Origin of the sequence: Ensifer sp. LC11, from assembly GCF_001695835.1 — a bacterium.
GTDB lineage: Bacteria > Pseudomonadota > Alphaproteobacteria > Rhizobiales > Rhizobiaceae > Ensifer.
Genome location: NZ_MBSO01000012.1, coordinates 452209 through 505659 on the forward strand (window position 1 = coordinate 452209; position 53451 = coordinate 505659).

General features: G+C 62.6%; 60 protein-coding genes and 2 pseudogenes (2 of these 62 cut by a window edge). 28 read left to right on the forward strand and 34 right to left on the reverse strand.

All coding sequences use genetic code 11. The features are described from left to right. Positions 1–183, reverse strand: partial view of a LysR family transcriptional regulator gene (locus tag BBX50_RS10835; RefSeq protein ID WP_065775301.1) — the 5' end (the start) only. The gene continues 723 nt to the left of window position 1, outside the view; only the first 183 of its 906 coding nucleotides appear in the window; its start codon is at positions 181–183; the stop codon falls past the left edge of the window. Between the two features lie 120 nt (positions 184–303). Between BBX50_RS10835 and BBX50_RS10840 the strand changes: the two genes are divergently transcribed. Both BBX50_RS10840 and BBX50_RS10845 read left to right on the forward strand, forming a co-directional pair. After that, positions 304–1215 carry an MBL fold metallo-hydrolase gene (locus BBX50_RS10840; protein WP_065775302.1) on the forward strand — a complete coding sequence of 304 codons (912 nt, stop codon included), beginning with the start codon at positions 304–306 and terminating at the stop codon, positions 1213–1215. Positions 1216–1382: 167 nt separating this feature from the next. Next, positions 1383–1976 carry a LysE family translocator gene (locus tag BBX50_RS10845; RefSeq protein WP_065775303.1) on the forward strand — a complete coding sequence of 198 codons (594 nt, stop codon included), beginning with the start codon at positions 1383–1385 and terminating at the stop codon, positions 1974–1976. Here the strand turns inward: BBX50_RS10845 and BBX50_RS10850 are convergent. Together BBX50_RS10850 and BBX50_RS10855 are read right to left on the reverse strand one after the other, a co-directional pair. Next, entirely contained in the window at positions 1968–2447 is a 480-nt protein-coding gene (locus BBX50_RS10850) for a DUF2269 domain-containing protein (protein ID WP_065775304.1), read from the reverse strand. The two genes, BBX50_RS10845 and BBX50_RS10850, sit on opposite strands and share 9 nt — an antisense overlap. After that, positions 2447–3726, reverse strand: a pseudogene (locus BBX50_RS10855) (SDR family oxidoreductase). Before BBX50_RS10855 ends, BBX50_RS10850 begins: the two are co-directional and overlap by 1 nt. Before the next feature lie 209 nt (positions 3727–3935). Here BBX50_RS10855 and nthA point away from each other — a divergent pair. Genes nthA through BBX50_RS10870 form a run of 3 tightly spaced genes read left to right on the forward strand, consistent with a single transcriptional unit; the run spans position 3936 to position 5585 of the window. Then, entirely contained in the window at positions 3936–4571 is a 636-nt protein-coding gene (gene nthA, locus BBX50_RS10860; protein ID WP_065775305.1) for a nitrile hydratase subunit alpha, read from the forward strand. Next, positions 4568–5227: a nitrile hydratase subunit beta gene (gene nthB / locus BBX50_RS10865; protein WP_065775306.1), complete on the forward strand. Its 660-nt coding sequence runs from the start codon at positions 4568–4570 to the stop codon at positions 5225–5227. Before nthA ends, nthB begins: the two co-directional genes overlap by 4 nt. After that, positions 5196–5585, forward strand: coding sequence for a nitrile hydratase accessory protein (locus BBX50_RS10870; protein WP_139108445.1), 390 nt, complete (start codon positions 5196–5198; stop codon positions 5583–5585). Before nthB ends, BBX50_RS10870 begins: the two co-directional genes overlap by 32 nt. 275 nt (positions 5586–5860) lie before the next feature. Here the strand turns inward: BBX50_RS10870 and BBX50_RS10875 are convergent, their stop codons facing one another. Together BBX50_RS10875 and BBX50_RS10880 are read right to left on the reverse strand one after the other, a co-directional pair. Continuing rightward, on the reverse strand, positions 5861–6751 hold the full coding sequence (locus tag BBX50_RS10875; RefSeq protein WP_065775308.1) for an SDR family oxidoreductase: 891 nt from the start codon (positions 6749–6751) through the stop codon (positions 5861–5863). Positions 6752–6802: 51 nt separating this feature from the next. Next, positions 6803–7456 (reverse strand): class I SAM-dependent methyltransferase, encoded by a 654-nt coding sequence (locus BBX50_RS10880; RefSeq protein ID WP_065775309.1) that lies wholly within the window; start codon positions 7454–7456, stop codon positions 6803–6805. Between the two features lie 92 nt (positions 7457–7548). On the opposite strand from BBX50_RS10880, the gene BBX50_RS10885 reads away from it, so the two are divergent. Together BBX50_RS10885 and BBX50_RS10890 are read left to right on the forward strand one after the other, a co-directional pair. After that, a complete protein-coding gene (locus BBX50_RS10885; protein ID WP_065775449.1) occupies positions 7549–8184 on the forward strand; it encodes a TetR family transcriptional regulator in 636 nt (211 codons plus the stop codon). 346 nt (positions 8185–8530) lie between these two features. Then, positions 8531–8788, forward strand: coding sequence for a hypothetical protein (locus BBX50_RS10890; protein ID WP_065775310.1), 258 nt, complete (start codon positions 8531–8533; stop codon positions 8786–8788). 186 nt (positions 8789–8974) lie between these two features. On the opposite strand, the gene BBX50_RS10895 is transcribed toward BBX50_RS10890, so the two are convergent. The 3 genes from BBX50_RS10895 to BBX50_RS10905 are packed head-to-tail and all read right to left on the reverse strand — an operon-like array spanning position 8975 to position 10723. After that, positions 8975–9814, reverse strand: coding sequence for an anti-sigma factor (locus tag BBX50_RS10895; protein ID WP_065775311.1), 840 nt, complete (start codon positions 9812–9814; stop codon positions 8975–8977). Beyond that, positions 9811–10365, reverse strand: coding sequence for an RNA polymerase sigma factor (locus BBX50_RS10900; RefSeq protein ID WP_065775312.1), 555 nt, complete (start codon positions 10363–10365; stop codon positions 9811–9813). The genes BBX50_RS10895 and BBX50_RS10900 overlap by 4 nt, the downstream gene beginning before the upstream one ends. Further along, positions 10349–10723 carry a hypothetical protein gene (locus BBX50_RS10905; RefSeq protein WP_065775313.1) on the reverse strand — a complete coding sequence of 125 codons (375 nt, stop codon included), beginning with the start codon at positions 10721–10723 and terminating at the stop codon, positions 10349–10351. Before BBX50_RS10905 ends, BBX50_RS10900 begins: the two co-directional genes overlap by 17 nt. Before the next feature lie 463 nt (positions 10724–11186). Between BBX50_RS10905 and BBX50_RS10910 the strand changes: the two genes are divergently transcribed. Then, on the forward strand, positions 11187–12131 hold the full coding sequence (locus BBX50_RS10910; RefSeq protein WP_065775314.1) for an aromatic alcohol reductase: 945 nt from the start codon (positions 11187–11189) through the stop codon (positions 12129–12131). A 126-nt stretch (positions 12132–12257) separates the two neighbouring features. On the opposite strand, the gene BBX50_RS10915 is transcribed toward BBX50_RS10910, so the two are convergent. From BBX50_RS10915 to BBX50_RS10935, 6 genes are all read right to left on the reverse strand, one after another. Beyond that, the gene (locus tag BBX50_RS10915; RefSeq protein WP_065775315.1) at positions 12258–12692 is read right to left on the reverse strand and encodes a helix-turn-helix domain-containing protein; all 435 of its coding nucleotides are present in this window, start codon (positions 12690–12692) and stop codon (positions 12258–12260) included. 355 nt (positions 12693–13047) lie between these two features. Further along, a complete protein-coding gene (locus tag BBX50_RS29805; RefSeq protein WP_139108446.1) occupies positions 13048–13275 on the reverse strand; it encodes a hypothetical protein in 228 nt (75 codons plus the stop codon). Positions 13276–13526: 251 nt separating this feature from the next. Continuing rightward, entirely contained in the window at positions 13527–14300 is a 774-nt protein-coding gene (locus tag BBX50_RS10920) for an ABC transporter permease (protein WP_065775316.1), read from the reverse strand. After that, on the reverse strand, positions 14284–15114 hold the full coding sequence (locus BBX50_RS10925) for an ABC transporter ATP-binding protein (protein WP_065775317.1): 831 nt from the start codon (positions 15112–15114) through the stop codon (positions 14284–14286). The genes BBX50_RS10920 and BBX50_RS10925 overlap by 17 nt, the downstream gene beginning before the upstream one ends. 12 nt (positions 15115–15126) lie before the next feature. Continuing rightward, a complete protein-coding gene (locus tag BBX50_RS10930) occupies positions 15127–16128 on the reverse strand; it encodes an ABC transporter substrate-binding protein (protein ID WP_065775318.1) in 1002 nt (333 codons plus the stop codon). A gap of 45 nt (positions 16129–16173) precedes the next feature. Continuing rightward, the gene (locus BBX50_RS10935) at positions 16174–17256 is read right to left on the reverse strand and encodes a 4-oxalomesaconate tautomerase (RefSeq protein ID WP_065775319.1); all 1083 of its coding nucleotides are present in this window, start codon (positions 17254–17256) and stop codon (positions 16174–16176) included. Positions 17257–17369: 113 nt separating this feature from the next. Here BBX50_RS10935 and BBX50_RS10940 point away from each other — a divergent pair, with 113 nt between their 5' ends. Then, positions 17370–18269, forward strand: a complete 900-nt coding sequence (locus tag BBX50_RS10940; RefSeq protein ID WP_065775320.1) for a LysR family transcriptional regulator — start codon at positions 17370–17372, stop codon at positions 18267–18269. Positions 18270–18808: 539 nt separating this feature from the next. Here the strand turns inward: BBX50_RS10940 and BBX50_RS10945 are convergent. Continuing rightward, on the reverse strand, positions 18809–19792 hold the full coding sequence (locus BBX50_RS10945; protein ID WP_065775321.1) for a quinone oxidoreductase: 984 nt from the start codon (positions 19790–19792) through the stop codon (positions 18809–18811). 126 nt (positions 19793–19918) lie between these two features. Next, the gene (locus BBX50_RS10950) at positions 19919–20698 is read right to left on the reverse strand and encodes a 3-keto-5-aminohexanoate cleavage protein (RefSeq protein WP_065775322.1); all 780 of its coding nucleotides are present in this window, start codon (positions 20696–20698) and stop codon (positions 19919–19921) included. A 204-nt stretch (positions 20699–20902) separates the two neighbouring features. Between BBX50_RS10950 and BBX50_RS10955 the strand changes: the two genes are divergently transcribed. Further along, complete coding sequence (locus BBX50_RS10955) at positions 20903–21793, forward strand: LysR family transcriptional regulator (protein ID WP_065775323.1); 891 nt, start codon at positions 20903–20905, stop codon at positions 21791–21793. 30 nt (positions 21794–21823) lie between these two features. Here BBX50_RS10955 and BBX50_RS10960 read toward each other — a convergent pair whose 3' ends face one another. Together BBX50_RS10960 and BBX50_RS10965 are read right to left on the reverse strand one after the other, a co-directional pair. Continuing rightward, positions 21824–22270 carry a hypothetical protein gene (locus tag BBX50_RS10960; RefSeq protein ID WP_065775324.1) on the reverse strand — a complete coding sequence of 149 codons (447 nt, stop codon included), beginning with the start codon at positions 22268–22270 and terminating at the stop codon, positions 21824–21826. An 86-nt stretch (positions 22271–22356) separates the two neighbouring features. Continuing rightward, positions 22357–23451, reverse strand: coding sequence for an AbrB family transcriptional regulator (locus BBX50_RS10965; protein ID WP_065775325.1), 1095 nt, complete (start codon positions 23449–23451; stop codon positions 22357–22359). 441 nt (positions 23452–23892) lie between these two features. Here BBX50_RS10965 and BBX50_RS10970 point away from each other — a divergent pair, with 441 nt between their 5' ends. Together BBX50_RS10970 and BBX50_RS10975 are read left to right on the forward strand one after the other, a co-directional pair. Continuing rightward, entirely contained in the window at positions 23893–25020 is a 1128-nt protein-coding gene (locus BBX50_RS10970; protein ID WP_065775326.1) for an ATP-dependent RecD-like DNA helicase, read from the forward strand. Between the two features lie 26 nt (positions 25021–25046). Further along, positions 25047–25400, forward strand: coding sequence for a VOC family protein (locus BBX50_RS10975; protein WP_065775327.1), 354 nt, complete (start codon positions 25047–25049; stop codon positions 25398–25400). A gap of 22 nt (positions 25401–25422) precedes the next feature. Here the strand turns inward: BBX50_RS10975 and BBX50_RS10980 are convergent, their stop codons facing one another. From BBX50_RS10980 to BBX50_RS10990, 3 genes are all read right to left on the reverse strand, one after another. Beyond that, complete coding sequence (locus BBX50_RS10980) at positions 25423–26097, reverse strand: MnmC family methyltransferase (protein ID WP_065775328.1); 675 nt, start codon at positions 26095–26097, stop codon at positions 25423–25425. Positions 26098–26281: 184 nt separating this feature from the next. Next, complete coding sequence (locus tag BBX50_RS10985; RefSeq protein ID WP_065775329.1) at positions 26282–26959, reverse strand: MerR family transcriptional regulator; 678 nt, start codon at positions 26957–26959, stop codon at positions 26282–26284. Between the two features lie 624 nt (positions 26960–27583). Further along, positions 27584–28696, reverse strand: a complete 1113-nt coding sequence (locus BBX50_RS10990) for a hypothetical protein (protein WP_065775330.1) — start codon at positions 28694–28696, stop codon at positions 27584–27586. A 476-nt stretch (positions 28697–29172) separates the two neighbouring features. Here BBX50_RS10990 and BBX50_RS10995 point away from each other — a divergent pair, with 476 nt between their 5' ends. From BBX50_RS10995 to BBX50_RS11005, 3 genes are all read left to right on the forward strand, one after another. Further along, positions 29173–29925, forward strand: a complete 753-nt coding sequence (locus tag BBX50_RS10995; RefSeq protein WP_065775331.1) for a pyridoxine 5'-phosphate synthase — start codon at positions 29173–29175, stop codon at positions 29923–29925. A gap of 13 nt (positions 29926–29938) precedes the next feature. Continuing rightward, on the forward strand, positions 29939–30571 hold the full coding sequence (locus BBX50_RS11000) for a histidine phosphatase family protein (protein ID WP_065775332.1): 633 nt from the start codon (positions 29939–29941) through the stop codon (positions 30569–30571). Positions 30572–30668: 97 nt separating this feature from the next. Further along, the gene (locus BBX50_RS11005) at positions 30669–31883 is read left to right on the forward strand and encodes a multidrug effflux MFS transporter (protein WP_065775333.1); all 1215 of its coding nucleotides are present in this window, start codon (positions 30669–30671) and stop codon (positions 31881–31883) included. 153 nt (positions 31884–32036) lie between these two features. Here the strand turns inward: BBX50_RS11005 and BBX50_RS11010 are convergent. After that, positions 32037–32419: pseudogene (locus BBX50_RS11010) on the reverse strand (VOC family protein). A gap of 195 nt (positions 32420–32614) precedes the next feature. Then, positions 32615–33499 (reverse strand): SDR family oxidoreductase, encoded by an 885-nt coding sequence (locus BBX50_RS11015; protein WP_065775334.1) that lies wholly within the window; start codon positions 33497–33499, stop codon positions 32615–32617. A 194-nt stretch (positions 33500–33693) separates the two neighbouring features. Between BBX50_RS11015 and BBX50_RS11020 the strand changes: the two genes are divergently transcribed. The 4 genes from BBX50_RS11020 (at position 33694) to BBX50_RS11035 (ending at position 36633) form a co-directional block, all read left to right on the forward strand. Continuing rightward, a complete protein-coding gene (locus BBX50_RS11020; RefSeq protein WP_065775335.1) occupies positions 33694–34098 on the forward strand; it encodes a helix-turn-helix domain-containing protein in 405 nt (134 codons plus the stop codon). A 452-nt stretch (positions 34099–34550) separates the two neighbouring features. After that, entirely contained in the window at positions 34551–35831 is a 1281-nt protein-coding gene (locus tag BBX50_RS11025; protein ID WP_065775336.1) for an NAD(P)/FAD-dependent oxidoreductase, read from the forward strand. A 53-nt stretch (positions 35832–35884) separates the two neighbouring features. Next, entirely contained in the window at positions 35885–36265 is a 381-nt protein-coding gene (locus tag BBX50_RS11030) for a glyoxalase/bleomycin resistance/dioxygenase family protein (protein ID WP_065775337.1), read from the forward strand. Further along, entirely contained in the window at positions 36265–36633 is a 369-nt protein-coding gene (locus BBX50_RS11035) for an NIPSNAP family protein (protein ID WP_065775338.1), read from the forward strand. The genes BBX50_RS11030 and BBX50_RS11035 overlap by 1 nt, the downstream gene beginning before the upstream one ends. Positions 36634–36702: 69 nt before the next feature. Here the strand turns inward: BBX50_RS11035 and BBX50_RS11040 are convergent, their stop codons facing one another. Beyond that, a complete protein-coding gene (locus tag BBX50_RS11040; protein WP_083213622.1) occupies positions 36703–37422 on the reverse strand; it encodes an aspartate/glutamate racemase family protein in 720 nt (239 codons plus the stop codon). A gap of 188 nt (positions 37423–37610) precedes the next feature. Here BBX50_RS11040 and BBX50_RS11045 point away from each other — a divergent pair, with 188 nt between their 5' ends. Both BBX50_RS11045 and BBX50_RS11050 read left to right on the forward strand, forming a co-directional pair. Continuing rightward, a complete protein-coding gene (locus tag BBX50_RS11045; protein ID WP_065775450.1) occupies positions 37611–38075 on the forward strand; it encodes an Lrp/AsnC family transcriptional regulator in 465 nt (154 codons plus the stop codon). Positions 38076–38081: 6 nt separating this feature from the next. Beyond that, complete coding sequence (locus BBX50_RS11050; RefSeq protein ID WP_244513131.1) at positions 38082–38534, forward strand: isochorismatase family protein; 453 nt, start codon at positions 38082–38084, stop codon at positions 38532–38534. Positions 38535–38658: 124 nt separating this feature from the next. On the opposite strand, the gene BBX50_RS29815 is transcribed toward BBX50_RS11050, so the two are convergent. Together BBX50_RS29815 and BBX50_RS11055 are read right to left on the reverse strand one after the other, a co-directional pair. Beyond that, positions 38659–39006, reverse strand: a complete 348-nt coding sequence (locus tag BBX50_RS29815; protein ID WP_139108447.1) for a hypothetical protein — start codon at positions 39004–39006, stop codon at positions 38659–38661. A 62-nt stretch (positions 39007–39068) separates the two neighbouring features. Continuing rightward, positions 39069–40553, reverse strand: a complete 1485-nt coding sequence (locus tag BBX50_RS11055; protein WP_065775340.1) for a hypothetical protein — start codon at positions 40551–40553, stop codon at positions 39069–39071. 240 nt (positions 40554–40793) lie between these two features. Here BBX50_RS11055 and BBX50_RS11060 point away from each other — a divergent pair, with 240 nt between their 5' ends. Further along, positions 40794–42089: an NAD(P)/FAD-dependent oxidoreductase gene (locus BBX50_RS11060; RefSeq protein ID WP_065775341.1), complete on the forward strand. Its 1296-nt coding sequence runs from the start codon at positions 40794–40796 to the stop codon at positions 42087–42089. Here BBX50_RS11060 and BBX50_RS11065 read toward each other — a convergent pair. Continuing rightward, positions 42073–42798, reverse strand: coding sequence for a class I SAM-dependent methyltransferase (locus tag BBX50_RS11065; RefSeq protein WP_065775342.1), 726 nt, complete (start codon positions 42796–42798; stop codon positions 42073–42075). The two genes, BBX50_RS11060 and BBX50_RS11065, sit on opposite strands and share 17 nt — an antisense overlap. 269 nt (positions 42799–43067) lie before the next feature. Between BBX50_RS11065 and BBX50_RS11075 the strand changes: the two genes are divergently transcribed. Both BBX50_RS11075 and BBX50_RS11080 read left to right on the forward strand, forming a co-directional pair. Then, positions 43068–43508, forward strand: a complete 441-nt coding sequence (locus BBX50_RS11075) for a hypothetical protein (protein ID WP_065775344.1) — start codon at positions 43068–43070, stop codon at positions 43506–43508. A 3-nt stretch (positions 43509–43511) separates the two neighbouring features. Further along, positions 43512–44744 (forward strand): biotin/lipoyl-binding protein, encoded by a 1233-nt coding sequence (locus BBX50_RS11080; protein ID WP_065775345.1) that lies wholly within the window; start codon positions 43512–43514, stop codon positions 44742–44744. A gap of 674 nt (positions 44745–45418) precedes the next feature. Here BBX50_RS11080 and BBX50_RS11085 read toward each other — a convergent pair. Continuing rightward, positions 45419–45916 (reverse strand): GNAT family N-acetyltransferase, encoded by a 498-nt coding sequence (locus BBX50_RS11085; protein ID WP_065775346.1) that lies wholly within the window; start codon positions 45914–45916, stop codon positions 45419–45421. A 184-nt stretch (positions 45917–46100) separates the two neighbouring features. Beyond that, complete coding sequence (locus BBX50_RS11090; protein ID WP_065775347.1) at positions 46101–46532, reverse strand: rhodanese-like domain-containing protein; 432 nt, start codon at positions 46530–46532, stop codon at positions 46101–46103. A gap of 76 nt (positions 46533–46608) precedes the next feature. Between BBX50_RS11090 and ftrA the strand changes: the two genes are divergently transcribed. Continuing rightward, positions 46609–47655 carry a transcriptional regulator FtrA gene (ftrA, locus tag BBX50_RS11095; protein WP_201723469.1) on the forward strand — a complete coding sequence of 349 codons (1047 nt, stop codon included), beginning with the start codon at positions 46609–46611 and terminating at the stop codon, positions 47653–47655. Positions 47656–47755: 100 nt separating this feature from the next. On the opposite strand, the gene BBX50_RS11100 is transcribed toward ftrA, so the two are convergent. Further along, positions 47756–48739, reverse strand: a complete 984-nt coding sequence (locus BBX50_RS11100; protein ID WP_065775348.1) for a nucleoside recognition domain-containing protein — start codon at positions 48737–48739, stop codon at positions 47756–47758. Between the two features lie 113 nt (positions 48740–48852). On the opposite strand from BBX50_RS11100, the gene BBX50_RS11105 reads away from it, so the two are divergent. Further along, complete coding sequence (locus tag BBX50_RS11105) at positions 48853–49305, forward strand: Lrp/AsnC family transcriptional regulator (RefSeq protein WP_065775452.1); 453 nt, start codon at positions 48853–48855, stop codon at positions 49303–49305. Between the two features lie 97 nt (positions 49306–49402). Here BBX50_RS11105 and BBX50_RS11110 read toward each other — a convergent pair whose 3' ends face one another. After that, on the reverse strand, positions 49403–50152 hold the full coding sequence (locus BBX50_RS11110) for an SDR family oxidoreductase (RefSeq protein WP_065775349.1): 750 nt from the start codon (positions 50150–50152) through the stop codon (positions 49403–49405). A gap of 159 nt (positions 50153–50311) precedes the next feature. On the opposite strand from BBX50_RS11110, the gene BBX50_RS11115 reads away from it, so the two are divergent. Beyond that, on the forward strand, positions 50312–50719 hold the full coding sequence (locus BBX50_RS11115; protein WP_065775350.1) for a GFA family protein: 408 nt from the start codon (positions 50312–50314) through the stop codon (positions 50717–50719). Positions 50720–50926: 207 nt separating this feature from the next. Here the strand turns inward: BBX50_RS11115 and BBX50_RS11120 are convergent, their stop codons facing one another. Further along, positions 50927–51571, reverse strand: coding sequence for a hypothetical protein (locus tag BBX50_RS11120; RefSeq protein ID WP_065775351.1), 645 nt, complete (start codon positions 51569–51571; stop codon positions 50927–50929). A gap of 207 nt (positions 51572–51778) precedes the next feature. Then, a complete protein-coding gene (locus BBX50_RS11125; protein WP_065775352.1) occupies positions 51779–52678 on the reverse strand; it encodes a LysR family transcriptional regulator in 900 nt (299 codons plus the stop codon). Positions 52679–52782: 104 nt separating this feature from the next. Between BBX50_RS11125 and BBX50_RS11130 the strand changes: the two genes are divergently transcribed. Next, positions 52783–52986, forward strand: a complete 204-nt coding sequence (locus tag BBX50_RS11130) for a DUF1127 domain-containing protein (protein WP_065783886.1) — start codon at positions 52783–52785, stop codon at positions 52984–52986. Between the two features lie 50 nt (positions 52987–53036). Here the strand turns inward: BBX50_RS11130 and BBX50_RS11135 are convergent, their stop codons facing one another. Then, positions 53037–53451 carry the 3' portion of a Type 1 glutamine amidotransferase-like domain-containing protein gene (locus tag BBX50_RS11135; protein ID WP_244513132.1) on the reverse strand. It continues 287 nt past the right edge of the window, so the window shows 415 of its 702 coding nt (coding positions 288–702); its start codon lies off the right edge, out of view — the gene reads right to left on this strand; its stop codon occupies positions 53037–53039.

A 53451-nucleotide genomic window follows, 5' to 3' on the forward strand; every position in this document is an offset into this window, starting at 1 on the left:
GGCGGTCGGGCTCAGCCGCCTTGTGGTGCGTGCGAGCAGCGTCGTGCCGAGCTCCTTTTCGAGCTGCGCGACCTGATGGCTGACGGCGGCCTTGGCAAGCCCCAGCCTTTCGGCGGCGGCGGTGAACGAACCACTTTCGACCACGGCGACGAAATGAGAGAGGCGATTTAAGTTTACGGTCATGCGTCCTCTCCAGTGATTGTCTGAATTAATCGGACAATCTGTTCGCGGCAAAGGGCTTTTTCAAGAGCGCGGGTGCCGCCATCTTGCCGGCCTGTTCCATGGACAGCCCAAGGAGACGTCATGCAGATCCAGTTGACCCGGCGGACCGCACTCAAGACGGTGGCGGCGGCCGGTGCCGCGATCCTCGTCCAGCCGATCGGCGGCAGCCTTGTAAGGGCCGCCTCGAAGCTCGAATGGCGCTATTTCCAGGCAAACGAGGCGGGCTTTGACCGCACGCCGGTGCTCCTGACCGGCGAGAGCGAAGCGATCCTGATCGATGGCGGCTTCACGCTGTCCGATGGCCGCGCCGTTGCCGAGGCGATCAGGGCGACGGGCAAGCGCCTGACCACCATCTATGTGAGCTGCAACGATCCGGACTTCTATTTCAGCCTCAAGCCGGTCGTCGAAGCCTTCCCGGATGCCAAGGTGATCGCAGCTTCGGCAACCGTCGAGGCGATCAAGGCCAATGTTGAGGGCAAGCTCGAAACCTGGGGGCCGCAACTGAAGGACAACGGCCCGCAGACGCTTGCCGATGTGGTGATGCCGCAGCCGGATGATCGCACGTCGCTGACGCTCGAAGGCAACACGATTGAGATCGTGACGATCGAGGGGATGAAAGACCGGCGCTACCTCTTCGTGCCGGAGCTCAAGGCGATCTTCGGTGGCGTGCTCGTTTATTCCGGTTCGCATGTCTGGGTGGCCGACGAGGCGACGACCGAGGGGCGGCAGAAATGGATCGAGGCGCTTGACGCCATGGCGACGCGCAAGCCCGAAATCGTCGTGCCGGCGCACAAGAGCAAGGGCGGGCCTGAGGGCGTCGAGGCCATCGGCTTCACCCGGGACTATCTCGTCGCTTTCAACGAGGCGGCCGCTGCCGCCAAGGACAGTGGCGAGCTGATTGCGGCCATGACCAAGCGCTACCCCGATCTTCCCGGCGTTTCGACGCTGGAACTCGGCGCCAAGGTCGCCAAGGGCGAGATGAAGTGGGGCTGAGACCAGCCGTCTTCCATTGATTATTTCGGCGACACGGCTTTTGCCACGCCGCCGTTTCCCCTTCAGGTGGAGGCCGGAGGGCGCAAGCAACTTGTCACCATGACAAGTTCGCGGCTGATGCCGGCCAATAGGTCAATTATGCTGACCCAATTGGGCCGGAGGAAGCCATGCAGGCCGATACGCTTCTAGCGCTGTTTTTGTTTGCGTTCACCACATCGATCACCCCTGGGCCGAACAACATGATGCTGTTCGCCTCGGGCGTTAATTTCGGCTTCCTGCGCACCGTGCCCCATATGCTCGGCATTGGCGCCGGCTTCTTCGTGCTTTTGATCGCCGTCGGCTTCGGCCTCGGCGCGCTCCTGCATTCCGTGCCGCTGCTCTATACGGCGTTGAAATTTGCCGGCGGCGCCTATCTCGTCTGGATCGCCTGGAAGATCGGCACCTCGCGCTCGCTTGCAGAAGGCAAGGCCAGTGCGCAGCCGATGACTTTCCTTGCGGCTGCCGCCTTCCAATGGGTCAACCCGAAGGCCTGGGTCATGGCGGTCTCGGCCATGGCCACCTACACCAGCAGCGACAGCTACCTGTTCAGCGTTCTGGTCGTCGGTCTCATCTTTGCGCTGGTCAACGTGCCGAGCGTTTCCACCTGGGCGGGTTTCGGCTCGGCGCTGCGCCAATGGCTTTCCGAACCGTCGCGGCTGAAATGGTTCAACATCACCATGGCGGTGCTGCTCGTCGTCAGCCTCTGGCCGATGCTAAAATAGCTGAAACTGCGGCTTCGTCAGCATCAGCCAGATGATGCCGGTGACGGCAAAGAAAGCCGGGAAGCCGCAGGCAAACCAGATCGCGTAGAGCCGGTCGAATTCCGGCGGCAACGGTGCACCGTTCACTGTCGCAAGGCGAGCGAGATCGCGCAGCCGCAACTGGATCCAGACGACCGGCAGCCAGAAGAGGCCGGTGACCACGTAAAGGATCAGCGACAGCACGATCCACCCCTCGCTCAGCGACCAGCCGATGCTCCTGGCGAGGAGATAGCCGGTGATCGGCTGGATCACCACGGCTGTGGCGGTGAAGATCGTATCGGCAACCACCACGGTGCCGGCGACATGGGCGATCAGCCGGGCATCGCGCGTGCGCCTGGCCATCAGCATGAAGAAAGCGATGCCCGCACCGGTGCCGAAGAGCACCGCGGCGCCGATCACATGGGCAAGGCGCAGCAGATCTTCCTCAAACATCAGCGTTCATCCAGAATGGCAAGGGCGGCCAGCGTGGCGAGGAGCGACGGCAGAACCTTGACGAGCGGCCCGAGCGGATCGGCCCAGAGAGCGGGCTCTATGAGGCTTGCTGCGGCGAGATAGGCGACAGTCAGGGCGAGCATGCCGAGCAGCGCACGCCTCGAGAAAGGGCGGATGAGGACGGCGATGCCGAGCGCGATATCGGCGAGGCAGGTGAGCAGCGTGAGCATGGTTGCCGATCCATGCGGGAGGAATCGGAGGAAATGCTCTCTCGCGGCATCGAAGGTAAAAAGCGGGATCAGCCCGGAAAGCAGCCAGAACAGCGAGAGCCCGACGATCAGCAGCGGCTTCAACAGATAAAGCCGGGCAAACCAGAGATCCTGAACGCCCGATGGATTGGCGAAAAGGCTCTGCCGGGCGGACAGGAACGGGCCAGGGGCCAGTGTCGCGCCCGCGGCAGAAACGCCGCCGGCCATCACCGAAAGCGCGGTCGAGCGCAGCGGCGAGCGCCAGCCGAGCCGGCCGGCGATATCGGCAAGCAAGCCGACGGGTGCTGCGAGCGCTGCGGGCAGCGAGACCACCCTGGCGGCGGGCAGGCCAAGCCATTGGCGGTGTAATGCCACGAGTTCGGCAAGGGTCGGCGCTTCTTCGTGGCCGAGCACGAGATCGCTTCCTTCGGGCATCAGCCCCGCAAAGCCGCGCTGACGGCCTCTGCAACATCGCTCATGGCAACCGTTTCGACACGCGAGCCCGCATGGACGAGCGGGATGGCGAAGGGCAGGGCGGCAAGGGCCCGCAGCAGCGCCGAGCCGCCATGGGCGTTGCGGCCAAGCACCAGCGCCGGTCGCAGGATGACATGCGCCACGCCGCTTGCCGCCAGCGCCTCGTCGGCACGGAATTTGGTGGCGAGGAAGGCGCTGTCGCTGCCGGCAGTGCCTGATGGCGCCGAGATCTGGACGATCCGCATCGGCGATGCCTTCGCTGCTTCGTAAAGCGCCAGCATCGCCCGTTCCTGGGTTGCCGCGACGTCGTCTGCCAAACCATCCTGTAGCGCGCCGGCGCAGTTGACGATGACGTCATGGCTCTCGACGAACGGTCGCCAGTCGCCGGCCTTGCGCATCCCGGCGAGGTCGGCGGCAAGCCATTGCGCGTCCGGCCGCTTCAGCCGGGCGCGGGCGACATTTCGGCCAAGGCCGGTCACTGCATGTCCGTCGCTTGACAGTCGATCGAGGAGGGCCGAGCCGATGAAACCGGTGGCGCCGAGAATCAGAACCTTCATGGTTCTAGAATAGCGGAGGCGGTTGCGCGCGACAGCATTCCGTATCGCCAAAGTTTAGTCGCGGCCGGACTTGTTACGGTGACAATTCTGGCCGCCGGTCGCTGACGAAATCGATTTCGAATCCGGATTTCATCAGTTACCACTATCGCCCGAGTGAGGAGGCAGCGCCGTCCGCGCCCGAAGGGTGCGCCGCTGCGAGGAGCCAGGCAATGTCCGAACATCATCATGGACACGATCACGATCATCACCACGACAACCACTTCACCGACATGGAAGCGCGGGTGAAGGCGCTAGAAACGGTGCTGACGGAAAAGGGACTGATCGACCCGGCGGCGATCGACGCGATCGTCGAGACCTATGAGACGAAGATCGGCCCGCGCAACGGTGCGCGCGTGGTGGCCAAGGCCTGGGTCGATCCCGACTTCGCCGAATGGCTGAAGCGCGATGCGACGGAAGCGATCGCCAGCCTCAGCTATACCGGACGGCAGGGCGAGCATATGCGCGCCGTGTTCAATACGCCCGACACCCATAACCTTGTCGTCTGCACGCTCTGTTCCTGCTACCCCTGGTCCGTGCTCGGCCTGCCGCCGGTCTGGTACAAGGCGCCGCCCTATCGCTCGCGCGCCGTCATCGACCCGCGCGGCGTGCTCCAGGAGTTCGGACTGACCTTGCCGGAGATGACGCGCATCCGCGTCTGGGATTCGACGGCGGAGTTGCGCTATCTGGTGATCCCTGAGCGCCCGGCGGGAACCGAAGGTCTCGGCGAAGACGAACTCGCGGAGCTTGTGACACGCGATTCGATGATCGGCACCGGGCTTGCCCTTTCCGGGGAGACGCTGCGATGAACGGTCCGCACGATCTCGGTGGCGCCCACGGCCTCGGCCCGGTGGCGCCGGAAAAGGACGAACCCTATTTCCATGCGGATTGGGAGAAGCGGGCGCTCGGTGTCACGCTCTCCTGTGGCGCTTTCGGTGCCTGGACGATCGATGAAAGCCGGCATGCGCGCGAAAGCCTGCCGCCGGCGACCTATCTTTCGGCAAGCTATTACGAGATCTGGACGCGGGCGCTGGAAAAGCTGCTGAAGCGCCATGGCTTCGTCACGCAGGCTGAGCTCGATGGCGGTCACATGCTGGAGCAGGGGGCGAGCCCGAAGAGGGTGTTGAAGGCCGATATGGTGGCGGGCGTACTCGCCAAGGGCGGCCCCTGTGACCGCCCGGTCGAGGTGGCGCCGCGCTTTGTGGTCGGCGAGCGGGTGCGGACGAAGAACTTCAATCCGGAAACCCATACGCGCCTGCCGCGCTATGCCCGCGCCAAGCTCGGCCGGGTAGAGGCGGTGCAGGGCTCCTTCGTCTTCCCCGACGACAACGCCCATGGCCGCGGCGAAAATCCGCAATGGCTCTATACCGTCGTCTTCGACGGCCCGGAGATCTGGGGCGAGGGCGCCGACCCGACGCTCACGGTCTCGATCGATGCCTGGGAGAGCTACCTTGAGCACGTGTAAGGTGACGTCGCCGCTTATTGCTTCGGCCGAACTGCCGAAATCGCCGGAGGGCGATCCGGTCTTTGCCGAACCCTGGCAGGCGAACGCCTTTGCCATGACCGTGCGCCTGCACGAAAAGGGCGTGTTCTCCTGGCCGGAATGGGCAGAAGCCCTTTCGGCCGAACTCTACAAGCCCGGCCGCAAGGCCGATGCCAGCGACTATTACGATTGCTGGGTGGCAGCGCTGTCGCGCCTCGTCACCGAGCTCTCGCTTGCCTCGGACCGCGAGCTTGAAGACCTGACGGCGAGTTGGCGGCGGGCCGCGGAGGCAACGCCGCACGGCAAGCCGATCGTGATCGAGAACGATCCGCTCAGGTAGGTGCGGTGAGCTTCAGGATGAGCGTGCGGATTTGCCCCTCATCCTAGCCTTCTCCCCGCAGGCGGGGAGAAGGGACGAGCCGGGCGGCTGCCTCATCAGTCGGCGTTGACTGTCCGCAAGCGGGCAAGCAGAGCGTGGGCCGTTGACCGGTAACGAGCGGTTGCCACGCGTATCCTTCTCCCCGCGTGCGGGGAGGAGGTGGCAGGCAGGCCGGATGAGGGGCAATCGCTGCGCCACATCACACTGCGTGAAGCGACCATCCGAAAATTCCCCTTTCAGCCGTAATAGGCCGCCTGGTCCAGATCGGAAAGCAGATCGGGACCAACGGGGCTCCACCCGAGCAGGGCGCGGGTACGGGCGCTCGACGCGGCCATGTTGCCGCCCGCCATACCTGCAAACCAGCCGAAATGTTCGCGTGGGCGGGCTTCGACGGGCAGGCCGAGGTGACGGCCGACGATTTCGGCGATCGACCTGAACGGTACCGCTTCGTCCGCCACGGCATGATAGACGCTCTCGGTCGTGCCGCTTTCCAGCGCAAGGCGATAGACCCGCGCGGCATCATGACGGTAGACGCCCGACCAGCAATTCGCGCCGTCTTCCAGATAGGCCGAGACACCTGTCTGCCGCGCCAGGCGCGCGAGGACGGCGATGAAGCCGTAATCGCCCAGCCCATGGACGGAGGGAGCAAGACGGACCGTTGCCGCACGAACGCCGCGATCGGCGACGGCACGGGCGGCCGTCTCAGACTTGCGTGGCGCCCCGACATTCGGAAGCTCGGCTTCGGTCGCGCCGCGCGGCAGGCCAGCGAGACCGGAGGTGACGAGCAGCGGGCGATCCGACCCGGCAAGCACCTCGCCTAAGAATTCGATGACGCGTTGATCCTGGGCCGCACTCTCCATGAAACCGGAAAAGTCCTGGTCGAAGGCCCCATGGACGAAGTCGTGCTTGAAGGCCGTATGGATGATGGCATCCGCGTTCCGTGCGGCCTGCTTAAGGACTGCGGCGTCCTCGAGATCGCCTTCGACGATCGTGGCACCCATTGCCGCCAGTTCAATCGCCTTGTGCTTCGAGCGCGCAAGTCCGGAAACCGTGTGCCCCGCTTCGATCAGATCCTTGACCACGGCGGATCCGACCCAGCCGGTCGCACCCGTTACAAATACGTGCATTGATGTTCTCCTTGAGGGGACCGCCTAGGCGGACCGTGAGTTCAGGCCCGATCAGGCCAGGCGCATCGTCACGTCGATGTCGTCCGCAAACGACGTCGACAGGAATGTGCGCGGGGCTGAGCGGATGTAGTCGAGATATTCAGGGCAATTGTCGGCGTCGTCGGCAATGATCAGGGCGCCCGGGCGCAATCGCGGCTCGATCAGTTTGAAGACGTCGAGGTAGATCGACTTCGCTCCATCCAGCAGCACCAGGTCGATCGCGTCAGGAAGGTCGGCGAAGGTCGTCAGCGCATCGCCTTCGCGGATCTCGACGAGGTCGATGAGACCGCCGTCGGCGAGGTTCTGTCCCGCCCGGACAACCTTGGATGGTTCGAACTCGCTCGTGATCAGTTGGCCGCCGCCGTTGTCGCGCAGCGCTGCGGCCAGGAAGAGCGTCGAAATGCCAAAGGACGTTCCGAACTCGACGATCGTGCGGGCGCGGCTGGAGCGTGCCAGCATGTAGAGGAGGTTGCCGGTCTCGCGTGATACCGGAAGCCACAGATCTCTGATCAGCCCGTAGAGATGGCGATACTCCGTCTTGCTGTGCATCAGACGGTCGCACTCCTCCAGTGACAGGTTCCCCATGGCAGGGCTGGTCGCAGTGTTGGCCTCTTCGAACAGGCGATCGAGAAGGCCTGAGAGAGGTTGGCTGGTGAGCGTTGTCATCGGAAATTCCCTCCTGTTGGGCGTGACTTGCTTTCGAGGATGAAAATACGAATAATTCGTCGCATTCGCTAATCGCATTGCAGGCCAACCGGATGACCGACAAACCAAGTGTCCGTATTTCTTCAAGAAAAATGCCAAAGCAGGCCCGGTCGAATGAGCTGGTGAGGGCCATTCTTCAGGCGGCTGTTCAGGTTTTGGAAGAGGAGGGCGCGCAGCGATTTACCACTGCCCGGGTGGCGGAACGGGCGGGCGTCAGCGTCGGCTCGCTGTACCAGTACTTTCCCAACAAGGGGGCAATCCTGTTCCGCCTTCAAAGCGACGAGTGGCGGCAGACGTCAGGCCTGCTCGCCGAAATCCTCAGCGACCGATCCCGGCCGCCGCTTGATCGCCTTCGGTCCTTGGTTCACGCCTTCGTCAGGTCCGAATGCGAGGAAGCCGCGGTTCGCGGCGCCTTGAGCGACGCTGCCCCGCTTTATCGAGACGCCCCCGAGGCCCATGAGGCAAAGGAGGCCAATGATCCGCTCATCGATCAGTTCATGCGGGAGCTTCTACCAAGGGTGCCGGCCAGCGGCCGGGACCTCGCCGGTGACCTGGTGATGACGACGATGACCACGGTCGGGAAGGACTTTTCAGCAGCGCCGCGCACCGATGACGAGATCGAGGCCTACGCGGATGCGATGGCCGACATGTTCTGCGCCTATCTGCGCGCACATGGCGCAAGCACATGAGGCTGCCCCGGGAACGGCGAACGTTCCCGAGATTTCGGTGCCGAGATCCTTCGGTCACGTAAGTTAAGGCCGCCAGCGACCGCCAGCCAGTTCATATTCTTCCAAGCACTTCTAAACGACATCCACCCAAGCCCCTCTAACCCGAGATCGATCCGCTACAATAGGGTGCCTTGTGCCTGTCGGACCGTCCTTAAATCGTTGACGATCCAAGGACGAAAACATGCAACAATTCCAAAATTTACAGCGGCCTTTTCGCGTGTGAGAAGACGCGGCGCTGCCGTACCGATCCGTTCATCGACAGTTCAGGCGTGATGGCGGAAGATGATGGCGACCGAAGGAGAGAGCGATGCGTATGAAGCTTGTCCTATTTGCCGTTGCGGCGATGACGGCCGGCGTGGCGCATGCTGGCAGCCAATCCTCGAATACGAGCTCGAACAGTTCGTCCAACAACGGCGTCGTGCGCGAGCGGATCGTTGAGACTTATTGTGAAGACGGCTATTGCGAACGCTACGTTCGCCGTCGGGTGTACCGCGACGATTGGCACGGTGGCGACGCCAACGAGTGGCCCCGCCGTCGTGACCGTTATCACGGTGACGATGATTGAGCATGGACCTTCAGAAGGTGAGCCTCGTGATGCGAGGCAGGCCCGCCGAGGACGATTCTAACGGTTCTACCTGTCAAACCGTTCCGCGCTCGGCCGTCAGTTCCTGTCGTACTCAGGCCTTGTCGTGTACGGCGTTGAATTGAAAGGCGCCGCCTCTTGCCGGCAAATCCCGGCTATTCCCACCAGTCATGAGCTCTTCGTTGCCTCACTCTTTTCGAACTGGCGGTAGCACTCGTCGGCTACCTGTTGCAGCAGCGCGCGCGGCACTTCGCCGGTGACGGCGTAGCCGATCGGGCCGTCGATCCAGTAGAAGGTCTCGACGCCGTTGCTTTCCTCGATGCGGAAGCTGGTTTCGCGGTTGTCGTCGTTGCGGCCAAGAAGAACCGTCAGCCGCCGGCCGGTTCCATCCTCATACATGAACATCGCGCCCGCCTTGCCGTTGACTGGCAGCAGCCTTCCGCCGACCAGCGAGAAGCCAAGCGTCGAGAGATCGGGGATCGTCAACGGATGGTCGAGGCGCTTGCCGAGCCAGGTGGCGAGATGGCTCTGCTCATCGGCGCCGACCTCGACCGCGTGGCGCACTTCGCTCGCATAGACCAGGAAGGCCGACTGGGCCTGGCGGGGCAGGCTGTCGGCCGTTTCCATCGGCCGGGTACTGCGATCGGAAGGCAGCAGGGAGGGGGCATAAAGGCCGGTGAGCCCGCCGGCGACAAAGAGCGCGAGACCGGCGGCGATGGCCCGAATGAAGCTGGTCGTCGATCGTGCGCCCTGGTCGCGGCCTTGCTTGGGCCCTTCATTGTTGCGGCTGCTCGACAGCAGCGCGCGGTCGCCGGCGTCGCTGCGGGCGTAGCCTGCAAAGAGTGACCGAAGCTCGACCGCCTGCGCCCGCCATTGCCTGACCTCTTCGGCCCGCGCTGGGTTCTGTTCGAGCCATTGCTCGATCCGCACCCGCTCCCGCGGGCTCAGGAAGCCGTCGACATAGGCGTGCAGGTCGTCTTCGGAGACGGTGTTCAAATCTTCCGTCATTTCGGTCTCCGCATGCTGATCACATTGTCGTCCTTCATGGCTTCGGCAAGCTGGTGCCGGGCGCGCGACAGCCGCGACATCACGGTGCCGATCGGAATGGCCATCATCTCGGCCACGTCCTGATAGCGATAGCCTTCGATCACCACGAGCATCAGCACCGAACGGTTCTCAGGCGAAAGCCCGTTCAGCGCCCGCTCCAGCCGCGAGCGGGCAAGCGGGTCGCTCTCGCGGTTTTCGGCCTCAAGCCCCAGATCCTCGTCGAGCGCCACCTGCGGATGCATGGCGAGATACCGGTGCCGGTTGCGGCCAAGATTGGTCATGATGGTGAAGGCCCAGGCGCGCAGGTTGACGCCACGCCATTGCCCGCGGCGCGAAAGCACCTTCTCCACGCAATCCTGCAACAGGTCCTCGCCATCCGGGTCCGAGCGCACGAGGCTGCGCGCATAGCGCCTCAGCGCCGGCACCAGCGCCAGCACATCCTCTTCAAACCGGTCGGATGCGGGGTTTTCAGCCCCCGCATCCGCATTTCCGCCATTACGGCTTTGCGACATCCCATTCGCCCTTCACGCCGTCACCGGTGATGTCACCCATCTTCTTGTCCTTGACGAAGAAGTAGAGCGGCATGCCGTCCTTGGCCCATTGCTTGCTCCCGTCCTTGCGGTCAACGATCGTATAGGCGCCTTCGGCCTTGGCGCTGGCTTCAGCCATGAAGGGTGGCCAGTTCTTGGCGCAGGTGTCGTAGCATGTGGAAGCGCCACCATGGTCGTCCTTGTAGGTGTAGAGCGTCATGCCGTTTTCGGCTGCGAGCACCTTGCCTTTGGCCGATTCGACTTCCTTGACCGGCGGCGCGGCGAATGCCGTAGCGCTGGCGGCGAGCAGCATGGCGATCGTCAATGGAAACGTTCTCATGGCAATTGTCCTTCCTCAAGATGGTTGGCCTCAAGATGGTTGGCCTCAAGATGGCTGGGCCTCAAGATGGTGGCCCAAGACGGTTTGACGGCAGAAGCGGACGAATGCCTCCTCGTCCCGTTCCGCGAGAGCCGCATCGTGCAGATCCGACCATGAGACACCGCAAGGTCAGGATTTATTCCCGGAAAACTGGTGGTCGTTGCGCACGCCTCCGGACGTCCTGTACCGGGTGAGCCTTGGCGCACGCGAGGCGGGCAGAGCCGCGGAATTCTGTAGCAAATGCCACCAGTCGGTGGTCGTGCTCGGCGACCGCTTTGCGCCAACAGCGGACATCACATCCGCCGATCGGCTTCGTGCTTGCCCGCCCTCAGTTTTGCTGCAGTATCATCCGTGTGCCTTCTTTTCTTCATGCTCCCACCTTGCCAAGTAGTGGCGACATCGAATTTTTGAAGGATTGAAAACTATGAATCAAACAGCTTCCAACGTGAAGTCACGGAATATCCTCGTGCTGGGTGCTGGAGAACTCGGCATGCCGGTCCTGCGCAATCTGGCCCGTCGCGCAAAGGACATTGACGGTGCAACGATAAGCGTCTTGTTGCGCGCCAGCGCCGTAGAGTCTGACTCACCAGCCAAGCAGCGCGACATCGCTGAAATTCGCGATTTGGGGATCGAGATAGTCGTGGGCGATTTGGTGAGGAGCTCAGTTGACGAGTTGGCATCTCTGTTCTCGCAGTATGACACCGTAATTGGCTGCACGGGCTATGCGGCTGGGATCAACACACCGATGAAGCTGGCAAAGGCCGCTTTGCAGTCAGGAATTCCGCGCTATTTCCCGTGGCAGTTCGGTGTTGATTTCGAAGCGATCGGTCGAGGTGGTCCGCAGGACATCTTCGACGCGCAGCTTGATGTCCGTGAACTGCTTCGCTCGCAGCACAAGACCGAATGGGTCATCATCTCCACCGGCATGTTCATGAGCTATCTGTTCGAGCCGGAGTTCGGTGTCGTTGATCTGGAGAAAAACGCGGTCAATGCCCTTGGTAGCTTCGATAACGCTGTCACGCTGACGACGCCTGACGACATCGGCGTGCTCACCGCTGAAATCGTGTTCTACGAGCCGACCATCACCAACGAGATTGTCTTCCTAGCCGGAGATACCATCACCTATGGCGAGCTTGCGGACAAGCTGGAGGCGGGATTAAACCGACCCTTCAGCCGGTCCGAATGGACTGTTCCGGTCCTTATGGAAGAACTGGCAAACGATCCCCAAAACATGATGCGCAAGTACCGAGCGGCCTTTGGTATCGGGCGAGGCATGGCATGGGACAAGGCCGGCACTTTCAACGTACGAGAAGGCATCAAGGTCACGGATGTTTCCGATTGGATCAACGCGAACCTGACGGCCAAGTAACGGGGCTTAAAGGTGCGATGGGGGAGCGCGATAATCTCGCTTTCTCCCGTCAACCTTTGTCACAAACTCCATCTTCAGCAGCGGCGGGTCTTTTACGATGGCAATCACGGAGCGACGGCGTCTGTGTCAGGGTTGCCAAGACGTCTGCCAGGACGGCTTCTCTGGCGGACGGGAATCAAAGTCCTCGCGGGACTTTCGAAACTGCTCCGAATTCTCGACGACCCATGTCCACAGCGGAATCATACGAACGAGAAGACCCATTCCCAATTCTGTTAGTTCGTATTCTACCCGCGGTGGCATCTCTACGAGATCGTGGCGCGTGACGAGGCCATCTCTTTCGAGTTGGCGTAGGGTGCGAGTTAGCATCCGCTGAGTGACGCCATGCATCCGTCTTCCAATATCTGCGTGCCGAAGCCTGCCGTAAACGCCCAGGGTGTGAATGACGCCAAGCGACCACCTGTTTCCCGCGTGGGTCAGAACCTCACGTCTCACTCCGTCTTCATCCTCGCGAAGTCCATCGCAAACTGCTTGAGAGTAGCTAAGGATTTCTTCTCTAGTCATTACTTTTGCCTCTGGTATGCGCTTCGTTTTGTCTTACAGCCTTCCCGGTATATTCCACTCGTCTCGTCGGACGGTCGGGAATTTAAGAGAGTTCAGCGGGAATTCCACATGTGGTCCGATAAGCGAAGGCGATGTAACGAAAAGAACGTCTAAATGAATAGAAGCGTGAAAGACATCTGAGGCAGCTCGCTTTTCGCATCGACAACTTTCGCCAGTGGCTGAATTCCACGATAACGCCCCTTTCTGATCTGACGATCGCCCCAAAAAAATTCCGCTGGTTTTACAACTGCATGCTGCCTTTTCCGCGCCGGCTGCCGCAGCTTCGCGCGATGCCGATGCCGCAATCTACGATCGCTCAAAGCTGGGGACCCAATTTGTCAGAGGCAAATTCTTCCGCTTTGCGTGAAGGCGACATCAGCAGGCCGGTCGGCGCATGGCTCGTTTCGACCCAAAGCCGGCATACGCCGATAGCGCATTGAAAATCCGGTAGTGGTGCAAAGCGGTCTTTAACGGCGCCCAGCGAGACCGCCCTATCGCCATAATTAGTGAGCAGACGCCGCGTGGCGGGAACGAGATCCCTCATCTGCCATCCTGAACTCAGCCCACGCAACCGTTCCAGCACACTTCGTCGGGCTCTCATCCATGGCGATCAGAGTGGTCCCTGCGCGGACAGTCGTCCCATCCGGCCGTTGAACATTAGACTAGCGAGTGCAGCGCAACGACAACGGTGACAGGCAGACGCAGCTCGCGAGCGGGGGCAAGCGTTCTCCCTTCGTGACCAAAAGGGAGAACGCGCGTCGATAGGTTCGATGAGTGCCAGGCCAAAGATCCGCTTCAAGCAGGGCGTTCGGAAGCGCTCGGTCGCCACTTGATGAGATGCTTCTCGGCGACGTCCAGGATACTGTCGATGATCAGGACAAAGATCGCTAGGATGAAGATACCTGCAAAGACCCCGACTGCATCGAAATTGCCTTCCGCCTGAGCGATCAGATAGCCAAGCCCGGCGGAGGAGCCGAGGTATTCGCCGATGATCGCCCCGACAACGGCAAAGCCGACCGATGTACGCAGGGAAGAGAGTATCCAGCTCGCCGCCGCCGGGAAGTAGACGTGGCGGAGCAGGTCCGAGCGTTTGGCACCCAGTATGCGGGCGTTCGACAGCACCACCGGGTTCACTTCGCGAACGCCCTGCATCGCGTTGAAGAAGGTGACGAAGAACACCAGCGTCACCGCCAGCGCCACTTTGGACCACAGCCCGAGGCCGAGCCAGAGTACGAAGATCGGCGCAAGCACGACACGGGGAATCGCGTTCAGGCCCTTGATGAAGGGGTCCAGAATGCGCGCGGCCGAGCGGCTGAGACCGAGCCAGACGCCTGCTGCCACGCCAAGCGCCGTTCCGACCACGTAGCCCAGCACGGTTTCCGTCAGGGTGATGGCCACATGGTTATAGAAGCTGGCGTCCACCACCCAGGACACCACCTGGTTGAAGATGTCGGCCGGAGCCGGGAAAAAGAAGACGTCGATGACGCCGGCCGTGACACCGATCTGCCAGCCGCCGACAATTGCCACCAGCAGCACGACTTGGATGAGGCGTTCAGTCATGGCGTTCATAGCTTTTCTCCACTTCGCCGCGCAGCGATGACCAGATGTTGCGGTAAAGATCCATGAACCGTGGATCGAGCTTGATTTCAGCGACATCGCGTGGGCGTTCGAGATCGACGGGGAAGCTGTCGATCACGCGCGAGCGCGGTCCGGCGGCAAGCACCACGACCCGATCTCCGAGAGCAATTGCCTCCTCAAGGTCGTGGGTAATCATCACTACGGCGCGCCGTTCCTCCTGCCAAAGCCGCAATAGCTCGTTCTGCATCAGGTGGCGGGTATGGATGTCGAGTGCCGAAAAGGGCTCATCCATCAGGATGACCTTGGGGCCTGTAATCAGCGCCTGCGCCATCTGGACGCGCTTGCGCTGACCGCCGGAAAGCTGATGGGGGTAGCGATGCTCGAAGCCCTTCAGGCCAACCTTCGCCAACCACTTCATCGACTGTTGTCGCCGTTCGGCGGCGCCTGTACCCTTGAACAAGGGGCCAAGTTCCACGTTCTCCAGCGCAGTCTTCCAAGGAAGCAGTGCATCCTGCTGGAACAGATAGCCAATATCATTCTGGACCCCGCGTACCGGCTGACCGTCAATCGCGACGGTACCGTTCGCGGGCTTCAGCAGGCCGGCAATAGCATTAAGAATGGTGCTCTTGCCGCAGCCGGTCGGCCCTACGATCGCGAGAAACTCGCCGTCGGCAACGCTCAGATTCACATCCTGCACGGCCACATAGGCGCCGAAGGACATGGTGACCGAGTCCATGGAAACCATCGGCTTCGCCTGATGCGGACTATCCGTCGGGGGTGCGGTTTTTACTACGGCCAATGCCATGACCTCCTCCTGTCAGTTGGCGGCGACGTTCGGGGCCTTGCCGACGAACTCGTTCGTGTAAGTTTTCGTCAGGTCGATTTCAGCCGCGGCGACTTTTTCGTTGAAGCTCTTCAAGACGGCGAGCGGTGTCTTGATATCTTCCTCGTTGATACGCCCGTCCTTCGAGAAGATCGCCTTCGCGTTCTCGACCGCCTTGACGTAGGTGTCGCGATCCCCGGAGATGAACTCCTTCGGGAGCTTGTCGACGATCTCTTCGGCGGAGTGGCTATTCATCCACGCGAGCGCTTTGACCGTTGCATTCGTGACCTTCTGGATGGTTTCCGGATTTTCCGCGATATAGCTCTGTGTGGCATAGAGGACGGAGGTTGGGTAAATCCCGCCATAGATCGCCTTGGCACCCTCGTCGCTGCGCCCGTCGATCAGGATCTTGCCGACGCCCTTGGCCTCGATGAAGGTCGCTGCCGGGTCGTAGTTGACGAGGAGATCGACCTTGCCCTGTTCAAGGGCCGCGACGGCGGCAGACCCGGAGCCAACGCCGATCAGCGAGACGTCGTCCGCGGACAAGCCGTTGCGCTGCAGGTAATAGCGGACGAAGAAATCGGAAGACGAGCCTGGCGAGGTGATTCCGACTTTCGCACCTTTGATCGTTTCCGGTTTTGCAGGGTCGAAAGTGCTGTCCTTGCCGCCAGCCAGCACGAGCCCGGAATTGCGGGCGAGCTGCACGAACGCCACGACAGCCTTCTTCTGCGACTGCATCTGGATCGTATGGTCGTAAAAGCCGACGGCGATGTCCGTCGAGCCGGCAACAAGTGCCTGAAGCGTCTTCGACCCGCCCGATGCGAAGTTTTCGACGGTCACCTCCAGGCCTTCCTTTTCATAGAGGCCGAGCCCCTGGGCGACCGGAAAGGGAAGGTTATTGAGATTGTAAGAGCCGACGCTGATGCGGACCGGATCCGCGAACGCGGTACCGGCAAACACGACGGTTGCCGCGAGGGCGAGCATGAGCTTGCGCATGATATTCTCCTCCTGTTGGTGGCGCCCTCCCGGCGGCCACGATCATTATGCCGCGCAACCCATTTGCGCGACAGGTTTTGCAAATACATGTCCTTCGAATAACCGGCGGGCGGTGCGAAGGATTCCGGCGACGACCTTGCCGTCCCTGTCATACAGCTTGACGTCCAGGTGGCCGCTCGGGTGCTCAATCGAAAGTACCACCGGCGGTTTGCGCGTGCCGACGAGAAGGGAAGCAACGGTGCCTTCATTGATACAGGCTGTGGCGATCCCGACGGCGCCCGTGGTTGCGAGCGACGGATGACATTGATGAGGCATGAAATACCGTACGCTGATGTCGCCTCCCGACCTTGGTCGGGAAATGAGCACCGGCTTCGGCGTTACCTGATTGCGCACGTCTCCAAGGCCCATCCGTTCGCCGGCAGCGATGCGCAGCTTTTCCAGCCGGCCCAGCAGTTCCCTATCAGCATTGAGTTCAGTCGCTGACTCGAAGCCGCTTGCGCCGATCGAGTCTGCCTCGATCAATATCATCGGCATTGCACAGTCGATGCAGGTGACAGCCACACCATCGATCAAGTCGACTGGCGTGCCAGTGGGAAAGAGCTGCCCGGTACGAGCGCCCGCTGCGTCCATGAAGGTCAATGCAATCGGCGCTGCACGGCCGGGCACACCGTCAATTGTAGCTTCACCCAGATAGGAGACGCTGCCGTTTGGAGTGGGAACTTCGGCCTCGATCAGCTTCCTGGTGTTGACGTTATGAATCCGGACGAGCGTCGTTTCTCCCCGGACCGGGACAAGTCCAGCTTCGATGGCAAACGGGCCGACCGCAGCCAGCATGTTGCCGCAGTTCGGGGAGGTATCGACAATCTGTTGGTCGACCCGCACCTGGGCAAAGAGATAATCCACATCGGCGCCAGCAATGCTGGCTGGCCCGACGATGGCTACCTTGCTCGTGACCGGATTGCCGCCACCGATGCCATCGATCTGCAGCGGGTGACCCGAGCCCATGACGGACAGTAGGATCTTGTCACGCGGCCCGGCAGCCGCGGGCAGATCGCTTGCCAGGAAGAACGGCCCCTTCGAGGTGCCGCCTCTCATTAGAACGCAAGGGATCGCCAGGAGATCGTTCATCACTTGTGCTTCCGTCGGATTTATGTCATCGCCGTATCAATCGGCTCGTTTGATCCAATTATCGGAATCACGGTTGATTTGTGAAATGCTAAGAATCGTGGAATTGATGCACGATGAACATTAATTGTGAGATCCTTGATCTTCGAGGTTTTCTAAGCGTTGTAGAGCTGGAGAGCTTTCATCGCGCCGCCGAGGCGCTGCACTTGTCGCAGCCGGCGTTGAGCCGCCGGATCCAAAAGCTCGAACAGGCGATCGGAGCACCGCTCCTGGAGCGCACGACGAGACATGTGTCGGCGACTGCCCTCGGCACAGAACTCGTTCCGCTTGTCCGACGCATGTTAGAGGAATTCGACGGCTCCTTGTTCGCCGTACGCGATATTGGTGCCAATCGAGGCGGATTGGTCACGATCGCATGCCTCCCGACCGCAGCATTCTACTTTCTGCCGACCGTCATTCGCCAGTTCAACGAGGAGTATCCGAACATCCGCTTTCGCATCCTCGACCTGCCGGCGACCGACGGCCTCCAGGCTGTGGCACGCGGCGAGGTGGAGTTCGGCATAAATATCATGGGCACATCGGATCCGGACCTGATCTTTGACCGGCTGGTGGAAGATCCTTTCGTGTTGGCAGCGCGCAAGGACCACCCGCTTGCCGCCAAACCCTCAGTCGGCTGGGCGGACCTCGAGCCTTACCACCTGATCACCGTCCATCGATCGAGCGGCAACAGAACCTTGCTCGACGCAGCTCTGGCAAAATCGAACATCAAGCTTCGTTGGTTCTACGAAGTGACCCATCTGTCCACCTCGCTTGGTCTGGTGGAGGCCGGCCTCGGAATTTCAGTCCTACCGCGCATGGCGACCCCGCAGGGTGACCATCCGTTCTTGATCACACGCCCGATCGGCGATCCCGAGATATCGCGTACCATTGGCGTGGTCCGCCGACGCGGCGGCACGTTGTCGCCGGCAGCGGAGAGATTTCTCGAGATGCTGATGGGCGCATGGGGAAGTGTTTGAAGGGACTCGAGGTTCAACAAAGCCGGGCTTCCCTTCGAGCTTTCTGCGGGTGTCCGCCAGATGGGCTCAAGGATATCGGCCCGTCACCGTCCAGATGCCTTGCGTCATCTTTTCGAGAATGATCTCTTGGGTGGCCATCATGCGGTACCGGGCCTGTGTCTTCAGGGGGGGCACGGTAAACGCAGAAGACAGCAGTTCCCCCGACGCACGGGCCATGCGCGACGCGTTCGCACTAACCTTTGCCGCTCGCGCCGCATAGATCGCGGTCTGACATCGATAGCCCTCATATTGGTGATCTGGGACAACTGTGATGTCGTTACCGGCCGCATAGCCGCCGTTAAATGCTCAAGCGTCCAACTTCCGCCCTCCACCCATTGCTGCCGTTCGATCTGACACCGGGGAACGGCAGCTCTGGGCCGGAAGCGGCCGTTGGTAGCATTTGCTACCTAGTACCGCAGAGCCGCCTCGGTACGGGTAGAGCCGCCTCGGTCGGAAGCGGCTCAATGGGAGGGCGGCCGCCTGCGGGCGCGCAATACCCGTCAAGGCAGAAGGACGACGGATCCCGTCGTGCGCCTCGCTTCCAGGTCCTCATGCGCCTTGCCGGCTTTGGAGAGCGGATAGGTGGTGATGCCGGCGGCCTTGATGACGCCGGCCCCGATTGCTGCAAACAGGTTCCGTGCCGCGGCCTCGTATTCTGCCCGATCGGCGGTGTAATGCGCGATCGAGGGACGGGTGACATAGAGCGAGCCCTTTGCAGAAAGCGCGGAAACGTCAAGCGGCGGCACCGGGCCGGAGGAGGCGCCGAAGGAGACCAGCATGCCGCGCGGGCGCAGGCAATCAAGCGATCTGGCAAAGGTTTCGGCGCCAACGGAATCGTAGACGACGTCGACACCCTTGCCGTCGGTGATCTCGCCAACCCGTGCCTGAAAATCCTCCTGTGTGTAGAGGATGACGTGGCGGCAGCCATTGGCTCTGGCGATCTCGGCCTTCTCAATGGAGCTGACCGTGCCGATGACTGTCGCGCCGATGTGGCTCAGCCATTGGCAGGCAATCGAGCCGACGCCGCCGGCGGCCGCATGGAAGAGCACCGTGTCGCCGCGCTTTACCTCAAAGCAGCGGTGGATCAGATACTCGACGGTCAGTCCCTTGAAGACGAGCGCTGCGACCTCCCGGCTGTCCAGGTCCTCGGGCAAAGCGAGCGCCCGGGCGGCGGGCAGGTTGCGATGGGTGGCATAGGCGCCGGGTGGGCCGCCGACATAGGCGACGCGCGCGCCGACGGCAAAGCCCGCGACCCCGTCGCCAAGCGCCGTGATCACGCCGACACCCTCGACGCCGATGCCGCTCGGCAGGGGCAGGGGTGCGGTACCCCGGCGGTGATAGATGTCGATGTAGTTCACGCCGATCGCGAGATGGCGGATCTGAATTTCGCCCGGCGCCGGATCGGGAAGTTGTCGGGTCTTAAAATCGAGCACCTCGGATGCGCCAAATTCGGAAAAGCGGAAGGCCTGTGTCTCTGTTGTCATGATGTTCTCTCTTTTTCGCTGGCGGGCCGAAATTCGCCCGGCTTTCGACGAGGCCGAGAAGCCTTGCTGCAACTCGGTTTTGCAAAAACGGAAAGCTATTTATGGATGGGATCGAGGGTCTTCAGGTCATTTCCGCGCCGCGCCGCCCGGGCGCTGGAAGATCCCGACTGCCGCGGCGACGAGCGCGGCATTGTCGCGCGCGACCGTTCCGTCAGGCAGATGCTTTCCGTCTTCCAGGCCCACACGGGTCGTGTAGAACCGCTCGCGCGCCAGCTCGACGAATGGCCAGACGGTTCCGTCGAAACCGTGCAGGAGAATGGGGCGGCTGACCTTGGCGCGCGCCAGGACGTCGACAATGCCGTTGAAAGTCTCGCGCGCCAGTGGGAAGCCCTGTTCGTGGTCAAGTTCGATCAGCACGCGAAGCACCCGGCCGTGGTCATTGAGGCTGACGAAACGTTCCGCATCGGCGACGGACGCCAGGCCGGCTTCGATGCCAACGCCTTTCTCCCGGAGCAATTGCATGACGGCAGGTGCGTCGCTCTCCGACAGGTTCACGGACGCATAGTCCGGCAGCACGTGCCACTGGCGGATAGCCTGTCGCGTTCGCTCCGGATCGCCTTCGATCCAGGCGCCCGTCGAGACGCCGACCAGCGTTCCGGGGCAGGCGCGGCGGATCGCTGCAACCGTATCGCTGACGGCGGCGAGGCTTTCCTTCCCATCGCCACCACGGGGATGCACGTCGGCACCCCGGGGATGCACGTCGGCACCCCGGGGATGCACGTGCAGTTCCGCGGCGCCGGCGGCGACCACCGATGCGGCATCGTCGGCGATGGCATCGATTGTCGTGGGAAGGCGCGGGTGGAAGTCATCCGGTCGCGCACCGTTGATGCAAGCTTGAACGATCATCGAGGCTGCCCTTTCTTTCCAGATTGAACCACGACCTCGGCGCCATTCAAACGGCGCCCAAAACAAACGAGAAGACGATGATGGCCCGGATCAATCGTCGGGATCATGGCTCGATCTGCCGGGCCTTGCGCAAAATTGCCTTGCTTTCCGGCAGCTGTCGAGAAAACCTTTCCGCAATCCGATTTTCCAAAAATGGAAAGCATTATGGACTGGAATGATCTGAAGTTCTTCCTGGCCGTCGCCAATGCACGCTCGCTGAGTGCCGCGGCCGGCCGTCTCAGCGTCAGCGCATCGACTGTGTCGCGCCGGATCGAGGCGCTGGAGGCGGCGCTGCAGGTCAAGCTCTTCCGACCGCATCGGGACGGCTACGACCTGACGGCGGCCGGCGAGGACCTGCTGGCGCCGGCCGAACGCGCCGAGGCCCAGATGCGCGTCTTCGAACGCACGGCGCGGGAAAAGGACAGCGATCTCGCCGGCGCCGTTCGCATCGATGTGCCTGAACTGCTCGGGCAGGAGGTGCTGCTGCCGGGACTGGCGCGTTTCCTGCACGACCATCCCGAAATCCGCCTCGAGATGCATTCGAGCGTGCGCCCGGTACGGCTGGTCGGTGAAGAGGCCGATATCGTCTTGCGTCTGGTGCGGCCGCAGCAGGGTAATTATCGGCAGCGCAAGGTGGGCCAGCTCGCTTTCGGTCTCTACGCCACGCCGGACTACGTGACCCACCATGGCGTGCCCACGACCTCCGCCGACCTCTACCGTCACCGGGTGGTCGGCTGGAGCGAGGATCTGAGCTATCTGATCATGGTGGCCTGGCTCGAAACCCTGTGCCCCGGCATGCAGCCGGCGATGCGCCTCACATCGTTTGGTGCCCAGATGGCGGCGGTGAGGAACGGCCTCGGCCTTGCCGTGCTGCCCGCCTTCGCCGCCGAGGCAGCCGGCTTCGTCGCGTTGCTGCCCGACGCATCGCCGCTGGTCTCCGACCTCTGGCTGCTGGTGCACGAACAGGTGGCGGACCTGCCGCGCGTGCGGCTCGTCAAGGACGAGATCACTGTGGCGCTGGCACGTTTCAAGGTGCCGCCGTTCGGGAACGATTAGGCGGACAGCGCTCCCGCGCTGTGCTGCGATTCACGGAACGGCGGTATCGCCGTCGCCAAGGAACGGCTTCCAAACCTCGTCAAAGCGGCGGACGCCATCGAAGGTCGCTTCGATCTTTTCAACGACGGTCTCGTCGGCTGTCGTGACTTCGTAGAACGTGCTGTCGATCGCGCGAATGCGGACCCAGAGCTCGTCAGAGATAGCCGGCAAGGAGCCGGAGAACTCTCCCCAAATGACCTGGAGCGTGTCCTGCGCCACCGCGGCCAGCTCCCGGCCGCTGACCGCTTCACCAGAACGGGCCATCTTCTCGAGGACGTCGCCACCGGGACCGGTGGCATCGAACCATGAATACCCCGCATCGACCGCCGAGACTCTCCATGAGGCGGTGAGAGAAAGGGGAGCCAGAAGCTGCAGGAAGTCGCGCAGATCGAACGGCAACACCGTCTCGAGGGAGCCGTAAACCCTGAGTGTCTTCATGAGGTGCTCTCCCGAAATGCCAAGCCAGTGCGCCCGTGCGACTTTCGCGAAGAAACGCCGGGCCCGCAATCCCCCGGTGGCCAGCTTCAAGCCCGATCGGCGACGAAGCGGGCGAGCGCCGGGCCGATCATGGTGATGATCAGCAGGCGGGCGGTCTGCAGCGCCATGACGAAGGAGAGGTCGACATTGCTCGAGGCGGCGATGACGGCGATCGAATCCAGCCCGCCGGGGCTGGTCGCAAGATAGGCAGTGAGCGGGTCGATACCGACGACCCTGATCAGGAGCAAGGCCAGCAGACCGGAAAAGGAGATCAGCACGATGATCGAAATGATCGTCGGCACCAGGGCGCGGCGCGCATGGATGAGGATCTGGCGGGTAAAGCCCAGGCCGATGTTCCAGCCGAGAGCCGCAAAACAGAGCGCCAGCAGCCATTGCGGCAGCACGGTGGTCATGACGCCCGAGACATTGAGCGCGGCGCCGAGGAGGAAGGGCAGCAGGAAGGCGCCGGCGGGCACGCGCAGGAAGCGGCCGGCAAGGGCAGCGCCAAGCCCGACGGTGATCGTCTCCAGGAAGCGCAAGCCGTCGATCGGCGCGAACCAGTGCGTGGTCTGCTCGGCTTCAGCGCCGGTGACCCACATATGCGCGACGACGGTTGCGGTGCTGGCGACGAAGATCACGCGCAGATACTGCATGAAGGCGACGAGGCGGGCATCGGCGCCATAGGCATCGGCCATCAGCAACATCGTCGAGGCAGCACCGGCAGAAGAGCCCCAGATCGCCGTGGTGCCGGGCAGGATACGCATGCGGGTGATGACCCAGCCGCAGAGCGTGCTGACGGCGATGACCGAAAGGATGACGCCCAGGAACAAGGGCCAGTTGCCGGAGAAGGTGGCGAGCATGCCGGGCGTCATGGCGCCGGCGATCATCATCGCCAGGATGAACTGCACGCAGAAGAAGAGCTGGCGGGGAAGGCGGATCGTGCCGCCGTTCATGCCGACGAGCACCGCGGCCAGCATCGGGCCCATCAAGAGGCCCGCGGGAAGGCCGATGAATTCGAAGAACGACGCAAGCACGATCGAGATTGCCGAAAGCAGGCACCATTGCAGCCACGGCGCCAGCCGTCCGATGCCGACTTTCTCCGGAGTGGGCGCGGCTGCGGGCTTGTCGGTCGTCACGGGCATTCTCCGGCATCATCCCGAAGAGGCGGGAGCGGCCGCTTGCGGCCGGCCCCAACGGGATTGCGCGATGGTCTTCGCCAGCAGGATCGATGGCGCCATCGCGTCCCGCTCGTTAGCAACAATGCGGCGTTGCATTCAAGCCGCATTCAAGGGGCAGGGCAAGAAAGTGCCACAGGAACGGCCGCACAAGTGAAGCGACGGTAGGGCTTACCCGGCACCCGGGGCACTTTCGCGCGACGAACCCCGATGGCTGATGAGAAAAAAACGTGAACAAACGCTGCCGGGATCGGCTGCGGCGAAAACGGTGGCGACGGTTCACGACATTGATTCCACGTTGAAATTTTCTGCACCGGCCGTCGTGGCGCGGTGCAGGCCTGTTCCTCGGCCAGCAAGGCTTGCAAATCCGGGCTTGCGTGTGCCGCCCGAATCCTGACACTCAGCCTCATGCAATTTGCACCGCAACAGGACGAGGCCCTGAAGGCCGTTTCGCAATGGCTGAAAGAGGGCCGCTCGCCGCTCTTCCGGCTGTTCGGCTATGCCGGCACCGGCAAGACCACGCTTGCCCGGCACTTCGCCGAGCATGTCGATGGCGACGTGCTGTTTGCCGCCTTTACCGGCAAGGCCGCGCAGGTGCTGCGCTCCAAGGGCGCGAGCAACGCCAAGACCATCCATTCGCTGATCTATCGCCCGCGGGGCGAGGAGGAGGTGGCGGACGAGGAAACCGGCAAGACCTCGATTGCGCCGATGTTTTCCATCAACCGCCAGAGCCCGGTCGCCAAGGCCGCACTGATCATCGTCGACGAATGCTCGATGGTGGACGAGGCGCTCGGCAAGGACCTGATGAGCTTCGGCACGCCGATCCTGGTGCTGGGGGATCCCGGCCAGCTTCCACCGGTTTCGGGCGGCGGCTACTTTACCAATCAGGAGCCGGATTACCTTCTGACCGACATCCATCGCCAGGCGCGCGACAATCCGATCATCCAGCTGGCGATGCAGGTGCGCGAAGGCAACGAGATCATGCATGGCGACTACGGTACCACGAAGGTGATCGGCCGCTCGCAGGTCAACCAGGAACTGGTGCTGGAAGCCGACCAGGTGCTGGTCGGCACCAACAAGACCCGGCGCCGCTATAACCAGCGGCTGCGCGAGCTCAAGGGTTTTACCAGCGAATACCCGCAATCGGGCGACAAGCTGGTCTGCCTCAGGAACGACCCGGCCAAGGGCCTGCTCAACGGTTCGCTGTGGCAGGTGATGAGCTCGTCGAAGGAGACGGTGAAGCCCGGCATCAACCTGATGATCCGCCCCGAAGACGACGACATGGATCGCGGCGCGGCCAAGATCAAGCTCCTGAAGGCCGCCTTCGAGGACGTCGAGAGCGAGATCCCCTGGTCGACGCGCAAGCGCTACGACGAGTTCGACTACGGCTATGCCCTGACGGTGCACAAGTCGCAGGGCTCGCAATGGAACAATGTCGTGCTGTTTGACGAAAGCTGGGCCTTCCGTGACACCCGGGAGCGCTGGCTTTATACGGCGATCACCCGCGCGGCCGAGAGGCTGACCATCGTCCGCTGAACGGCATTGCCGGAAAGGATGCGACGTTGCCGAACAACCGGATCATCCTTTACGCCCACGACATGGAAGCGACTGTCAGCTTCTATGAGAAGCACTTCGGTTTTCAGGCATTGCGCGCGACCGGTGACCGGATCGTCGAGCTGATCTCAGGCGAGGGCGGCGCCAGCCTGATGATCCACCCGGCGGCCAAGGGGCAGCGCCGCGGCCAATCGTTGGTCAAGCTGGTATTCGATGTCAGGGATGTCGAGGCCTTTTGTCAGCGCTGCGCTGCCGACGGGCTGGTCTTTGGGGCCATTCACCAGGCCGACGGCTATCAATTCGCCAATGCGAAGGATCCGTCAGACAATCCGATCTCGGTTTCCAGCCGCGCGTTCCGCTAGATGTGACCGTCGAACGGCCCTGCTATCGTTTGGTCGCCATCCACAGCACGTGGCGGGCACCGCCGCGTTTGCCGTTGGCGCGCACGTTGACCTCGTCGGTGGCAAAGCCGACCTCGCGCAGGCGGCGCGTAAAGGCGCTGTCCGGTGCGGATGACCAGACGGCAAGCACGCCGTTGGCGCGCAGCGCCGCCTTGGCGGCGCGAAGCCCGGTATGGCTGTAGAGGCTGTCGTTGGAGGGACGGGTCAGGCCATCCGGGCCATTGTCGACGTCCAGCAGGATGGCGTCATAGGCGGCCGTCTTCGCGCGGATCAGCGCACCGACATCGCCGATATGGATGTCGACCCGCGGATCGTCGAGCGTGCCCTTGTGCAGCTCCGCCATCGGCCCGCGCGCCCAGTCGACGACGGCAGGCACGAGCTCGGCGACGACGACACGGGCATCCTGCGGCAGCACGCCAAGGGCGGCACGCAGGGTAAAGCCCATGCCGAGACCGCCGATCAGCATGCTCATGTTCTTCCGGCCGGCGATCCGCTCGTAGGCGAGCGTCGCCAGCGCCTCTTCCGAGCCGCTCAGCCGGCTGTTCATCAGCTCCGTCGAGCCGAGCATGATCGAGAATTCCTGGCCGCGCTGCTTCAGGCGCAACTCGTCGCCGTCGCCGGGAATGGTTGCGCGGTCCAGCTCTATCCAGGGAAGCATCGGGTCTCTCACTTGTGTCGTTTCAGCGCCTCGTAACATGAGCGCGCCGAAGACACCACATTGCGATGATAGAGAGAGATTTGTGGCGAGACGGGTACCGCTGCAGGAGAGAGCATCCCACGACGCGGCGTTTTCCGCGTGCGAGCGCAGGGATGGCACGCGCCGCCTTGACGCCGGTGTTCTGTTACTCCGCCGCGATCATGCCGGCGAGAACCGCCTTGGCGATTGCCTGGAAGCGGTTGTTGGCGCCGAATTTGCGGATGATGCCGGCTTCGAGCGTCAGCGCTGCCGCCACATCCATGTCCATCAGCCCGGCGATGCGCGGGGCCGGATAGCCGTCCGCCATGAAGGTCAGGCATTCGCTTTCGATCGGCGAGAGATGGATATGGCCGTCCTCGTCGGTTTCGCCGCCGCCGGCATCGCCGGTTTCGAGCAACTCGGTGATACGCTGCATCTGACGGCGCAGGTTCGCCTGTTGGGCGGCAAGCTCACGGCGCCGTGCCAACAGCGCCTCGCGGAACAATCGGTCGGCCTCCGGCTGGTCTGCGGTGGTGGCAAGGGCGGTCAACAGTTCCAGGATCGCCGCAATGGGCATGTCGATCTCGCGGCAGGCGTTGATGACGGCCATGCGGCGGATGTGTTCCTCGCCATAGACCCGCATCGGCCCCATGCGGGCGGCGGTCAGAAGGCCTTTCTCCTCGTAGAAATGCAAGGTGCGATGGGTTACGCCAAAGGCATCGGCCATATCGGCGATCGCAAGCGGGGTCATGGGATCGTGGTGGGGAAGAGGCAAGTTGGGCAGAAAGCCGACGCGATCGGGCGCGGCCAGCACGCCCTCGTATTTCCAGTGGTCTCGCGGCATATCGTTGGTCCCCGGTCTACAGCCTGCGCGTCCATCCGGCACGCTCGCGTCCATCCGGCACGCTGTTTCTGCAAAGTTTCCTGAATCGAAATCGATCCAGGGCGCGCGCAATCCGCGTCCGGAAACGGTGGCGATCGCCGGGTCTCTCAAAGGTGCGGACGGATCCGCGCGGTGAGGCACTCGTTGATCGTCAACGACCATACCTGCTGCTCGGTTGGGGCATCCCGCGGCGCAAGCGCGGCTTACTCAGGACAGCGATGCTTGCCTGACGAGCAACCAGGCACTCATTCCCAACGCATGCGTGCACCGTATATGCGAATCGCTAATATGACCAGTCTTTAAAATGGTGGGCCGTCGATCGCGGCGGTACCTGCACCCACCGGCCCCGCCAGGCGGCGTCCGCTGCCTGTTTCCTTTGGGCGTCGTCGGTTAGGACGGCAAAAACACGCCGCAATTCAAAGGGCTGCAGCGACCTTTGCGCGTCTGGAACCTTTGCGCGTCTGGCAAGACGCGCGGCGCTTGAGGGCATCCCGTTTGATGGGCGGGATCATTGAAAGGGGAGAAGGCGCTTTGGAACCAAGGCGCCAAAGCGTCCTTCGCGCGTTCATCTGGACGCACGGCGTCTTAGTGCCCGATGACCTTGAGCGGGCTGTTGGCGCTGAGGATGAAGAGCGGCTCGTCGCCGCGCAGCGGCGAGAGTTTCTGCTGGCAGGACCAGGCTTCCTCGAAGGCACCGCGCGTGAGGTGCCGGCGATAGCGCTGGGTAGAGGCCATGCAGCCCATGAGCGGGCTTTCGACCTGCTCTTCACGGGCGTGCTGGTAGATCTCGCCATCGAGCGAAAACAGTTCGGAGGCGAGCGACATGCTTTCAAACAGCAGGTCCGGCTCGGTCTCCAGCCGTTTCCAGGTGATGAAGTCCTGGCGCAACGGCACGTTCTCGCCGTCGTGGGAGAGGGTCACGCGGATGCCCTGCGCCGGCGCGTCATACCAGGTGACCTGCACGGTGAAGGAGAGGGCGGAGTTGCGCGAGACCGGTCGGCCGGTGTCGCCGTCGGTGGCGCGCGCCAGTGTCTTGTGGCGCTGGGCGGCAAGGCGCAGTGCCGTGGCAAAGGCTTTCGCGTCCCCGTTTTCGGCGCCGCTCAGCTTCACGTTCACCGAAGGCAAGACCCGTTCGGTGGCGTGGCGGGCGTTGAAGAGCTTTGCCTGGGCGTCGAGGTCCAGCGTCATTTCCTGCGAGGGCATCGGCGCAAAGAGCAAAAGCGGCAGGACGGTCAGCACCGAAAGCGGCGAGGAGAGCGGCGCCGGCGGCCAGGCCGGACGGTGTCCGGCAAGGCGCCGCTTGGCCGGCTTCGGCTGGCGGGTCGACGGGGCGGAAGCCTGTTCCACTTCCGTCCGCATATGGCGGTACTCCGGAACATAGGTCCCCTTGGGGATGGCGATGCGCCATTCTTCGTCTGCGCCGTCGCCCTCGTAGAAGGCCTTGAGCAGCTTGCGCAACTTGCCGGCGTGCACCCGCACCAACGGGTCGCTGTCGGCATTGAAGGCCTGGGGGCGGTCGAAGACGTCGATGGCGATCGAGTAGCCCTTGAGCTGATGGCCTTCGCCAATCATCTCCTTTTCGACGACATAGGCGAGGAACGCTCTCAGGCGCTCGGATCGCGCGAAAGCCTTGCTTTCGAGGATGCGACGGAGCGTCCGCCGTATCGTCTCGTCGCAGGGTCTTTCGACCGTCGTCATCGGTGCTTGCTCCAGGGTCATCGGATCTAAAAATCTAAGAAAGGCGATCGCGGCGCGGGCCAGGGCCAATCGATCTGATTCGGGAACTTAAGGCCAAAAAAGGTGGTTGTCAGGGGTGGTATTCGCCAAATTTGAGTTTTTCCTGAAATAAACGTAAAAATTGCGTCCGTTGCCCCTGTGACAGATCGTAGCGGCGGCCATCTGCCCTGTAGCGAGCCTGCGGCCAGCGCAAAAGTTGCGCCCTTTGTGATTGAGTTTCCTGCATATTAGAGACGCCGATTGTCAAGATTCGATCAAGACAAGGCGGGCAAACGACCCGCGCGCAATCGTCGCGGCTGTTGCGCTGGTACTCCTTGGAATTGCTGCATAATCGGACCTCAAACCGTTTCTGGTTTCAGCAATTATGCAGTAGAACATTGCATCCACATTGCCCGCATCCGGGCCTCTATCCGGCCCCGCCTCTGGAAAGTTCAGACATGCCTGCAAAACTGTCCGTGAATCTGAATGCCGTCGCAATGCTGCGCAACCGGCGCGATCTGCCCTGGCCCTCCGTCACCGCACTTGGACGTATCGCGCTCGAAGCGGGTGCCGCAGGTCTCACGGTGCATCCGCGGCCCGATCAGCGCCATGTCCGCTTTACCGATCTGCAGCCGATCCGCGCGCTGATCGATGGGGCGTTTCCGGACACCGAGTTCAACATGGAAGGCTATCCGAACGAGGAGTTTCTCGGCCTCGTGGAAACGCACCGGCCGGAACAGGTGACGCTGGTGCCTGATGATCCGGCACAGGCGACCTCCGACCATGGCTGGGACTTCCGCAAGAACCACAACCTGCTTGGCAATGTCGTCGGCCGGCTGAAGAAGAAGGGTTTTCGGGTTTCGCTGTTTGCCGATGGTGACGAAGACAAGGAAGCGCTGCGCATCGCCAAGGAGACGGGCGCTGACCGCATTGAGCTCTATACCGGCCCCTATGGCGGTTGCTTTGACGATCCCGACAAGGCGGAAAAGATCGCCGGCGAACTCGGCCGCACGGCGGCGATTGCGGCTGAGCTCGGCCTCGAGGTGAACGCCGGCCACGACCTGACGGTCGCCAATCTGCCGCTGCTCGCCAGGCACATCCCCAACCTTGCCGAAGTGTCGATCGGCCACGGTCTGACGGCGGATGCGCTGGAATACGGCATGGCCGAGACCGTGCGCCGCTTCCGCCGCGCCTGCGGCCAGGAGGTCTGAGGCCGCTTGCGTCATGAAGGACCTCTTCATCGTTACCCATGCGGAATCCGTCCATCACCTCGAAGGCCGGGTGGGCGGCTGGTATGACACCGGCCTGACGGCGCGCGGTCAAAGGGACGCGGAGGCGACCGCCGAACGGCTGGCTGCCCTGGTCGGCAGCCGCGACGTCGAGATTTTCAGCTCCGATCTTCTGCGTGCCTCGGAAACGGCCGCAGCTGTTTCCAGGCGCCTCTTGCAGCCCGTGACCGAAACCGCCGCTCTTCGGGAAATCAGCTATGGCGTGGCCGGCGGCAAGCCGCAGGCATGGCTCGATGCGCGCTATGTGCCGGCGCCGGACGACAACCGGTTGGATCACGACTGCGGCATCGAAGGCGCTGAAACCCGCCGCGATGTCGCGGCGCGGGTCTTTCCGTGTGTCGACGCGATCGCGGAACGGCCATGCGAGACGCAGATTATCGTCACCCACGGCTTCACGCTCACGCTCGTGATCGCCGCCTGGATGAAAGTGCCGATCGAGGCAACGGGGTTTTTGAGCTTTCCGGCGAAATCCGGCAGCATCACGCATCTGCGCCAGGACGATTTTTTCCGAAATCGGGCCATCGTCACTTTGGCGGATGCCTCTCACCTGACAATCGAAGCGCCGTAATGTCCTGAATACTCTCAGACAACGCGCGAAGATCGCATGCAACCAGATGTAAGGGCTGCTATAGCTCGAGCCCGTCCTTTTCCCACGTATCCGGCCAATGACATTTTCCCCCAGCTTCCGCGAACGCATTGTTCTTTACGCACTTCTGACGTCACTCACGTCCATCAGCATCGATGCGCTGTTGCCGGGATTGCGTGAGATCGGCACCGATGTCGGGGTTCAGCCGCCGCTTTCGACGCAGCACGTCATATCGCTGTTCATCTTCGGCATGGCGTTCGGCGAGCTTTTGCTCGGGCCGCTCTCCGACGCGATGGGGCGGAAGAGGGCGCTGGTTCTCGGCCTTGGCGTCTACGCGCTCGGAACGGTGATCGCGATGGTGGCGGGGTCCCTCGAAATGGTCATCTTCGGCCGCTTCCTGCAGGGCGTCGGCGTTTCGGGACCGAAGATCGCCACGCGCGCCATGATCCGCGACCAGTTCGAGGGCGATCAGATGGCCCGCGTCATGTCGTTCATGTTCACGCTCTTCATCCTCGTGCCGATGCTGGCGCCCGGCCTCGCGCAGGGGATCATTGCCGTTGGAGGCTGGCGCAGCGTCTTTGCCGTCTATCTCGTGGTGGCCGGACTTCTTGGGCTGTGGCTGGTGATGCGCCAACCGGAAACCTTGCCTGCGGACAGGCGCATTCCGTTTCGTCCGCGGCTGCTCGTGGCGAATGGCCGGCGCATCCTGGCACACCGGCGCGTCATGCTGCTGATCGTGGCGACCGGGCTCGTTTTCGGTGCGCAGCTCCTCTATTTGAGCACCGCGGCGGACCTCTTCTTCGATGCCTACGGGATCGGACAAACCTTCCCCCTGTATTTCGCGATGCTGGCGACCGGCATCGGGCTTGCGTCGTTTCTCAACGCCAAGCTCGTGCAACGCTTTGGAGCAGACAGGATGGCGCGCCACGGCTTTGTCGGTCTTGCTTTGGCGGGGCTCGCAATGCTTGCCGCATCCACCCTTTGGGCCGGCCGGCCGCCGCTCACGGTGCTGATGGTGCTCGGCTTTGCGGCCTTCTTTGCCGTGGGGGTGCTCTTCGGCAACCTGAACGCCATGGCCATGCGCTCGCTTGGACAGGTTGCGGGTCTCGGGGCATCGTTGATCGCCTCCGGATCAAGCCTGATCGCGACCCTGTTTGCAGTCGCGATCGGTGCCTTTTACGACGGCACGACACTCAACCTGTCGGTCGGGTTCTTTCTCGCCGGCGTCAGCGCGCTGGTTCTCTCGGAGATCGCCGCGCGGGCAGATGGCTCGCCGGTGGAGGCCGCAAGGTAGGCGGTGGCGAAGGTTCGGCAGGCGATGTGACGCCGTTTTTCACGGCGCCCGCCTGATGAGCGCGACGCTCCGGATTTCGAAGCGTCGCGAACCGCGTACAACGCCAGAGCATCCCGCTTTCAAAGTGGAATCACTTGGAGGCGGAAAGATGCTCTAGCCGTTGTAGACCACAGAAATCTTGTTGCCGGACGGATCACGCATGTAGGCGGCGTACCAGTCTGGCCCATAATGCGGACGTGGGCCGGGTGCACCTTCGTCCGTCCCACCGCTGGCCATGGCGGCCTGGTAGAAAGCATCGACTTCCGCGGGAGACTTGACCATGAACCCGACCATGGACCCATTTCCGCAGCTTGCCGGTTCACCGTCGAAGGGTTTGCAGACCCACAAGACGAAGCCTTTGCCGGAGCCGCCTTCGGAATAGGCGCGCCAATCCGGAAACTCCAGATGCTTGCTCCATCCGATCGTCGCGAGGATTGCGTCATAGAAGAGTTTGACTGGGTGCAGTCCAATGCACCCACGGTCACATAAGCGCTCATGATCTCCCCTTTCTCCAGCAGTGGAATTGCGGGATTTCATAGCGCGAAAAACAGAACATAATAAGAACAGATGATGCGGAAACGCCGTTCTCGCCGCAATATCCGGGCGGATTGTGTCACAATCGTTCCCGGGGCTTCGTCAGTCCAGGAGCCCGGCGCAAACGGCCGGGCCCACTCCATTTCAAGCGCGGCCGCTCAGCCTGCCAGTCTTGCCTTGCTCGCTTCGAGGAAAACGGTGAGGCTTGCCGGTGCTGCGCCTGTCAGTGTCGTCAGGTCGTTCGTCGCCATGTTGATGTGGCCCTCGCGGGTATTGGCATCGAAGGAGACGACGATCGGGATCAGGAAATCGGGCAGCCCCGCGCTCTTCAGGCCGCCGGCAAGGGCTTCATCGGAGATGTGCACGACCTCGAGCGGCTTGCCGGTTGCCTTGGCGACCAGCGCGGCGATTTCGTCGGTCGAGCGTAGCTCGCCACCGGTCAGCGTGTAGGTGCGGCTTTCGCCGGAGGGGGAGGCAAGCGCCGCGGCAGCGGCCCTGGCTGCATCGGCCCGCGCAATATGGGCGAGGCGGCCTTGGCCGGATGACGAATACCAATGACCGGTTTCAAGCGCGTGCGGCAGCGCCATGAACAGGTTCTCCATGTACCAGCCGTTGCGCAGGATCGTGTAGGGAATGCCAGTCGCCTTGATGGCGTTTTCGGTGCCGAGATGATCGGGCGCAAAGGGGATGACCGAGGTTTCGGGGCTCGGCATCGAGGTGTAAAGAATATGCTTGGCACCGGCCCTCTTTGCAGCCGCGACGGCGGCCAGATGCTGCCTCAACCGCTTGCCCGGCTCATCCAGCGCATCGGTCGAGATGATCAGGATCCGGTCGGCACCGGAAAAGGCCTTGTCGAGCGAGGCGGCATCGTCGAAATCGGCGATGCGGGCCTTCACGCCTTTAACCGTGTAATCGGAGAGCTTGGCAACGTCGCGGCTGGTGGCGATGATTTTGGCCGGCTCGATGCCGGACGCCAGAAGCTGGTCGAGCACGAGCCTGCCAAGCTGGCCGGTTGCGCCGGTGACGAGCAATGTATCGGACATGTCTGTTTCCTCTCTGCTGAACGCAAGGGGCGGGACGGACGGCGCAGACCGTCGACATCCTGCCTTGTTGTCCGGCCGCCTGGGAGAAGCGCCGGCATATAGTCTCTTTTTGAGACTTGCTCTTATCCCGTAATCTCGGTAGAGCTGTAAAGGAGGCAGTTTTTTCTGCTGTGGTAACAGAAAGGGTACCGGCCATGACCAAGCTCACAGGCGATTTGAAGGGCAAGCGCGTGGCAATGGTGTGCGGCGTGCCGATGGATGTCGAAAATTGCCCGGTCCGCGACGTCATGGACAATATCGGCGGCAAGTGGAACTCGCTGATGATCCTGTCCTTGGCCGACGGGGCCTTGCGCTTCTCGCAGCTGAGGCGGCTGATCCCCGACATTTCCCAGCGCATGCTGACCCAGACGCTGCGCGACCTGCAGCGCGACGGCTACATCCATCGCACCGTCTACCCGACGCAGCCGCCGAGCGTGGAATATGCGCTCACTGATCTCGGCCGCTCGCTGCTCGGCCTGCTCAAGCATTTCGTCGACTGGTCGGTGGAAAACCACGGCGCGATCCGATCGGCACGCGAGGAGTATGACGCGGAGGCGTAAGGCGTATCGTTGCCGAAGCGGAAGCCGCCGGCGAGGGTCGGTTCGTTCGCGCGTGCGGCGCTTTTTCCATAGGTCCCAGCTGTGGTTGGCGGGGTTTGCCCCTCTCCTCGGGTTTAACCCGAGGACTAACCCTTTCCCCGCAGGCGGGGAGGGGGGACGAGGATGACGGCTGAAACTCCATCCCGGTCCGATGCTCAGTTCGCTCCAATGCTGGGAAGCAGAAACCGAGAACGACAGCGGTGGATCCGAGCCGGTGCCACAAGTTCCTTCGCCCCGCTGACGGGGAGAAGGTGCCGGCAGGCGGATGAGGGGCCGCCTTGTCTCCACCGCGTCGTGCGTTGCGCGCGACGCCATGTCCCGGCGCAGCAAGCTTGCCGTAGTGCTTTGATTTTCCCTATAGTTTGGCGATGAAGCGAATCCGACGCGTCGATCGCGCGCCATGCAGAGGGACCATGAAGACACTGCATATCGGCATTGCGGGCGCTGGCCCGGCGGGGCTCGCGGCGGCGCTGATGTTGTCGCGGCAGGGGCATCGGGTGGAAATCCTCGAACGCTTCGACGTGGCCTCGCCCGTCGGTTCCGGGCTGATGCTGCAGCCGACGGGGCTGACCGTGCTGAATGCGCTCGGCCTGTTGCAGCCGATGCTTGTCCTCGGCAGCCGCATCGACCGGCTTTACGGCGCCGACGCGAAGTCCGGTCGCACCGTGCTCGACGTCCGCTACAATGCGTTGTCAGGCGGCCGTTTCGGGCTTGGGGTGCAGCGGGCGGCGCTTTTCAACACACTGCATGATGCCGCGGGTAAGGCCGGTTTGCCTTTGCGCACCGGCATTGCGCTCGCCGATGTGCGAATGGCCGGCGACAAGGCCGTTCTTCTCGATGCCGATGGCCGGGAGGCGGGCGCCTATGACCTGGTGATCGATGCCAGCGGCGCGCGCTCGGCGCTTGCTGCGGGGTCGGCCGTGGCGCCTGCTGTGTCCGAGCTCAGCTATGGTGCCTTCTGGGCGACGCTCGACAGCGCCGGGCTTGCCCATGACCGTCACGCACTGGTGCAGCGCTACGACCGGGCGAAGGTGATGATCGGCATCCTGCCAGCCGGCAGGGCGCGGGAAGGTGAGAAGGAGCGTGTCGCCTTCTTCTGGAGCCTCAAGGTGGCGGATGCGGATGTGGTGCGGCAGGCAGGGCTCGACCGCTGGAAGTCCGTCCTCCTCGACTATTGGCCGGACTGCGCGCCGTTGCTCGAGCAGATCGACGACTGGGATCGGCTGACGCTGGCGCGCTATACCCATCGCACCATGCGCCCGCCGGTCGCCGGCCGGGTTGCGTTCGTCGGCGACAGCGCCCATTCGACCAGCCCGCAGCTCGGGCAGGGGGCGAACATGGCCCTGCTCGATGCGGCGGCGCTGGCGCATGCGCTGGACACGTCGCCGGATCTGGATGCGGCGCTTGCCGCCTATGCTGCCGCGCGGCGCAACCACGTCGCGCTGTTCCAGCTCTTGTCGCTGTTCTTCACGCCCTTCTACCAGTCGGATTCGGCGCTGCTCGCCTGGCTGCGCGACCGGCTGGTGGCAACGGTCGCGCGCACGCCGCCGATGCCGGCGCTGCTTGCCTCGATCGTTTCGGGCACGCTGGTCGATCCGTTCAAGAGAACCGGACTGGCCGAATGCGACTGGCAGGCATTGGGCGTGCGCCCGGGCGGTCTGCTCCGATCCGCCGCGGATGCGATTTCTGCCTGAGCAGTCGACGAATCCTGTATCGAGGGCAACCGGATGGCGGATGGAGAATTGCAATGACCGATAGCGTGGCGGCCATACTGGTGCATGTTCCCGACACGGAAACGGGGCTCGCCTGGTATCGGCGTGCGTTCCCAGCGGCCGAACGCCAATGGCTTGAAGAATTCGACTTCGCCTACCTCAAGGTTGGGGCAGTGGATCTCGAAATCGTTCAAGCCGACGAGAAGGTGGCGAGCGGTGCCGCAGGCTCCGTCGTCTATTGGTCGGTCGAGGATCTCGACAGATCCCTTGCCCATTTCGAAGCGCTCGGCGCGCTCCTCTATCGCGGACCGATAGCGATCCAGGAGGGGCTGTGGATGTGCCAGGTGCGCGATCCCTGGGGCAATTGCATCGGCCTTCGCGGCCCGAGAGCCGGAGACAAGGGAGACGAAGCCTGATGGCTGATGGGCCCGTCACATGCGAGATCCGCTACCGGATCGATGAAAGCCGGATGGTAGAATTCAAGGCCTATGCGCAAACCTGGGTCGAACTCATCGAACGCCATGGCGGAACGCATCACGGCTATTTTGTGCCGCGGGGAAAACCTGAGGGCGTTGGCGCGAGCTTTCCGGGAGTGGCGCAAGAGGGGGCCGGCGACATCGCCGTCGCGCTCTTCACCTTTCCGGACGAGGAAACCTATCTGCGCTATCGCGATGATGTCGCCAAGGATCCGGTTGGCATTGCAGCCAATGCGCGTTACGCGGACGATCCGCCGTTCATCAACTATGAGCGCATCTTCCTGAAGCCGCTGCCACGGAGCAAGTAGCGGCTAGCCGATGCGTTGCGCCGCTTCCGGCAATCGCCAGGCCGAGCGCGGCGCGTTCTCGTTTTTCGCTCAGGCGGCTTGCGCCAGCGAAATCCCTTCCAGTGCGAATTCGACGGCTGCTTCCGCATGGATTGCGGTCGAATCGAAGCCTCGGAGCGACAGGGCCCTCGGGTCGAGGGTCAGGCAGATTTCAGTGCAGCCAAGGATGACGGCGTCCGCACCTTCGGCCTCGGCCTTGTCGATCAGCTCGATCAGCGCCCGGCGGGAGGAGCGCAGCACCTTGCCGGCGCAAAGTTCGTCGAAGATGACATTGTGGACGAGCGTGCGGCCGTCCGCATCCGGCACCATGACGTCGATGCCGTGGCTCTTCATGCGCTCGGCGTAAAAGCCGTGCTCCATGGTGTAGCGGGTGGCGAGCAGCAGCGGCTTGCGGATGCCGGCAGCCTTGAGGCGGTGCGCCGTCTCGTCGATGATGTTGATGAGGGGCACATCGACGGCGGCCTGAACCGCATCGGCAATCAGGTGCATGGTGTTGGTGCAGATCAGCACGCAGTCGGCGCCGGCCGCTTCCAGGCCACGGGCGACATCGGCCAGCCGCTTGGCAGCATCCTCCCAGCGGCCGGCCTTCTGCAGGTCGACGATCGACTGGAAGTCGACGGAATGCAGCAGCACCTCGGCCGAATGCAGTCCACCCAGGTGGTCGCGAACCGCTTCGTTGACCATGCGGTAATAGACCGCCGAACTTTCGAAGCTCATGCCGCCGATGAGACCGATCTTGCGCATAACCATTCCTTTCTGCCCGCTGTTGCCGCGCCGGGCGCAGCCGTTGTTCGATGGAGAGAACTATGCGGCACAGGGCGTCGGAATGGTTCGCTTTGTTGGGAGGGAAAATGCAGCCTTGCGCGAATGATTTGCGTATTACGCGGGAACTATGCAAGAATACTGCGCACTGTTTGATAATTGGAGGAGTGATCGGCGTGCTTGACGAAAGAGACCGAAAGCTGCTTGCGCTGCTGCAGCAGGACGCCAGCGTCGCCGTTGGTGAATTGGCGGAGCGGGTGAACCTATCACTGTCGGCCTGCTCGCGCCGCATCCAGCGGCTGGAGGAGGCGGGTTACATTGCACGGCGTATCGTCGTGCTCGACCGCGAGCGCATGGGTGTTCCGACGACCGTGTTTGCGCTGATCAAGACGGCACATCACTCCGACGAGTGGATCGAGACCTTCCGGCGCGCTATCAGCGATATCCCCGAGATCGTCGAGGCCCATCGCTTGACGGGGAACTATGACTATATCGTCAAGGTCGTGCTGCCGCGCGTCGAGCACTATGACGTGGTCTACAAGCAGATCGTGCGCAAGGTGGAACTCTTCGACGTCTCCGCCTCGATCTCGATGGAAATCTTAAAGAGCGGCACGGCGGTGCCGGTCGATTATGCGGTGTGAGACGTGATGACCAATGGCGCGATGAGCGTGACCACGGGCGATGACGCTGCCGATGCGCTGCTGCTTGTCGATGTGCAGCGCGCCTTCATATCCGGGCCGGATGCGGTGCCCGGGCATCTCGACCTTCAGCGCGCCGTCGCTGTTCTCTTGAAAAACGCACGCGCGGCGGCTGTGCCGGTGATCTTTCTCCAGAATGACGGTCCGGTGGGCGCGCCTGACGAGCCGGAAACCGATGGCTGGAAGCTCTACTTTTCCGCGCAGCCGGGCGAGCCCGTCGTTCGAAAGGCGAAGGACGACGGTTTCGAGGGCACGGATCTCGAAAGCTTGCTGCGGTCGCGGCAAATCGAGACGATCGCGATCTGCGGCATGCTCTCGGAGATGTGCCTGGCGGCAACGGCGCGCACCGATGGTGCCGGCACGTCTGGCCGCGCGCGCGGCCGAGTGGTCGCTCGGCGGTGAGGTCGTGCTGGTGGACGCGGTCGACGACATTGCCTTTGCGGTCACGTCTTCGTCGTCCTGAGGCCGCCGACGAGGCGCCGCCTCTGCGGCCCAATCTGCATTCAGCTTCTTACCTTGATGCCCTTCATTCGTGCGCGGGCCGTTTAGGGCGTTCTTTCTCCGCTCCCCAGAGGAAAAGTCGAGCATCTGGCGCTTCCTTGTATACGGCAATCTGCATGTGAGCTCGAAGCTCGCTGCGGAAGCGGGAGGCGTTGCGGGCTCCCCATACGCCGATGAAGCATTCTCCGGTCGCATCATTCTTGAAGACTGCCGCACCACCAAATGTAGAAGACAGACCGCCTTCGCCAACGACGCCCCCGTCGCCGTAAACGGCAGCGACGCGATCCAGCGGCGCAACGCTGACCACCGTGTCGCCGGACGGAGCGAAACCCGCGCTTCTAAAAAGATAAACCGGGCAAGGAGAGGTTGTCATGCCGTAACCATATCGTGATCACGGCAAGCCGCAAGCGCCCGCGCAGCCCTTCTCAACAGGACCTAGGTTCGTCGCTTCCGCGCTCGAGGTGGCCGGTCGTCACCCCGCTGACCGGACTGGGGCTCGGGATCAAATGCACCGTATAGTCTTTGCAGTTGGAAGCGCTGCCTCTTGGCCTTACGTTTTTCCAACCGGTCATTGATCGTCATCAGGGCATCGTAGCCTATGGTGCTTGCCGCCCCCGCTGCAGCAGAGGCAAGCGGGTTTTCACTGAAAGCCCCCACACCCGAGGCAACAAAGATCGCCACCACGACCTTGGTTGCCAGAGATTTGAACACGCCCGAGAGGTTGTCGCTTTTCGACAGATAGGTGTCCAAGTCGGCGTTCCATGCCAATCGGGTGTCGCGCATCTCTGCCGAAAACGTTTCCGCCTGGGAGGCTGACTGCACCGCCCGCGACCTCCTGGCGGCCATCGCGACACAGGCTCGCCACCGTGCAAAAATTTCGTCTTCAGCCCGTATCGCCATCAGATCGCGCAGGTCGATGGCGTCCGGGTTCGGCACGTGGTTCGCAACCAGCTGGGCTTCCACCACATGATCGTCAAAGGCAGCACTGTGATGGGCTGCAAGCTGATCCTTCAGGATTTCGAACGCCACCTTGCCGTTGGACAGATCCAGGGCCGGAATCACGTTAGGCCCGAGTTGCTTGAGGATGAGTTCGTCGAGGACAAGCTCGACATATCGCAGCTGTATGTGGTTGCCGGCGCTCTCCCGGTGATGTTTCCGGTAGAGCTTCTCGATCCGGTCGCGATCGTAAACGTGATTGATCGCGTTGGACAAAATGATGTCCTCGGTGTTTCTGAAACCATCGTCCTTGTCGAACGCATACTCGCTCTGAAGGCAATCATATGTATGGAGATATCTGCCGAAGAGGTCGCCGTGATTGCAGATCGGAACGACGATCCCCGTGCGGATCAGCGGCGCGATCTGAGCGTAAAACTCGACCCAGTACTGGATGCGCTCGTAGTGGATGAGCTGATCAAACTGCTTGCGTCTCTCTTCTATATCGGATGGGAAAACCGGGACGCCGTCAAAATCCCATCTGTCCATGTATAGCCGGTAGACTTCAGAGTTTTCCTTTCCGGCCATGACTGACGCAAAACCATGGTCGAATCTCAGCTGGGAGATAGGCTCTTCAAAGTATATCTTGTCGTAGAAGAGCAGGCATTTCTTGATCCTGGCGACCAGCGATTCTCGGGTCCGGCTCGAGGTATTGAAGTAGATGGCGTTGGCCTGGAAATCGATATGCGGCACATGGACATTCTTTCGATAGGGCACGAATGTCTTCTGGTCCCATTCATATCCCCCAACCCATCCGTACAGGCTTTCGATCGCATAGTAGACCTCCGCCCACCGGGTTCTGGAGAGCGTGCCAAGTGCCTGGGGTGTCCAGTCCGGTGATGCAAGACCGATGGCGCGCTCCAGAGCATCGACGATCGTGATGCCGGACACCTTGCCTGGATCATGCGGAGCTACCTTGATCGCCATCGTCCCAGCCGATCGGGTCTATTCTTGATTGCTAGTTAGCCATCAAAAATGCGCACGCCACAAGTGTGCCCGGCGGGGCGTCGACCGAACCGCGCAGCAGAGAGCACTTGCGAAGCTCGGCCGTTCTTGACTTTTTGCAAGGGTGACATGCCGCGCCTGCGCTTGTCCTTGGCCGCCACAACACCAATGTTGTGGCGTGTCCAAACGGAAGGCCAGTTGCGGAGCCGACTGGAAAGAAACATGCAGGACAGGCATCACGTGGTGGTCGTTGGCGGCGGGTTCGGCGGCTTGCAGCTGGTCAAGGAGCTGGCCGGCGCGCCGGTTCGGATCACCCTTATCGACCGCCGCAATCATCACCTCTTCCAGCCCTTGCTCTATCAGGTCGCAACGACGCTGATCGCGACCTCGGAAATCGCCTGGCCCATCCGCAGTCTCTGGCGCGACCGGCCCGAAGTGACGACGCTGCTCGGTGAGGTTACCGATGTGGACGCGGCCGACAAGGCCATCGTGCTCAAGGACGGCAGCCGCATCACCTACGATACGCTGGTGCTGGCGACCGGGGCGACGCACGCCTATTTCGGCCATGATGAATGGGAGCCGGTGGCGCCGGGCCTGAAGACGCTGGAGGATGCGACGACGATCCGCCGCCGGGTGCTGCTCGCCTTCGAACGCGCCGAGCTGGAAGACGATCCCGCTGCCCGTGCAGCACTCCTGACCTTTACCGTCATTGGCGCCGGTCCGACGGGCGTCGAGCTTGCCGGCATCATCGCCGAGATGGCCCATCGCACGCTGCCGGATGAATTCCGCCGCATCGATACGCGACAAACGCGAGTGATCCTTGTCGAGGCGGGGCCGCGCATCCTTGCTGCCTTCAGCGAGGATCTCTCGGCCTATGCGGTCAAGGAGCTGCAGCGCCTCGGCGTCGAGGTGCGCACCGGCACGCCGGTGACATCCTGCACGGAGGAGGGGGTTGTGATCGGCGACGAATTCGTCGCCAGCCGCACACTCGTCTGGGCAGCCGGCGTGCAGGCCTCACCTGCCGCGCGCTGGCTTGATATCGCAGCCGATCGCGCCGGCCGGGCGATCGTTGGCGCTGATCTGGGCGCACCCGGTCATCCTGACGTCTATGTCATCGGCGACACGGCCTCCGTCACCTATGACGGCGGCAAGCCGGTGCCGGGCATTGCGCCCGCCGCCAAACAGCAGGGCGCCTATGTGGCAAAGGTCATCCGCGCGCGGCTTGCCGGCGGCCGGCCGCCCGAAGATTTCCGCTATCGCCATCAGGGCAGTCTCGCCACCATCGGCCGGCGTGCTGCGATCATCGATTTCGGCCGCTTCAAGCTCAAGGGCGCGCTTGCCTGGTGGATCTGGGGCATCGCCCACATCTACTTCCTGATCGGCACCCGCAGCCGCTTTGCCGTCGCCTGGAGCTGGTTCTGGACCTATTTGAGCGGCCAGCACAGCGCCCGGCTGATCACCCAGAAAGAGACGCTGAAGGAGAAGGCCGAGCAGCCGGTACCTACTTCTCAACCTTGACGATCAGGATCATCGGCCGATCGACTTCCTCGGCAAGATCAGGCGTCTCGGCGATCTGCGCTTCCGTCGGCCGCCATTCCTCGACGTGGCGGATGGCAAAGCCCGTTGATATCAGCGTGTTGAGCGTCGTCCCGATGGTGCGATGGTGCTTGATCACGCCCTTGGCCAGCCAGTCCGTCGTCCGCGGGCCTTCTGAGGAATAGTGATCGACCGGCCAGGTGCGCTCGCCGTTTTCGATCCGCCAGCCGGGGTTCGACGAGGCCATGTAGATCGGGTGCTCGATGGTGAAGACGAAGTGGGCACCGGGCACGAGCGCCCGGTGGATGGTGGCGACCAGCCGGCCGAAATCCTCGATATAGTGGAAGGCGAGCGAGCTATAGGCGAAATCGAAGCTCGCTTCCGGGAGGTCGAGCGCGTCGAGATCGGCAATCCGGTAGTCGATCGCCGGGTCTGATGTGTCGCTCTTGGCGCGGTCGATCATCTTTTCGGAGAGATCGAGGCCAAGCACATGGGCGGCGCCGACCGCGCGGGCATAGCGCGAAAACCAGCCATAGCCGCAGCCGAGATCCACCACGCGGTTTCCTGAAAGGTCCGGCAAGAGCGCGCGGATCGCCGGCCATTCGGCGGCACCTGCAAGCCCGTGCACCGAACGCCCGAGCTGGCTGTAGCCCTCGAAGAATTCCGGTTTGTCGTAGATGTTCTGGGCCATGGTGGTCTCCTTCTGGCGGCATGAGGCGGGCAGGTGTCTGCCGCGCGCGATAGAACCGGCTGACATGCGTTGCCGTTACCGGGGGAACAGCATGCGCGCTCTGATCCTGCTCGAAACCAGCGGCACTTCAAGGTGCCAACACGCCGGTCTGATAGGGCGTATGGCGCCGCAAGGTCAAGTTGCGGTCGACGTGCAAGCTTTTGTTTTTGTTTTTTTTGAGGGGTGCTAATGTTCGATTCTCTGGCCCATCTGCTCTCGGGGGAGACGTGATGTCCGACAGCATTCATCCGACTGCAATTCACCACCTGCCCGCGTTCATCACGGCGCCGGGACAAAGCGACGTTCTCTTCAACGTCGTCGTCATTTTCATGATTCTCGCGATCTTCGCGCTTGGCACATTCTACCTCAGGCTGCATTCTCTGCCGGAAACGATGGCGCACAAGAGCCACAAGGTGCAGTACGAGCTGGTGGCGGTGCTGGGGCTGATCTCGCTGCTCACACACAACAACATCTTCTGGATCGCCGCCCTGATCCTGGCGTTGATCGATCTGCCTGACTTCTCGTCACCGCTCGCCTCGATCGCCCGCTCGCTGGAGCGGCTTGCCGGCAAGGTTGATACCCCTCCGGCGCCGGTGACGACCGAGCCCGAAACCACGGCGAGCCATGTGGCCGCCCCCTCAGATCAGCCGTCGGTGGAAGGGAAGGCCTGAGCCATGTTCGAATTCATGCTTTGCTCGATGCTGACGATCCTTCCGGATTATCTCTTCCGCCGCTATGTCCAGGGCAAGAGGCTCGGGCGGGAGATCACGCTCTATTCCGTCTGGTTCGAGCTGCGCTGGGGCATCACTGCCTGCATCATCCTGACGATCTCGCTGATCACGCTGATCTTCTACTTCCACCCGTCGACGAAGAGCGTGACTTCGGTGTTCCGCACCGTGGCCGTGTTGCCGGAAACCGGCGGACGGGTGGCCGAGATCTACGTGAAGCTCAATGACAAGGTGGTGGCCGGCCAGCCGCTGTTCCGGCTCGACAATACCGAGGAGGAGGCCGCGGCCGAGGTTGCGCGTCGGCAGATCGCCGAGGTCGACGCCGAGATGACCGTCGCCCGCACCGAGCTCACCGCCGCCGATGGCGCCATCGTTCAGGCGCAGGCGGCAGTGCAGCAGGCCCAGGACGAGTACGATACCCAGGTCGAACTCAACCGGCTGAACCCCAACGTCGTTGCCCGGCGCGAGATCGAGCGCCGGCAGGTCAACCTTGAAGGGCGCAAGGGCGCGCTCACCGCCGTGCTCTCCAACAAACAGACGCTGGAAACCAAGATCGCGTCGCTGCTGCCCTCGCAGAGGTCAAGTGCCGAAGCCGCCTTGCAGCAGGCCGAGGCCGATCTTGCCAAGACCACGGTTCGCGCCGGCGTTTCCGGCACGCTCCACCAGTTCACGCTAAGGGTTGGCGAGGTCGTCAACCCGATGCTGAGGCCCGCTGGCGTGCTTGTTCCCGAGGAGGCCGGCCGCACGGCGCTGATCGCCGGCTTCGGGCAGATCGAGGCCCAGGTGATGAAAGTCGGCATGATTGCCGAGGCGACCTGCATCGGCAAGCCGTTCACGATCATCCCGATGGTCGTGACCGAGGTGCAGGACGTCATCGCCGGCGGGCAGATCAGGGCGAGCGACCAGCTTGTCGACGTTGCGCAACTGGCGAAACCCGGCACGCTCACCGTCTTCCTCGAGCCGCTCTATCCCGGCCTGCTTGAAGGCATCCCGCCGGGTAGCAGTTGCATCGCCAATGCCTATACCAACAGCCATGACGAATTGTCGTCGCCGAACATCAGCACCGCCCGCTGGCTGTACCTCCACGTGGTCGATGCCGTCGGCCTGGTGCACGCCATGATCCTGCGCATGCAGGCGCTGATGCTGCCGGTGCAGACGCTGGTGCTTGGCGGTCATTGAGGCAATGACTGTGGGCCGGGACCCCAGGTTTCCGGCCCGCCTTTCGCGCTGCATCGCGCGTATGGTTCGCCCCTGAGGCTACCAATAGCGGCCTTACAACTTTGCCTGTCGCTCAAGGGCCGCCTTTCCACCCTTATTCAAGGCGGCAATTGCCAGAGCATCCCGCTCTCAAGTGGGTTCACGTGAGGTGGAAAGATGCTCTGGAATCAAAGTGCGAGAGCGTCCTTGGTACGTTCATACGAACGCACGGCGCTCTGGCACCCTTGGCCTGGCTGCCAGCTTCACCAGTATAGAGGTTTCGCCCCTCGATGGAGGAGCCTGGTGACGGTCTCGTTGCAGCGATCTGTCGTTGGACGTCAGATAGATGTGGGGAAATCAAATCGATGTGGGCGTCAGCGCGTCCCAAATATGATTGAGCCCCCGTGGGGACGGAGGCTCAAGCGCGCAATCAAATTAATAAAGCAACTGCACCGCAATATAACCGCAAGCATGCGTACTCTTCCGGGGATTGCATACTTCCGTGGCGCAATCGCAAGTACAGTGTGGCAAAAGCGTGGCCCGAAAGCAATGGATTTTAAGGGGATTCTAATAGTCAATTCGGGTTACGGGAAAATCCCCAGCTTTTTCACCCGATCGGGTCAGGATTTTCCTGACGGTAGCCCGCGCGGGTGCAGTCAAGCTTCGTGCACACCCTCACGGTCGCCATCGGCCTCGACCGGCATCGTCCAGGGCTCCCAGATCGCGTCCGGTGCCGCGCCTTCGCGCCGGTAGAAGCGTTTTGCATTTTCGTTGGCCGCAAGCACGGTCCAGTTGATGCGCGGTGCGCCGATCGCCGCGGCGTGACGTTTCAGGGCGTCGATCAGCGCCGCGCCGGCGCCGGAGGAACGTGCTGTTTCATCGACGAAAAGTTCCTTCAGCACCAGTGTCGGCTTCAGGTCGTAGGTCCAGGGGATGACGTAATGCACGGCGATGCCGATGATGCGGCCGCCGAGGTCTGCAACCAGAACCCCGAAGCGCGGGTTTTCGCCGAGGCCATGTTTGATCAGGTCCCGCTCGGTCACACGGAATTTGTCGATGTAACCTTCGAATTCCGCGAGACCGCGCATCAGCCGTAGCACGTCGGCGACGTCGTCACGTTCGAAGGGCCTGATGGTAAGGGGTGACGCGCGCATCTTTATACCTCGTGCAAAGGGGTTAGCGGTCAGGCGCGGGTTACGAAAGGCCGGCGAGAGGCCGACCGCGCCGCATGATCTGCCTGGATCGCGATCGATTTCAGGGTGAAATCAGGCGCGATCCAAAATGCTGCGGTGCCGCGCATTCCGCAAGCACGCGGCACTGCAATGAACGTCGACGCGCTCAAGCCGCGAGCAAGGCCTGGGCTTCGCCCGGTGCAGCACCGGTGGCGAAGGCAAAGCCTTCGTCTTCCCAACCGGTGATGCCGCCGATCATGATCTTTACGGGGCGGCCGAGGCGGGCGAGCTTGAGGGCCGCCTGGTCGGCGCCGTTGCAATGCGGGCCGGCGCAGTAGGCGACGAAGAGCGTATCTGCAGGCCATTCGGCCATGCGTTCGGCGGTGATCTGCCGGTGCGGCAGGTGGATGGCACCGGGCACATGGCGGCGGGCATAGGCCGCATCGGAGCCGACCACATGCAGAAGCACGAAATCCTGTTCTCCGCTCTTCAGCGCATGGGCGACATCTGCACAATCGGTCTCGACGCTCAAGCGCTTGGCGAAATGGACAATGGCGATCTCGGGCGAGGCAGCGGGGGTTTCGGTCACATAGCTCATCGGGCTCTCCTTCAGTCGGTGCGGGTTGACGAGGAGATAGATAGCAGTGCTTCACGGGGGCTGGCAGTTGGCAACATTGCCATATATGCTCAAGATCATGCCAAAGTTATCACCCGCTGCCAATCCGCTTGAAAACCCACTCGTCGTGGCGCTCGCGTATGACGGGCTCTGCACCTTCGAGTTCGGCGTCGCCGTGGAAATGTTCGGCTTGCCGCGGCCGGAAATGGGCGAGGGCTGGTATCGCTTCGCCGTCGCCTCGGTCGATCCCGGCGAGCTGAGGGCAACCGGCGGCGTGCGCCTTGTCGCCGATGGCGGTATCGAGCTTTTGCGGCAGGCCGGAACGATCATCGTTCCTGGCTGGCGCGGCGCGGAACAGCCGGTTCCCGAGGCGGTGTGCCAGGCGCTCAGGGAGGCGCATCAGCGCGGTGCACGGGTGCTTTCCATCTGCTCCGGCGTCTTTGTGCTGGCGGCGGCAGGCCTGCTTTCAGGCCGTAGGGCGACGACCCACTGGCGCTACACCGACAAGCTTGGGGCGCTTTACCCTGACATCGAGGTAGTGCCGGACGTGCTCTACGTCGATGGCGGGCAGGTGCTGACCTCGGCGGGAAGTGCGGCCGGCATCGATCTCTGCCTGCACCTGATCCGCCGCGACTTCGGCAGCGAGGCGGCCAATCGTGTCGCCCGCCGGCTCGTGGTGCCGCCACACCGCGACGGCGGCCAGGCGCAGTTCATCGAGCGGGCGGTTCCTGACGTGCACGAGAGCGCCCGGCTTGGGCCACTGCTTGACCGGATGCGCGAGCGGTTGGGCGAGGACTTCTCGATCGCCACGCTGGCGAAAGCCGCCGGCATGAGCGAGCGCACGTTCCTGCGCCGCTTCGAGGCGGCGACCGGCACCACACCGGCGCGCTGGCTGCTTTCCGAGCGGCTTTCTCGCGCCCGGCAATTGCTGGAGGAGACGGCGCTCGGCATGGAACAGGTGGCCGAAGCCTCGGGTTTCGGCTCCACCCAGACGCTTCGCCACCATTTCCGCCAGCAGCTTTCGACGACGCCGGCCGCCTACCGCGCCGCCTTCGGGCGAATGGTGGCGCAAGCGGGGCTGCCTGCCGAGGTCGCCGCGGAATAAACCGCACGGCTTCCGCCGGCCGCCAAAGCACATCGCGCTCTTTCAGGTGTGCTCGTTGCGCGTTGTCGCAAAGTCGCAGCGCACTTTTGCGCAACATTCTCTACGCCTCCGATAGGGCAGGCTCGGCACCGTCCTTGCGGAAGAAGGAGCGGAAGAACAGGGCATCCGGCGCCGAGACGATTACCCGGGCGATGACCGCCGTGGCGACGATGGCAAAGACCAGGCGGCCGAAGAAGACGCTGGTGAAATCCGCACCGAGCGCGACGACGACCAGCGTATCCTCCACCAGGCTGTGGCCAAAACCCATGAAGACGCAGGCGAGGAAGACCTGGCGCGGCTCGACATTGGCCTCGCGTGCCTCGCGGATGAGAAAAGCGCCACCATAGGAGATCCCAAGCAGCACGCCGACCGCGGCAAACGGCACTGTCTCAGGCTTTATGCCGGCGAGCCGGAAGAGCGGCGCCATGCCACGGTTGAGATAACCGAGGATGCCGACCAGCTTGAGGATCTCGATCGTCCAGCTCAAGGCGAGCAGCACGACGAGCATGGTCGCGAGCGTCTTCAGCGTGCTGAGGGCGAAGGCAATCCAGCCGGAGCCCTCGTTGACCGGTATCCAGGTGGGGTTCAGCGGCGTGGCGAGCCATCCGGTTCCCGCGAAGATCTGATGCAGGATGGCTGCGAAGACGAGGCCGCCGCCGATCCGGAGCGCAGCCGTGACGAGGAAGCTTGGACCCGCCTTCTGGATGATGCGCTGCTCGATCGGGATGGCGTGGGCCACCAGCATCAGCGCCGAAAAGACGGTCATGTCGGCGGTCGTCAGTTCCGAGACCGGCACCAGCGCGAAGACGACCACGACCGCGCCCCAGATGCCGACCAGGAGCCCGGTCAGCCAGGCAAAGGCAAGCTCGGGCGGCAGGCCGACGAGCATCATCAGCGGCTCGAAGGCAGGGGCGACCGCGCGGATCACGCCGAGTTCCTGCAGCACATGGGTGACGATGGTGACGGGAACGATGATGCGCACCAGATCCCAGTAGACTTCCAGCGTCGCGAGCGTCTTGCGGTAGAGGATGATCAGAACGGCCATGGGGTCTCTCCTTGAACTTGTTGTCCAAGGACTAGCGCGAGGCCGTTCGCAGTTGTGGTCAAAATATGCACTTCTGTGCAATAAAATTGCATGGTGCCGGAACGAGGATGAACATGGACAAGATCGACAGCAAGCTCTTGAGGCTCTTGCAGCAGGATGCCTCGCGCACCAATGCCGAGCTTGCGGCCGAAGTCGGCCTTTCGCCATCGAGCTGCCTGCGCCGCATCAGGCGGCTGCATCAGACCGGCGTCATCGACCGGATCGTCGCGGTCCTCAATCCGGCCAAGGCCGGCAGGACCATGAAGGCGATCATTACCGTGGAACTCGAGCGCCACGGCGAACAATTCGTCCGCCGCTTTTTGGACAGCGCCGCCAAGGAACCGGCGGTCGTCCAGGCCTACAGCGTCAGCGGCGAGACCGACGCAATTCTGATGCTGCGGCTGAAGGACATGGACGAACTGGACGCGCTTACCGAGCGGCTGTTTCGCGAGGAAACCAATGTCGCGCGCTACTACACCGCGTTTGTCATCCGCACCGGCAAGGAGACGACGGAGATACCAGTGTGACGGAGGCCGCCAGGAAGAGACGGAGACGACCTCATATGACGGGCCCGGCGCCGCGCAAGGTGCGCCAGGGCAAGCTGCCCCGGCGCTTCGGCCATCGTCACTTCACCGCGGCATTGCCGCCATCGGCAAACAGTGCCGCGCCTGAGACGAAACTGGCCATCGGGCCGGAGAGGAAGAGGGCGGCCTGGGCGATCTCTTCCGGCTGAGCGATGCGCTTCATCGCGTGCAGGCCGGCGGCCCATTCCTTCTGCTCGGCGCTGCCGCCGGCCGGGGTATCGACACCACCAGGAAGCAGGGCGTTGGCGCGGATGCCGCTGGCGCCGTAGTCCGCGGTGATGCCCTTGACGAGACCCATCAGCCCGGCTTTCGCCGCGCCATAGGCGGCCATGCCGGGGATGCCGACGCTGGTGCCGACGAAGGTTGAGGTGAAGACCAGCGACCCGCCACCGCGCGCAAGCATGGCCGGGATCTGGTGGCGGGCGCCGAGAAAGGCGGAGGTGAGGTTGGTGGCAAGCGATTGCTGCCATTCCGACGCTGTGATCTCTGCGACCGGCTTCATGACGTTGACGGCGCCGGCATTGTTGACGGCGATGTCGAGGCCGCCGAAATGGCTGATTGCCGCCTCCACCAGCCGGATGTGGGTGGCTTCCTCTGTGACGTCGCCGCTGACGGCGATCGCCTCGCCACCCTCGTCACGGATCGCCTCGGCGACTGCTTTCAGCGGCGCTTCACTGCGGGCGTTGAGAACGATCTTGGCGCCTTCGGCGGCAAAAAGCTCTGCGACCGCGCGGCCGATGCCGGACGACGCGCCGGTGACGATAACGATCTTGTCTTCAAGCATGGACATGGACTTGCTCCTCTTTGGTTGAGGCGTCCTGACTACTGCCGGCGCGTCTGAGCGCCCACCCGATTTCCGATCGGTGGTTGAGAGGAGGCGATGTTCAACCGGCAGGGCCGATGGCATAGTTCGGTCCAAATGAAGGGGTGGCGAGAGGAAGGCGAGCGGATGCTGAAGACCTATAGCGGGAGCTGTCATTGCGGTGCGGTGCGTATCGAGGCGGATATGGACATCAGCGCCGGCACGGGAAAGTGCAACTGCTCGATCTGCGCGAAGATGCGGCTCTGGTCGGTGATGGTGACGCCCGAGGCTTTCCGGCTGATCGCCGGCGAGGAGGTGCTGACGGATTATTGCGGGCGCAATCCGGTCGCCCACCACTTCTTTTGCAGCCAATGCGGCGTCAGGCCGTTTGAGCGGATCAACGCGCCGAACATGACGAACCACACCTATTACAACATCAACGTCGCCTGCCTCGACGGCCTCGACATCGACGAGCTGCTGTCAGCCCCCGTGACCTATTGCGACGGGCTCAACGACAACTGGGCCGAGGCCCCGGCCGAGGTGCGGCATCTTTAGTTCTGGAATTGATTGATGGCCTGGGAGAAGGCACCCTCTGCGGCCTTTCCGAGCGAATGCGCGCCCCAGTTCCAAGCGCCTGGGCCAGTTCTTACAGCTAGAGAACGACGGCTGGACGCGGTTGATTTTCCATCCTTTTTGGCTATGGCGTCGTCAACCTAAACTTGACAGTTTGGCTCCTCGACGACATATTGTCGGCAACGGAAACTAGGAGGTCTTCGCATGCGTAGCCCTGACCCGATCCAAATCTAACGCGAAGTCATCATATTTCGCTTTCAATTCGGCGTCGGACATATTGTTCGGCGCTTTTCGCTTTTTGCGAACAAATTTGTACGATGGATACGATATTTCCATCTCACGCAGAATGGCGCGTCCGGCGTCGGCGGAAAGATAACAATCGTCGTAGATTCGGTTTAGAACGTTAGCTCTTCCTTGTCCGGATATTTTTACATAGCTCGGCAGGTAAACTCCGTCGATCTGACCTTTAATTCTTTCAAGCAGGCCGTAAAAATAAACCACGTCGGATATGTATCCGTCTCCTGCATAGTTTATCAATTCAATATTTGACTTATATATCTCTGTGTGTCGCGAGTCGGTTACGTGCGGTATAAACGACTGGTCGCTTTTTATCTTTGCGATCACGGTAGCCAGTGAAACGGGATTCTGTATGAATTCTTCCATGTCACTGGTGTTGAAATCGATCTCTGCGTACAGGGCCCTGATAAATTTCTCTTTGTCGTCGTTGAGTTTTCGGTGCTGCAGGTAAAACTCAACGGCCCGACTTGCCACCCAAAGCAGCACCGTTACCGCAGCCGTGATTGCCGCCGCCAGGTACGATGCACCACCATTCATATCCTGCCCCTCGCAAACCCGTTCGCTCGGTCTAAAAAATGCGAGATAAGTCGCCAGCGTGCAACTCCTAATCTAGAGCATCCCGCTCTCAAGTGGGTTCACGTGAGGCGGAAAGATGCTCTAGAATCAAAGTGCGAGAGCGTCCTTGGTGCGTTCATATGAACGCACGGCGCTCTCGGGATGGCCGCCCCACACGAGGCCGCTGATCTACTGCATCTTTTCTTCCAGATTCGCCAACGTCCTCAAGGCGGCCAATGTCTCGCGTAGCGCCCGGTCGAGCCGCTTGTCGCGGCGAAGCACGAGGGCGGAGCGGCGGGAGAAGGGCGGCGACACGGGGCGCACCTCCAGCCGCTCGCGATCCTCGGTCCTGAGCGCGATCTCCGGCACGAGGGCCGCGCCGAGGCCGGCGGCCACCATTTCCTTGATCGCGTCGACGCTGCCGAATGACATCAGCGGTTTGACGTTCGTGCCGCCCGACATCAGCCAGTCGTCGGTGATGCGGCGCGTATTGGCGCCGGGCTCATAGAGGATCATCGGATACTTCGCCAGGATCGCGGCGGTCACGCTGTCGGGAAGGTCCGTTCCCAAAGGGGCGATGGCGGCGAAGCGTTCTTCGAGCAGCGGCTCGATGTCGAAGATGCGGCCGGCAACGGGAAGGGTGACGAGGCCGATATCGAGCAGGTTTTCGTCGACCGCCCGGACGATGTCGGCACTGTTGCCGGTCGTAACCGTGATGTCGAGATCGGGAAAACGACGCTTGAGACCCGCAAGCAGCGGCGGCAGCAGGAAGGCGCAAGGGGTGGCGCCGGTGCCGATCCTCACGCGACCGAAGACGCCTCTCGCGTGGCGCGCCACCGCCTCCAGCGCCTGACTGGTCACCGCTTCGATGCGATCCACATGGGCCAGCAATTCCGCTCCGGCCGCACTCGGCCTTGCGGTGCGGCCGACGCGCTCGACCAGGCGCACGCCGAGCTGCTTTTCAAGCGCCCGCACTTGCAGGCTGATCGCCGGCTGCGTCAGCCCCAGCCGCTCGGCGGCGGCCGAAAAACTGCCGAGTTCGGCGACCAGCGCGAAGGTTCGGAGGTAGTCGAGGTTGAGGGCACTCATATCAAAGTTTTCCTTATGATTTGAATATGAATGCTAAGCTTCTTTTATGGAATGTCGAGGCGCAGACTGTGCCCATGGTTAGCAGCAAAACATGGGTATTCGACATGTTCAGAGAAATCGGTCTCTATCTCGTCGCCTCGCCGCGATCTCGGTTCTGGCAATTGCAGCAGCTTCGCGAGCTCGATGCGGAGCGGCTTGCGGATATTGGCGTTACAGCCGGCGAGGCGCAGTTCGGAAAGCGCAAGGCGGCGCCGCGGGACAACACAGTGGTGCGCCATGCGGAGGCGGCACGGGCGGGCGCGATGTAATTGACCGCACGCGGCCCCGGTCTCAGGCATAGGTCGAGGTGGACGTGCCGCTACGGAGCCTCAACGATCGAGAAACCCGCCAGCCTGATGTCGGCTGGCGCCCGCACGGCTCCGCCGGAGATCCACAGCGGATCGCCAAAGCATTCGATACGCCCGCCTGTGACGACGACGCCGTCGCTGTCCTTGCAGGCAACGATCGGTCGCGGCGTCGATACGCTGTAGCGCACAAGCGCGGGCAGGTATGTGTCGTCGTCACCGAGATGCGGAAAGAACTCGAAGGGCAGGAGGTCGAGCGCCTCGCCATCCGTCACGTCTTCCGGCCTCTGGCCGATGAAGGGCCCATCCGTCGCGATCGTCGGTCCCATCAGAATGGCGCCGGCGCTGACGCCGACGAGGACGCCGCCGGAAAGCGCCCAGTCGCGCAGCGGCGCGAGCAGATTGCTTCGTTTCAGCCGTTCGAGGAAG

What these genes read in the sequence shown, in the direction of transcription:
- BBX50_RS10895 (WP_065775311.1), bottom strand. Translation starts at nt 9,814, where the DNA reads ATGACGGAAGATTTGAACACCGTCTCCGAAGACGACCTGCACGCCTAT.
- BBX50_RS10890 (WP_065775310.1), top strand. Translation starts at nt 8,531, where the DNA reads ATGCGTATGAAGCTTGTCCTATTTGCCGTTGCGGCGATGACGGCCGGC.
- BBX50_RS11105 (WP_065775452.1), top strand. Translation starts at nt 48,853, where the DNA reads ATGGACAAGATCGACAGCAAGCTCTTGAGGCTCTTGCAGCAGGATGCC.
- BBX50_RS10905 (WP_065775313.1), bottom strand. Translation starts at nt 10,723, where the DNA reads ATGAGAACGTTTCCATTGACGATCGCCATGCTGCTCGCCGCCAGCGCT.
- BBX50_RS10915 (WP_065775315.1), bottom strand. Translation starts at nt 12,692, where the DNA reads ATGACTAGAGAAGAAATCCTTAGCTACTCTCAAGCAGTTTGCGATGGA.
- BBX50_RS11130 (WP_065783886.1), top strand. Translation starts at nt 52,783, where the DNA reads ATGTTCAGAGAAATCGGTCTCTATCTCGTCGCCTCGCCGCGATCTCGG.
- BBX50_RS10845 (WP_065775303.1), top strand. Translation starts at nt 1,383, where the DNA reads ATGCAGGCCGATACGCTTCTAGCGCTGTTTTTGTTTGCGTTCACCACA.
- BBX50_RS29805 (WP_139108446.1), bottom strand. Translation starts at nt 13,275, where the DNA reads ATGAGGGATCTCGTTCCCGCCACGCGGCGTCTGCTCACTAATTATGGC.
- BBX50_RS10930 (WP_065775318.1), bottom strand. Translation starts at nt 16,128, where the DNA reads ATGCGCAAGCTCATGCTCGCCCTCGCGGCAACCGTCGTGTTTGCCGGT.
- BBX50_RS10920 (WP_065775316.1), bottom strand. Translation starts at nt 14,300, where the DNA reads ATGAACGCCATGACTGAACGCCTCATCCAAGTCGTGCTGCTGGTGGCA.
- BBX50_RS11125 (WP_065775352.1), bottom strand. Translation starts at nt 52,678, where the DNA reads ATGAGTGCCCTCAACCTCGACTACCTCCGAACCTTCGCGCTGGTCGCC.
- BBX50_RS11065 (WP_065775342.1), bottom strand. Translation starts at nt 42,798, where the DNA reads ATGGCCCAGAACATCTACGACAAACCGGAATTCTTCGAGGGCTACAGC.
- BBX50_RS10875 (WP_065775308.1), bottom strand. Translation starts at nt 6,751, where the DNA reads ATGCACGTATTTGTAACGGGTGCGACCGGCTGGGTCGGATCCGCCGTG.
- BBX50_RS10885 (WP_065775449.1), top strand. Translation starts at nt 7,549, where the DNA reads ATGACCGACAAACCAAGTGTCCGTATTTCTTCAAGAAAAATGCCAAAG.
- BBX50_RS10910 (WP_065775314.1), top strand. Translation starts at nt 11,187, where the DNA reads ATGAATCAAACAGCTTCCAACGTGAAGTCACGGAATATCCTCGTGCTG.
- BBX50_RS11060 (WP_065775341.1), top strand. Translation starts at nt 40,794, where the DNA reads ATGCAGGACAGGCATCACGTGGTGGTCGTTGGCGGCGGGTTCGGCGGC.
- BBX50_RS11075 (WP_065775344.1), top strand. Translation starts at nt 43,068, where the DNA reads ATGTCCGACAGCATTCATCCGACTGCAATTCACCACCTGCCCGCGTTC.
- BBX50_RS10985 (WP_065775329.1), bottom strand. Translation starts at nt 26,959, where the DNA reads ATGCCGCGAGACCACTGGAAATACGAGGGCGTGCTGGCCGCGCCCGAT.
- BBX50_RS11050 (WP_244513131.1), top strand. Translation starts at nt 38,082, where the DNA reads ATGACCAATGGCGCGATGAGCGTGACCACGGGCGATGACGCTGCCGAT.
- BBX50_RS10980 (WP_065775328.1), bottom strand. Translation starts at nt 26,097, where the DNA reads ATGCTTCCCTGGATAGAGCTGGACCGCGCAACCATTCCCGGCGACGGC.
- BBX50_RS10990 (WP_065775330.1), bottom strand. Translation starts at nt 28,696, where the DNA reads ATGACGACGGTCGAAAGACCCTGCGACGAGACGATACGGCGGACGCTC.
- BBX50_RS11120 (WP_065775351.1), bottom strand. Translation starts at nt 51,571, where the DNA reads ATGAATGGTGGTGCATCGTACCTGGCGGCGGCAATCACGGCTGCGGTA.
- BBX50_RS29815 (WP_139108447.1), bottom strand. Translation starts at nt 39,006, where the DNA reads ATGACAACCTCTCCTTGCCCGGTTTATCTTTTTAGAAGCGCGGGTTTC.
- BBX50_RS10960 (WP_065775324.1), bottom strand. Translation starts at nt 22,270, where the DNA reads ATGAAGACACTCAGGGTTTACGGCTCCCTCGAGACGGTGTTGCCGTTC.
- BBX50_RS10850 (WP_065775304.1), bottom strand. Translation starts at nt 2,447, where the DNA reads ATGTTTGAGGAAGATCTGCTGCGCCTTGCCCATGTGATCGGCGCCGCG.
- nthA (WP_065775305.1), top strand. Translation starts at nt 3,936, where the DNA reads ATGTCCGAACATCATCATGGACACGATCACGATCATCACCACGACAAC.
- BBX50_RS11085 (WP_065775346.1), bottom strand. Translation starts at nt 45,916, where the DNA reads ATGCGCGCGTCACCCCTTACCATCAGGCCCTTCGAACGTGACGACGTC.
- BBX50_RS10940 (WP_065775320.1), top strand. Translation starts at nt 17,370, where the DNA reads ATGAACATTAATTGTGAGATCCTTGATCTTCGAGGTTTTCTAAGCGTT.
- BBX50_RS10950 (WP_065775322.1), bottom strand. Translation starts at nt 20,698, where the DNA reads ATGATCGTTCAAGCTTGCATCAACGGTGCGCGACCGGATGACTTCCAC.
- BBX50_RS11005 (WP_065775333.1), top strand. Translation starts at nt 30,669, where the DNA reads ATGACATTTTCCCCCAGCTTCCGCGAACGCATTGTTCTTTACGCACTT.
- BBX50_RS10870 (WP_139108445.1), top strand. Translation starts at nt 5,196, where the DNA reads ATGCCTGGGAGAGCTACCTTGAGCACGTGTAAGGTGACGTCGCCGCTT.
- BBX50_RS11090 (WP_065775347.1), bottom strand. Translation starts at nt 46,532, where the DNA reads ATGAGCTATGTGACCGAAACCCCCGCTGCCTCGCCCGAGATCGCCATT.
- BBX50_RS10965 (WP_065775325.1), bottom strand. Translation starts at nt 23,451, where the DNA reads ATGCCCGTGACGACCGACAAGCCCGCAGCCGCGCCCACTCCGGAGAAA.
- BBX50_RS10970 (WP_065775326.1), top strand. Translation starts at nt 23,893, where the DNA reads ATGCAATTTGCACCGCAACAGGACGAGGCCCTGAAGGCCGTTTCGCAA.
- BBX50_RS10995 (WP_065775331.1), top strand. Translation starts at nt 29,173, where the DNA reads ATGCCTGCAAAACTGTCCGTGAATCTGAATGCCGTCGCAATGCTGCGC.
- BBX50_RS11000 (WP_065775332.1), top strand. Translation starts at nt 29,939, where the DNA reads ATGAAGGACCTCTTCATCGTTACCCATGCGGAATCCGTCCATCACCTC.
- BBX50_RS11035 (WP_065775338.1), top strand. Translation starts at nt 36,265, where the DNA reads ATGGCTGATGGGCCCGTCACATGCGAGATCCGCTACCGGATCGATGAA.
- BBX50_RS11030 (WP_065775337.1), top strand. Translation starts at nt 35,885, where the DNA reads ATGACCGATAGCGTGGCGGCCATACTGGTGCATGTTCCCGACACGGAA.
- BBX50_RS10840 (WP_065775302.1), top strand. Translation starts at nt 304, where the DNA reads ATGCAGATCCAGTTGACCCGGCGGACCGCACTCAAGACGGTGGCGGCG.
- BBX50_RS10880 (WP_065775309.1), bottom strand. Translation starts at nt 7,456, where the DNA reads ATGACAACGCTCACCAGCCAACCTCTCTCAGGCCTTCTCGATCGCCTG.
- BBX50_RS11040 (WP_083213622.1), bottom strand. Translation starts at nt 37,422, where the DNA reads ATGGTTATGCGCAAGATCGGTCTCATCGGCGGCATGAGCTTCGAAAGT.
- BBX50_RS10955 (WP_065775323.1), top strand. Translation starts at nt 20,903, where the DNA reads ATGGACTGGAATGATCTGAAGTTCTTCCTGGCCGTCGCCAATGCACGC.
- BBX50_RS10925 (WP_065775317.1), bottom strand. Translation starts at nt 15,114, where the DNA reads ATGGCATTGGCCGTAGTAAAAACCGCACCCCCGACGGATAGTCCGCAT.
- BBX50_RS11020 (WP_065775335.1), top strand. Translation starts at nt 33,694, where the DNA reads ATGACCAAGCTCACAGGCGATTTGAAGGGCAAGCGCGTGGCAATGGTG.
- BBX50_RS11100 (WP_065775348.1), bottom strand. Translation starts at nt 48,739, where the DNA reads ATGGCCGTTCTGATCATCCTCTACCGCAAGACGCTCGCGACGCTGGAA.
- BBX50_RS11110 (WP_065775349.1), bottom strand. Translation starts at nt 50,152, where the DNA reads ATGTCCATGCTTGAAGACAAGATCGTTATCGTCACCGGCGCGTCGTCC.
- BBX50_RS11055 (WP_065775340.1), bottom strand. Translation starts at nt 40,553, where the DNA reads ATGGCGATCAAGGTAGCTCCGCATGATCCAGGCAAGGTGTCCGGCATC.
- BBX50_RS11025 (WP_065775336.1), top strand. Translation starts at nt 34,551, where the DNA reads ATGAAGACACTGCATATCGGCATTGCGGGCGCTGGCCCGGCGGGGCTC.
- BBX50_RS10945 (WP_065775321.1), bottom strand. Translation starts at nt 19,792, where the DNA reads ATGACAACAGAGACACAGGCCTTCCGCTTTTCCGAATTTGGCGCATCC.
- BBX50_RS11015 (WP_065775334.1), bottom strand. Translation starts at nt 33,499, where the DNA reads ATGTCCGATACATTGCTCGTCACCGGCGCAACCGGCCAGCTTGGCAGG.
- BBX50_RS11115 (WP_065775350.1), top strand. Translation starts at nt 50,312, where the DNA reads ATGCTGAAGACCTATAGCGGGAGCTGTCATTGCGGTGCGGTGCGTATC.
- BBX50_RS10900 (WP_065775312.1), bottom strand. Translation starts at nt 10,365, where the DNA reads ATGTCGCAAAGCCGTAATGGCGGAAATGCGGATGCGGGGGCTGAAAAC.
- nthB (WP_065775306.1), top strand. Translation starts at nt 4,568, where the DNA reads ATGAACGGTCCGCACGATCTCGGTGGCGCCCACGGCCTCGGCCCGGTG.
- BBX50_RS11080 (WP_065775345.1), top strand. Translation starts at nt 43,512, where the DNA reads ATGTTCGAATTCATGCTTTGCTCGATGCTGACGATCCTTCCGGATTAT.
- BBX50_RS10935 (WP_065775319.1), bottom strand. Translation starts at nt 17,256, where the DNA reads ATGAACGATCTCCTGGCGATCCCTTGCGTTCTAATGAGAGGCGGCACC.